The organism is Aureibaculum luteum (genome assembly GCF_003449015.1).
In the GTDB taxonomy this organism is placed as follows: domain Bacteria; phylum Bacteroidota; class Bacteroidia; order Flavobacteriales; family Flavobacteriaceae; genus Aureibaculum; species Aureibaculum luteum.
Genome location: NZ_QRGD01000012.1, coordinates 1 through 57671, shown reverse-complemented (window position 1 = coordinate 57671; position 57671 = coordinate 1). Strand labels below are relative to the sequence as shown.

The 57671-nt window shown below is 31.6% G+C and carries 48 protein-coding genes (1 of these 48 running past the window's edge); 12 read left to right on the top strand and 36 right to left on the bottom strand.

The genetic code is table 11. The features are described 5' to 3' along the window. The 14 genes from D3P13_RS20245 to guaA all read right to left on the bottom strand — a co-directional run. On the bottom strand, positions 1–472 hold the beginning of the coding sequence (locus D3P13_RS20245; RefSeq protein ID WP_117885184.1) for a tetratricopeptide repeat protein. The gene continues 1259 nt to the left of window position 1, outside the view; 472 of the gene's 1731 nt are visible here — the first part of the coding sequence; its start codon is at positions 470–472; its stop codon lies beyond the left edge, outside the window. 34 nt (positions 473–506) lie between these two features. Continuing rightward, on the bottom strand, positions 507–1022 hold the full coding sequence (locus D3P13_RS20240; protein ID WP_117885182.1) for a YybH family protein: 516 nt from the start codon (positions 1020–1022) through the stop codon (positions 507–509). Positions 1023–1215: 193 nt separating this feature from the next. Next, positions 1216–1953: a methanethiol S-methyltransferase gene (mddA, locus tag D3P13_RS20235; RefSeq protein ID WP_117885284.1), complete on the bottom strand. Its 738-nt coding sequence runs from the start codon at positions 1951–1953 to the stop codon at positions 1216–1218. A gap of 369 nt (positions 1954–2322) precedes the next feature. Next, positions 2323–3354, bottom strand: coding sequence for a hypothetical protein (locus D3P13_RS20230; RefSeq protein ID WP_117885180.1), 1032 nt, complete (start codon positions 3352–3354; stop codon positions 2323–2325). Positions 3355–3512: 158 nt separating this feature from the next. Next, on the bottom strand, positions 3513–4196 hold the full coding sequence (locus D3P13_RS20225) for a hypothetical protein (protein ID WP_117885178.1): 684 nt from the start codon (positions 4194–4196) through the stop codon (positions 3513–3515). A gap of 26 nt (positions 4197–4222) precedes the next feature. Beyond that, positions 4223–6397, bottom strand: coding sequence for a hypothetical protein (locus tag D3P13_RS20220; RefSeq protein WP_157972977.1), 2175 nt, complete (start codon positions 6395–6397; stop codon positions 4223–4225). 14 nt (positions 6398–6411) lie between these two features. After that, a complete protein-coding gene (locus D3P13_RS20215) occupies positions 6412–8337 on the bottom strand; it encodes a hypothetical protein (RefSeq protein WP_117885174.1) in 1926 nt (641 codons plus the stop codon). 92 nt (positions 8338–8429) lie between these two features. Continuing rightward, a complete protein-coding gene (locus D3P13_RS20210; RefSeq protein WP_157972976.1) occupies positions 8430–10169 on the bottom strand; it encodes a hypothetical protein in 1740 nt (579 codons plus the stop codon). Between the two features lie 8 nt (positions 10170–10177). Continuing rightward, positions 10178–12016, bottom strand: coding sequence for a hypothetical protein (locus D3P13_RS20205; RefSeq protein WP_117885170.1), 1839 nt, complete (start codon positions 12014–12016; stop codon positions 10178–10180). 16 nt (positions 12017–12032) lie between these two features. After that, positions 12033–13160, bottom strand: a complete 1128-nt coding sequence (locus D3P13_RS20200; protein WP_117885168.1) for a hypothetical protein — start codon at positions 13158–13160, stop codon at positions 12033–12035. Between the two features lie 7 nt (positions 13161–13167). Further along, on the bottom strand, positions 13168–15303 hold the full coding sequence (locus D3P13_RS20195; RefSeq protein WP_117885166.1) for a hypothetical protein: 2136 nt from the start codon (positions 15301–15303) through the stop codon (positions 13168–13170). Positions 15304–15473: 170 nt separating this feature from the next. Beyond that, entirely contained in the window at positions 15474–19505 is a 4032-nt protein-coding gene (locus D3P13_RS20190) for a hybrid sensor histidine kinase/response regulator transcription factor (protein ID WP_117885164.1), read from the bottom strand. A gap of 237 nt (positions 19506–19742) precedes the next feature. Beyond that, a complete protein-coding gene (locus D3P13_RS20185) occupies positions 19743–21641 on the bottom strand; it encodes a LysM peptidoglycan-binding domain-containing protein (protein ID WP_117885162.1) in 1899 nt (632 codons plus the stop codon). 30 nt (positions 21642–21671) lie between these two features. Further along, positions 21672–23204, bottom strand: a complete 1533-nt coding sequence (guaA, locus tag D3P13_RS20180) for a glutamine-hydrolyzing GMP synthase (protein ID WP_117885160.1) — start codon at positions 23202–23204, stop codon at positions 21672–21674. 119 nt (positions 23205–23323) lie between these two features. On the opposite strand from guaA, the gene D3P13_RS20175 reads away from it, so the two are divergent. From D3P13_RS20175 to D3P13_RS20165, 3 genes are all read left to right on the top strand, one after another. Beyond that, positions 23324–23707 carry a DoxX family protein gene (locus D3P13_RS20175; protein ID WP_117885158.1) on the top strand — a complete coding sequence of 128 codons (384 nt, stop codon included), beginning with the start codon at positions 23324–23326 and terminating at the stop codon, positions 23705–23707. A gap of 136 nt (positions 23708–23843) precedes the next feature. Next, a complete protein-coding gene (locus D3P13_RS20170) occupies positions 23844–24302 on the top strand; it encodes a hypothetical protein (protein WP_117885156.1) in 459 nt (152 codons plus the stop codon). Between the two features lie 10 nt (positions 24303–24312). After that, a complete protein-coding gene (locus D3P13_RS20165) occupies positions 24313–24744 on the top strand; it encodes an NUDIX hydrolase (protein WP_117885154.1) in 432 nt (143 codons plus the stop codon). Positions 24745–24746: 2 nt separating this feature from the next. Here the strand turns inward: D3P13_RS20165 and D3P13_RS20160 are convergent, their stop codons facing one another. Beyond that, positions 24747–25370 carry a SanA/YdcF family protein gene (locus D3P13_RS20160; protein WP_117885152.1) on the bottom strand — a complete coding sequence of 208 codons (624 nt, stop codon included), beginning with the start codon at positions 25368–25370 and terminating at the stop codon, positions 24747–24749. A gap of 96 nt (positions 25371–25466) precedes the next feature. On the opposite strand from D3P13_RS20160, the gene D3P13_RS20155 reads away from it, so the two are divergent. From D3P13_RS20155 to D3P13_RS20145, 3 genes are all read left to right on the top strand, one after another. Then, a complete protein-coding gene (locus D3P13_RS20155) occupies positions 25467–27458 on the top strand; it encodes a S9 family peptidase (RefSeq protein WP_117885150.1) in 1992 nt (663 codons plus the stop codon). 195 nt (positions 27459–27653) lie between these two features. Then, entirely contained in the window at positions 27654–30665 is a 3012-nt protein-coding gene (locus tag D3P13_RS20150) for a SusC/RagA family TonB-linked outer membrane protein (RefSeq protein WP_117885148.1), read from the top strand. A gap of 12 nt (positions 30666–30677) precedes the next feature. Beyond that, a complete protein-coding gene (locus tag D3P13_RS20145) occupies positions 30678–32033 on the top strand; it encodes a RagB/SusD family nutrient uptake outer membrane protein (protein ID WP_117885146.1) in 1356 nt (451 codons plus the stop codon). Positions 32034–32154: 121 nt separating this feature from the next. Here D3P13_RS20145 and bshC read toward each other — a convergent pair whose 3' ends face one another. The 8 genes from bshC to D3P13_RS20105 form a co-directional block, all read right to left on the bottom strand. Then, positions 32155–33759 carry a bacillithiol biosynthesis cysteine-adding enzyme BshC gene (gene bshC, locus D3P13_RS20140; protein WP_117885144.1) on the bottom strand — a complete coding sequence of 535 codons (1605 nt, stop codon included), beginning with the start codon at positions 33757–33759 and terminating at the stop codon, positions 32155–32157. 136 nt (positions 33760–33895) lie between these two features. Then, complete coding sequence (gene rimO / locus D3P13_RS20135; protein WP_117885142.1) at positions 33896–35209, bottom strand: 30S ribosomal protein S12 methylthiotransferase RimO; 1314 nt, start codon at positions 35207–35209, stop codon at positions 33896–33898. A 50-nt stretch (positions 35210–35259) separates the two neighbouring features. Beyond that, positions 35260–35937, bottom strand: a complete 678-nt coding sequence (locus tag D3P13_RS20130; protein ID WP_157972975.1) for a response regulator — start codon at positions 35935–35937, stop codon at positions 35260–35262. Between the two features lie 51 nt (positions 35938–35988). After that, entirely contained in the window at positions 35989–38016 is a 2028-nt protein-coding gene (locus D3P13_RS20125; protein WP_117885138.1) for a tetratricopeptide repeat-containing sensor histidine kinase, read from the bottom strand. A 98-nt stretch (positions 38017–38114) separates the two neighbouring features. Further along, positions 38115–38333, bottom strand: a complete 219-nt coding sequence (locus D3P13_RS20120) for a hypothetical protein (protein ID WP_117885136.1) — start codon at positions 38331–38333, stop codon at positions 38115–38117. An 87-nt stretch (positions 38334–38420) separates the two neighbouring features. Then, a complete protein-coding gene (locus D3P13_RS20115; protein ID WP_117885134.1) occupies positions 38421–38642 on the bottom strand; it encodes a hypothetical protein in 222 nt (73 codons plus the stop codon). An 87-nt stretch (positions 38643–38729) separates the two neighbouring features. Next, the gene (locus D3P13_RS20110; protein WP_117885132.1) at positions 38730–38951 is read right to left on the bottom strand and encodes a hypothetical protein; all 222 of its coding nucleotides are present in this window, start codon (positions 38949–38951) and stop codon (positions 38730–38732) included. A gap of 270 nt (positions 38952–39221) precedes the next feature. Beyond that, positions 39222–39956: a LytR/AlgR family response regulator transcription factor gene (locus D3P13_RS20105; RefSeq protein WP_117885131.1), complete on the bottom strand. Its 735-nt coding sequence runs from the start codon at positions 39954–39956 to the stop codon at positions 39222–39224. 475 nt (positions 39957–40431) lie between these two features. Between D3P13_RS20105 and D3P13_RS21985 the strand changes: the two genes are divergently transcribed. Continuing rightward, positions 40432–40608 (top strand): hypothetical protein, encoded by a 177-nt coding sequence (locus D3P13_RS21985; RefSeq protein ID WP_157972974.1) that lies wholly within the window; start codon positions 40432–40434, stop codon positions 40606–40608. A gap of 199 nt (positions 40609–40807) precedes the next feature. Beyond that, positions 40808–41869 (top strand): serine hydrolase domain-containing protein, encoded by a 1062-nt coding sequence (locus D3P13_RS20100; protein WP_117885129.1) that lies wholly within the window; start codon positions 40808–40810, stop codon positions 41867–41869. A gap of 41 nt (positions 41870–41910) precedes the next feature. On the opposite strand, the gene ftsY is transcribed toward D3P13_RS20100, so the two are convergent. The 5 genes from ftsY to D3P13_RS20075 form a co-directional block, all read right to left on the bottom strand. Further along, positions 41911–42864, bottom strand: coding sequence for a signal recognition particle-docking protein FtsY (gene ftsY, locus D3P13_RS20095; protein WP_117885127.1), 954 nt, complete (start codon positions 42862–42864; stop codon positions 41911–41913). A 276-nt stretch (positions 42865–43140) separates the two neighbouring features. Then, entirely contained in the window at positions 43141–43293 is a 153-nt protein-coding gene (locus D3P13_RS20090; protein WP_117885124.1) for a DUF4295 domain-containing protein, read from the bottom strand. A gap of 54 nt (positions 43294–43347) precedes the next feature. Next, the gene (gene rpmG / locus D3P13_RS20085; protein WP_117885122.1) at positions 43348–43533 is read right to left on the bottom strand and encodes a 50S ribosomal protein L33; all 186 of its coding nucleotides are present in this window, start codon (positions 43531–43533) and stop codon (positions 43348–43350) included. A gap of 6 nt (positions 43534–43539) precedes the next feature. Next, the gene (gene rpmB / locus D3P13_RS20080; RefSeq protein ID WP_117885120.1) at positions 43540–43779 is read right to left on the bottom strand and encodes a 50S ribosomal protein L28; all 240 of its coding nucleotides are present in this window, start codon (positions 43777–43779) and stop codon (positions 43540–43542) included. A gap of 164 nt (positions 43780–43943) precedes the next feature. Beyond that, positions 43944–45194 carry a competence/damage-inducible protein A gene (locus D3P13_RS20075; protein ID WP_117885118.1) on the bottom strand — a complete coding sequence of 417 codons (1251 nt, stop codon included), beginning with the start codon at positions 45192–45194 and terminating at the stop codon, positions 43944–43946. A 105-nt stretch (positions 45195–45299) separates the two neighbouring features. On the opposite strand from D3P13_RS20075, the gene D3P13_RS20070 reads away from it, so the two are divergent. Continuing rightward, positions 45300–46766: a M28 family peptidase gene (locus D3P13_RS20070; RefSeq protein WP_117885116.1), complete on the top strand. Its 1467-nt coding sequence runs from the start codon at positions 45300–45302 to the stop codon at positions 46764–46766. Positions 46767–46776: 10 nt separating this feature from the next. Here the strand turns inward: D3P13_RS20070 and D3P13_RS20065 are convergent, their stop codons facing one another. The 4 genes from D3P13_RS20065 to D3P13_RS20050 all read right to left on the bottom strand — a co-directional run bounded on the left by D3P13_RS20065 (position 46777) and on the right by D3P13_RS20050 (position 49864). Further along, a complete protein-coding gene (locus D3P13_RS20065) occupies positions 46777–47247 on the bottom strand; it encodes a CYTH domain-containing protein (RefSeq protein WP_117885114.1) in 471 nt (156 codons plus the stop codon). Positions 47248–47445: 198 nt separating this feature from the next. Beyond that, entirely contained in the window at positions 47446–48054 is a 609-nt protein-coding gene (locus D3P13_RS20060) for a fumarylacetoacetate hydrolase family protein (RefSeq protein ID WP_117885112.1), read from the bottom strand. 55 nt (positions 48055–48109) lie between these two features. Then, positions 48110–48979 carry a formyltetrahydrofolate deformylase gene (gene purU / locus D3P13_RS20055; protein WP_117885110.1) on the bottom strand — a complete coding sequence of 290 codons (870 nt, stop codon included), beginning with the start codon at positions 48977–48979 and terminating at the stop codon, positions 48110–48112. Positions 48980–49024: 45 nt separating this feature from the next. Next, entirely contained in the window at positions 49025–49864 is an 840-nt protein-coding gene (locus D3P13_RS20050; RefSeq protein ID WP_117885108.1) for a 1,4-dihydroxy-2-naphthoyl-CoA synthase, read from the bottom strand. A 97-nt stretch (positions 49865–49961) separates the two neighbouring features. Between D3P13_RS20050 and D3P13_RS20045 the strand changes: the two genes are divergently transcribed. Next, positions 49962–51209 carry an alpha/beta hydrolase gene (locus D3P13_RS20045; RefSeq protein ID WP_117885106.1) on the top strand — a complete coding sequence of 416 codons (1248 nt, stop codon included), beginning with the start codon at positions 49962–49964 and terminating at the stop codon, positions 51207–51209. A gap of 53 nt (positions 51210–51262) precedes the next feature. Here D3P13_RS20045 and menD read toward each other — a convergent pair whose 3' ends face one another. The 4 genes from menD to D3P13_RS20025 form a co-directional block, all read right to left on the bottom strand. After that, entirely contained in the window at positions 51263–52924 is a 1662-nt protein-coding gene (menD, locus tag D3P13_RS20040; protein ID WP_198680073.1) for a 2-succinyl-5-enolpyruvyl-6-hydroxy-3-cyclohexene-1-carboxylic-acid synthase, read from the bottom strand. Between the two features lie 96 nt (positions 52925–53020). Continuing rightward, entirely contained in the window at positions 53021–54412 is a 1392-nt protein-coding gene (locus D3P13_RS20035) for a M20/M25/M40 family metallo-hydrolase (protein ID WP_117885104.1), read from the bottom strand. Positions 54413–54480: 68 nt separating this feature from the next. Beyond that, positions 54481–55332 (bottom strand): PPK2 family polyphosphate kinase, encoded by an 852-nt coding sequence (locus D3P13_RS20030; RefSeq protein ID WP_117885102.1) that lies wholly within the window; start codon positions 55330–55332, stop codon positions 54481–54483. A 99-nt stretch (positions 55333–55431) separates the two neighbouring features. Then, the gene (locus D3P13_RS20025) at positions 55432–55776 is read right to left on the bottom strand and encodes a hypothetical protein (protein WP_117885100.1); all 345 of its coding nucleotides are present in this window, start codon (positions 55774–55776) and stop codon (positions 55432–55434) included. Positions 55777–55907: 131 nt separating this feature from the next. On the opposite strand from D3P13_RS20025, the gene D3P13_RS20020 reads away from it, so the two are divergent. Both D3P13_RS20020 and D3P13_RS20015 read left to right on the top strand, forming a co-directional pair. Further along, on the top strand, positions 55908–56750 hold the full coding sequence (locus tag D3P13_RS20020) for a tyrosine-type recombinase/integrase (RefSeq protein WP_117885098.1): 843 nt from the start codon (positions 55908–55910) through the stop codon (positions 56748–56750). A gap of 73 nt (positions 56751–56823) precedes the next feature. Continuing rightward, positions 56824–57573, top strand: a complete 750-nt coding sequence (locus tag D3P13_RS20015) for a hypothetical protein (RefSeq protein ID WP_117885096.1) — start codon at positions 56824–56826, stop codon at positions 57571–57573. Positions 57574–57671: the final 98 nt, after the last annotated feature.

The following is a 57671-nucleotide window of genomic DNA, read 5'->3' as shown; positions in this document are numbered from 1 at the left end:
TGGGACTAGCCTTAGACAATAACTGTAAGGCTTTGTCCATTGCCTCATTTATTTTTTGTTTCCGTTCATCATCTGGTAGTGGGTCATTTATATTTGGACCTAATGCAAATGCTTGTCCCCAATACGCCATGGCAGTGTTAGGGCTTAGCCGAGCCGTTTCCAAAAAAGAACGATGTCCTTCTGCATGATTGAAAGCGTAACTCAATTTCATTCCTTGATTAAAAAAGGCTTGCACCCGCTCATTTTTGGTGCTAATAGTGAAATTAAGATTTCCCAAATTTTCAAAAAGTGGAGAGATTTGTCTTGTAGTGTCTATGTCTGTCAATAAATACTTAGTTGACGTACATTTAATAAAATTTAATCCTGCCTTGGCTGGTCGCTCTGAAGTAATTTCTGAAAATGTTATATTTAAAAAATAAGCTATTGGCAATAGCATCAGGCTAAATAAAATAAAGTTAGTTTTTGTTTTCATAATTGCTCGTTTTGGAAATTAATAACTATTTGACCTAATCTTCTTTCTTCAATGGAGAATGATGTTCATGAACTATTTTCCAACCTTCTTCTGTTTTTACAAATAGTAAGGTTATTTGATCATTAACAACAACGAGATCCTCACCAAATTTTAATTGGAAATCAGAATGAAATGTTACATTAGCGACGTCTCCGTAAACTGCAATCTGCATATCTTTTGCATCAAATTTCACTACTTCTGTAACACCACTAAAAACTTTACGTTCATAGGTTTCATTTGCTTCTCCTCCATTACGAAGTGCACCATCTTTAAATTCAGTAAACTTTGGTCCATAAGCATGGAAGGAAATTAATTTATCCATATCACCATCCTTTAAACTTTGTGCAATGGCCTCAAAGGTTTCGACTATTTCCTTTTTTGCTTCTGGAAATTCATCGTTTACTAAATCAATTTTAACTTCTTCAACGACTACTTTTTGTTCTTTTTCTTTACATCCTATTACTAAAATTCCGAAAATTAAGAGTAAAGCAAGTGGAAATTTTGTTTCCATGTGTTTTAAATTTTATATTGTTTGTAAAAATTGGTTATTGAATTCTTAAGAATATTAAATTAATTATTTTCAATTTAAAATTCCAATCAATTAGGACGGGATTAAATTATAATTGTCCCTATGTCACGTAATATTTATCGGTGTGATTATTTTATCTCTTCAAAAGATCAACATAGGTTATATGCAATCACTTTTAACTTTTTTTAAATTTAGAAAATGGAATTATCATTGGCACCTCTTTTTGATACTCTTCATACTCTTCTCCAATTATCTTTTTTAAATCCTTTTCTTCTAGTAATTTGACCGCAACGAATATATATGTTGTGGTTACAACTGCAAACAAAAGGCGTCCAAGAGTCATTGTAGGAGCAGCCCAAAAGGCAATAATAAAACCGAGCATCATAGGATGTCTTATTAATTTGTAAAAATAATTTACCTGAAAAGGCGGATAGGTCAATTTCCGATCTTTAAAGTTTTCGTAAATCTGACTAAGCCCAAATAATTCAAAATGACTGATCATAAAAGTTGATAAGAGCACGATTAACCAACCCGAAAAAAATATAACGGTAATGATCAAAGAAATTGGCCCATCAGTGTTCCAGACAATTTCCGTCATAGGTTGCCATTTCCAATACATTAACAATAAAATAAGGCTAGATAGTAAAACAAATGTACTTCGTTCAATAGCTGGATTTACATAATTACTCAACCACTTTTTAAAAGCGGGACGTGCCATTATAGTATGTTGCATGGCAAATAAGCTGAGCAATCCAATATTTATAAAGGCGGATTGTAACAAAGGCCCATCAACACCGGTATCAATAGATTTAGGCACTATAATATTTCCTACAAACCCTACAGCATATAAAAATGCGACTAAAAAGACGATGTAAGCTACTATTCCGTATAGGATAACTAGTATTTTATTCATAATATTTAATTTTTTGTAATTTATATAGTTTATACTTTTAAGTTTTACTGAAGCCTTAGAAAGCAAGAAATACTATTCTAAAATCATATTACAATGTTAAAAAATTCTACAAAAAAATACTTTCACTATTTCGTCAATACCTAGCAGTCTTTGTGAATAATAACATTGTGCTCATTTTTATCGTTTAAAATTGTTTTTCTGAAAATCAAGTACTTTCTTATTCTTATGCCTTCTCATTTTTTCTAAGTTTACTGGTTTATAATTTATAAGACTAATGGAGATACAGCTTAAATTTTCAATTTATTGGAAGCTTAGGGGCAGTCCCATTTTAGATTTTTCAAAAATTTACAATCACACGTATAAAAAAAATTAATACTCCGCCACATCCGCCTTAATAGTAACATATTGAGTATTGCCATCTTTACAAGTATAATCAATACTCCTTGGATTATATATTACTCCAAAATTCCCATTCTTATCTTTTCCTCCACCATATGGAGCTAAAAAATAGTTACCAGTTGGTAAAGCTATAGTAGACCAATAAGAAAGCTGTCCTTGTTTATTGAGCTCATTGACAGATGATTTGAATAAAAACGTATTGACTCCATTGGAATTTACTTTATATATACCAATACCATCCGTATGTTTGTCATATATTCCTGTAACCGAAACAACTAATTTACATTTCTTATCCTCTACATATACGCTAACACTTTTAGCCACAGTGCCATTCTTTCCGGTAACTACCAACTTATAAGTTTCAGATTTGTTTAAATGTTCTGAGTATTCACCATCCATTGTCAAAGGCCAACCAAAATTACCCGTTGGAAATTTTATTCGCGACGTAATTTCCCCAAAACTATCATAGAGATGTGCTTTATATGCATTCTTTACTTTCCAGTAAAAACGAACTTGATCCCCTGATTTAATTCTTGTTGGTTCAACTTTAAAATCAAGAATTTCAGGTTCAGTATCAGTTTGAGTATTTTTCTTTTTCTTGAACTTGACATCTAATTTTTCAGTTACTTTACCATAATCATTTTCAGCCACAAGCTCATAAATAGCCGATTTTCTATGCTGGATTTTAAAACTCCTTTTCATAAAAGAGGGCCAACCTATTTCACTATTAGAGCGTTCAGAACGACTTTTTATTTCTAAGCCATCTCTATAGAGTTTTACTCTGTTTGCATTTGTTGTTTTCCAACTGAATTCAATCCAATTGGTTTTTCTCCCATTTTCATCTCCTTTAGTTTTATTAGTTACCATAAATGAAGTAATTGTGGGTAATGAAGATTTATCTTGGTTTTGAGCAGTAGTCGAATATGGCAAAATAAAGCAGATAACAACAACAAAAAAAGAAATGAGTTTAACATTTGTATAATCTTGTTTCCTTTTATTCATGGTACATTTTATTTGCATTGTTTTTTAGTATTCAATTAATGATTTGAATTTTCATATAAATTCATAATAAAAAATCATACCTTATTAATAATAAACTTATCACTAAAGAATGGAAATAGGGCAGTTTTAGCCCTACCTCAATCCTTAAAAGTGTAATATTATTCAGAAGGTTTATTCGTCTGTTCAATTATTAACCCACCTGTTGGAATTTTAACAATATACTTTTTACTCACTTCGTCTTCTGTCATTTCTCTATCTCTAACGGTATTTGTTTCCGTCTCACTATCTTCCATTTCTCCTCCTCCTTTTGCAGAAAAAACCCAAATATCAAGGCCTGCTTCGGCATAAGTCTTCATCATTTCTGTTGTTTCTTCAGATCTTGAAGCTTCGCGTTCAGCTCCAACCTTTGTTGAGCTTATAATTTCTTGTTCGTTGTAACCAAAAGATAATTCAAAGAAAAGTTCATTTCTATCTGGAAGTGTAAACTCAATTATTTCTGACTCCAATCTATATTTATCATCATCCAAAATTGGAGTACTTAGAATTCTATTGTAAGGCTCCTCTGCAGGATAATAAGCCACAAGTATTGTTCCTGAATCTTCTTCATTTATTTCCATCTCAACTGGGAAGAATGCTTTCCCATTATAAACAGAGATATCTTTGTAACTTGTATCATCATAACCATCTACTTCTACAGAAGTTTCTATTCTGAACATTCCTGTTAAAGGTTTACCTTCGTGATCGTTAATGATTAATCGAAAATTAATTGTTTTTTGTGCTTGAATTTGTGAAATACTTATAATAAGTATTGCTCCTAAAATTAATGTGATTTTTCGTTTCATAATTAATTGTTTTAAAATTTATATTATTAATTGGGTAGTTCATCAACTAAAAGTATTCCTGTACTTGTAGTTTTTCTACCAGATTTAATCTCTCTATTTCCAGATAGTCTCCATGTGATTTCGTAATCATATACCTGTATTCCAACAGGTAGCATAAACTCTAATTGCCCACTTAAAACTTCAGCTTTTGTATATATAGTAAATGATTTTATTAAATCTCTCCCACCTAAATTATAATAAACTTTAACATCTACAATTCTAACTTTATTCGCTATTAAAAGTTCTTTTTCTGCACGAATAGTAATTACCTGTCTAGAAATTGGGGGGCTTAGCGTAATGACACTTTTATTTGTACTTAACCAGTCTGTCTCAATATCGTTTCCACCAAAAAAGCTCCAATTAACCTGATAATCATAATTAAACCAATTAGACCTGTTGACATCTCCTTTCCAACCATAAATCATTTTAAACAAGTTGCCTTCTTTTTTAAATTCATTTCGCGTAATTCTAATTTGTTTATAGGTAACTTTTCCTGATTCATGTTTTTTACGTAATTGTATTGTTCCGTAATTGATATATTTAACAAAATCATTCTCATTTAATCCATCCAATACTGTAACTATTTCCCGCTGTTTAAATACATCATCGTCTAAATTGGTTTCTAAAAAACATTTGGGGCAACTTGACCTACTTATCTCTAAGTTACCTCCAAAAGGGGCATTAACGACAGTAGGATGACTCTCTTTAAAACTTATTGAATCTATACCTGTTTTTCTGATTTTCTTGACAGTATAAGATGCCGTGATTTGTATAGAGGGTATTTCCGGTAACTCTTCTAATTCTGCATCGAAAACTTGTGCTATTTTTGTCAAATCACCAGACTTACTTGCTGCTATTGCTTCTGCCTTAGAAGCTTCATTTTCTGCAGATTTCCCTTTCTCAATAGCACTTTCTTTAGCTTTTTTCGCTTCTTTATTTGCCGTAACCACCTTTTTAGCTGCATTTGCTTTTTCTGAAGCAAGAGCATCATCATTATCGTTCACTATTTTTTTATTTTCAACTGCTTTTTTTAAGTCAGCGGCTTTTTTATCTGCTATTTTTGTTGCTTTAACGGCCGCAACACTTGCTCCATTTGCTTTTTTTCTTGCCGCTGATATTGCTTTCTCTGCATCCTTTTTTTCGCTATTCGATTTCTCTAAAGCAGCTTTGTTTTTTTTGGTAGCTTCATCTTTTTTGGCATTATTCCTTTTTATTATTTCGCCCCTTTCTTTTATTACAGTTTTTTTTCTCTCTGCTAATAATTGTGAAGCAGATTTGGCTTTATTCTGAGACTTAGATGGCACTTTAGGTATTGCGGTATCTATATCTTCTTTAAAAAAGGCACCCTTAGCAGCTTTTATGGCCTCCTTTATTGATGACTCAAACGTAAAATTAGCCCCTATGCTTTTAATTTTAATAGCACCATTATTTACTGTTTCCTTAACAAGTGCATCTATATCACTTGAGGCCCAAGAAGTCGCAATTCCTGCTTTAAACCTTTTGGTATTGTATACTTTATCATAATTAATTATTATTAATGCTTCTATTGGAGAGTTATAGCCTGCAATAACCATATCGAAATTGAAGGTGACTACAGGGTTGGGTGTATTAAAAGACTCCCAAAGCAGAGAGGTAGAACGTTTGTCCAATAATAAATTAATAGCAATAAAACTATTATCCATAATGGGTGCTTTCGTTTCTCCTACATATTCATGCGAATCAGGATCATTGAGCTTTGGAACAGAAACATTTACTACTCCGCTTTTATAGGTAACGGCACCGACAATTTTTCCTTTTGGATTAATCCCTTTTAGCTCTTCTTGTGCTTTTTCCACATCTTCTTTAGTTACTTCAAAACCAAAAACACAATGCAGTACACCTCCGCCAATACCTTCGCCTGCATCACTTTCTTCATTATACACCCATTTTATTAAAGAAAATTTAGGAGTACCATCTTCATTATTTGCCAATTTTAATTTATTTGGCAAATACCAATAAGAATTTTTGTCCTTAACGCCTGGATATAATGTTAATCCTCCTACATCCACATTTTTATCTAATACAATTTGCATTGTAAAGTCACTTTTGTTTTGAGAAGACATAGAATCACTAAATCCAAACACTAAGACTAACACTATACAAAACTTTAATAAGGTCTTCATCGTTTATAGTTTTATTAATTTTTTACAATATTTATTACATCTTTAAATCGATCTAATATTCCAGAGGCTTTATTAATACTGCCATCACTTGAAGGTTTTACAATTACTTTACCTGCCTCAATTACCTTTTCAATAAATGCTACATTTTCATCTAACACTTCTGTTGGTATTGCCGCGTATACATAATCATCATTAATCTTGGGTTGCCACCCAAAGGCCATTTTACCTTTTGAAGGGTCTTTATAATCTACTATTAATTGGTAGGCATAACCTTGTGTATCTGCATCCATAAAGATTGTTTTTTCCATAATAGAGACACCTTTAGATACTGTTATGGGAACATTTGTTTGAACTTCCTTGCCAAACTTGTAATACCTAAGTTGAATAGTTGCTCTAACTACTCCCAAAGCAGATAACTCTTCAAGATCAGCTTCGCATTCTACTGTTCTTCCTTCAATTGGGGCTGAAAAGGTGATGCCTGCCAAATCAGCTTTTTTATAGGTTGGGTTTTCAGGGAATAGTTTACCGCCTCGTAAACTACTTTGTATTTTATACTCATAAGCCTCTCCATCCACATCGCTTCCCATTGCATAACTGATTGATTTAGTGGGTCCATTCTCCTTTAAATATGCTAGATCCATTGTAAAGTGTTTATTAAAATCATTGCCTGATTTTCGCTTTTTGCGTACATTAACAGTAACATAATTAATTTCTTTTTCGAAAATATCTATGGCATCTAAGTCTAATATAAAGTCGATAGTTCTGTGCTCGAAAAAGGGGTCATTTAAAGTAACCTCATTTACACATTTTTCATTATCCCTTACAGCATCGTACCAGTCTGCTAAATTACCTGTTACAGAGAAATATTTATTTACAGCCAATTTGGCATCAAAATCAAATACCTGTGTGTTTTTCTGAAAATTAGATTCGAAATAGGTTTTATTGAACGTATATTTTTTTCCGTATTTTATATCTGGCATCGCCTCTTGTTCTTGCTCTGTAGGTGGTGAGGTAGTATTCTCTTCTTCAACATTTGACATTTTATCCAAGAAAAACTGAAAGAATGCTTCTCGCATTTGACTTATTCTATCGTCAGCGATGTTTTCTTCCCATTTTAGCTCTATAATCTTGTTCTCCTCAAGTGTTTCTATAAACTTGTGAACCTCATCATAGTTTCTTGTGTTTTTTTTCCACCACCAATGGCCTTTTTTCTTATTCGAGTACGAAGCTGAGTCTTGTTTAAACTGCGTATGCATTTTCTCCCAATTAATTATTGCCCTTCCTTTAGCAGCAGGCATTTGTACAGCATACTTAAAAGATAATTCTAACGATAAATCTGCAATAGAGCGATCTTTTTCTAAAGATGCTATCATTAATTGTGCTTCTATATTATCCATTTTAGAAGCAAAAGAAGATGCAGCTCCTGGCATTATAGGAGCTCTTTTTGACATAACAACTTTTCCCGCTCTATTTGGATCGGATAACAATGCAGAGATTATTCGAAATGAATTATCGCCATCTGGGGTTACATCAACTGCTCCTTTTAAAATGCTACCTTTTCTTGCTCCTTGTCCTCCGATTTTAAGAATCCCTTCTAACTCTGTTTGTTGCTTTGGTGTCAAACCCCATTCCATTAGCATATGAAATAAGGCACCACTTACACCTCCTTCATTGGCTCCTTTTTCTGTCATGTATTTTAAGAGCATAAATTTTGGTGTACCCTCTTTATCTAAAGATAAATGAGGATTAGTAGGTAAGTAGAAATAATTTTTAGATTTCTGATCAGACATGCTGATTGACTGTCCTAACAATGTCACTTGTAGTCCATCTTTTAGCACAATGGTTAACTTGTTATCACTATCTAATATTTGTGCTTTAATGTTATGAGTATACACTATAAGGCTGATAAATATAACTGCTAGTTTTAAAGTTATTTTCATAATTGAATTTTTAATGTGAAATTAAATTTGTCTTAATATTTATAATTTTATTGTTTTATTATAAAGTATATTTCAGAGGAATTGCATTTTTTTCATTCTTTTGGTATTTCATCAATAAATAAAATTCCATGTGTATTTATTCCTGCTTTTTTTATGGGTTGCTCCCCTTTAACAAACCACATCATGGAGTAGTTTATCGTATCCTGACCACGAGGTAAAGTGACTTCAAATGATTTTTCACTAAGTGTATCAGACGGAAATACTTTTACTCTTTCATTTCGTTTTTCACCAAAAAAATCATAGGAAATATTGATCGAAGTTGCCACAATGTTTTGAATTCTTAGGGTTTCTAATTCTCCCATTATTTCAATTGTTTTTCTGTTAAATGGTACAAATAAATTTATCATAGCGGTAGATTGTTTTTTCCAATCACTACTATAAGAACCACCCCCAACAAACTTCCAAATGGATTGATATTGATACGTTAACCACATATCAATGTCAGTGTCCTTATGATTTAGATAGGAAATTCCAACTTTTCCATCTTTTTTTAGATATGTATCTTTTGTTAAAAAAACTTCTTTAATAGTTTCTGTACCATCTTGATGCTGTTTCTTCATTTTTATTGTAACACTATTTATCATTTTCTCGAACTCTTTCTTTACATCACCATCCAAACCTATAAAGATTTCACGTTGCTGAAAAGTGGGGTCCCAAAGTGGTACTTCCTTGAAAATATTTTGATTACTTCCATATTCTTTATACAAGCTTCCCATATTAAAAGTGATAAAATGAGTTCTATTAACATCACTTCTCCCTTTAAATACTAAATGGCTTTTACCTGTAGTTTTATATTCTTTGTGTTTATAAGCCACATTGAACCCAAAACCTGTTGTATTTCGACTTCCTAAGGCTCCATTTGGACCTATTAATGCTCCTATTGACTCTTCAATACCTCCTTTATTCTCTTCTGATACTTGTTCTAGAGGCACTTTAGTAAACATTAAACCAATAAGTTTGTCATATATAGTTTGTACCAAACTTTCCATAGCTGAATCAGAGCCTACGCTTGTTAGTTTTATTACATTATCTCTTCGCATACTGTCAAATGCTAAACCAATGTCAGCTCCAATAAAATAGGCACTACCGCCAGCATCAAACTTTTTGCTTTTTTTTATTTCAGACCAATCAATATCAACCTCAGCTTCATAACTATCAGTCAATCCGGAAAATGATAATTCAAAAACTAAAGAGACATCTGATGTTGCCATTTTTAAACTTTCCAATAATAATTTAGACTTTAAAGGATCTACGTTAAAAGTAGCTGCGAGATTGGTTCTTTCTGTAATTGGGGTCTCTCCAGACTCTATCACTCTTTTTTCCTTTTTTCCAGATTTTGAGTTTAATATAGAAGACACCATAGTATATCTTCCCTTATTAAATTGAATTGGCCCACTAATTTTGATATCCTTCGTGTTGAATTTTTTTTGTAAAAATATTTTTGCTTCTGCTATTTTTTCTACTGGTGTATTGTATTGAACTAAGAAGTGTAAAATTCCTCCACCATCAGCTTTTGTAATAGAATTACTTGATTCTTCTTTTGTAGGTTTTTCAATAATATAACGCATATAAGAAAATGTTGGTAAACCCTCTTTAGTAAGAGAAAAACCAGCATTCAATGGTAAATACTTAAATGTATTTGGCTGTTTATATACAGGAAAACACAAAAGACCATCTGCCTGTATTCCCTGATCTATCAATATCTTTTGTCCTTGCAAAGAACACAGGAATAGGCAATTCAAGAATAGTATGTTTATATATTTTAGTTTCATCTTTTTTCTTATTGGTTTGGAGTCATCAAAAACAGATAATTTTCATCATTTAACGGCTTGGCCTCTTCTTCTATTTTTTCACTGCCCATATACCAAGTGACTTGATAAATAATTGGCTCATTTTCATCATGGTACACATTTATTTTCGTGGTACTTTCAACATCATCAGCTCTTAATACTTGTACTTTATATGGTGTTGGTTTTCCGTTAAGAATCACAAAAAACCGTATAGTACAAGAATTAATTCCTAATGCACTAAAACTACTCTTGTCAGCATCAATTTCTATATTTCTTTTTTTAAATGGAGGGGTTAATACAATAGATGGCGTATTAGATTTTAACCATTCATCTTTATTCTCAGGAATTTGAATTGTTTCTGACTTCCCTTTTAAACTCCAATTCAGTTTATATTCATAATCTAACCAGTTTGCTTTTTTTAATCCTAGTCGTGGGTATGAAAGCGTTTTATAATTAGTGCCATTTGCCAAGTCTGTATTGTTAAAAATAATATCTTTTGTTATCTCATCTTGACCGGCTTTATAATATTTTTTAAAAGAAACAGTAACAGAATTTAAAATTTCACTAAACGATTCAACATAAGCTAAGTCTATAAGAAACATAATATCTCTCATCATAAAATCGGAGTCATTTAAATTCACAATTTTAAAATACTTATCACCTGCTTCCTCTTTTAGAATATTATAGAGTCCACCAATATTGCCAGAAGAAGTAACTGGCACCTTAATAGTTGTAGATTTATTTAAATTTAAATAGAACTTATTTATTTTGATATCTTCTCTATTTTTAATTACCAATTGATCATCAGTAACATAATTGTCGTTTCTAGTTTTCCCAGAAATGCTTACCCCTGTCAGGCCTATTTTTGTTCCACCAAAAACACTACTGAACCAACCTCTTTTTTGACGCCCTTTAAGTTGACCTTTCTCAACAGCGGTTTCTTTAACAGGTTGCTTTGCCCATCCTATTTCTACATTAAACATTACATCTGTAAGCTTTTCTGTTATTATATTTAATATTCCATCCATGTCACTGGTTTTTACACCTAACCCCTCAGAACGATCAAAGACATCAATGCTAATTAATTGATCTTGTATCATTTTATCAGTAATATCTCTTAATTGCCGTTTGGTAAATCCTCCTTGAATATTTTTTATCTCACTAAAGTGCTTATAAATTGTAGACATTTCAGCAGTAACCACTGCGTTATAGGCTTTTACCTTTGCTTCATAGTATCCGCTTACAACTACCGAAACATCTGATGTTCCACTTTCAAGAGATTTAAATAATAATGTCGCTCCATTCATATTCAATTTTGCAGCAAATGCTGTTTTTCCTCCTTGCGTAAGTGCAGGGCCAGCGGCAATTAGATTTGAAGTAAAAGGATTTTCACCTTCCGTATTTGTTAATATTGATGATATGACCTTGAAACCGGTACTTACATTTTCGCCGCTTTGGGTTTCCTGTAATAATGGAACCGCACCAACAATTCTAGCTCCAGGAACTAGTGATTTAAGTTTTTTTTCTATGGTAGACAAAACCTCTTCAGGTAAATCAAATTGAATAAGGGCATGAAATAATCCTCCACTAGATTCTCCATTCTCTCCAATATATTTGATACCCATCAGTTCAAAATCACCAGCTTTATTAACAGCAATTCTTGGGTAGTCTGGTAAAAAATAAAATGCTTTTTTATCATTACTATCTTGTAACAATTGAATCCCATTTATTGTTCTTCTTCCTTCATCATAATTGACTTGTGAAAAACAATATGTTAAACCAAAACAAAATAATATTAAGGTTACAATTAGCGTCTTATTATATTTCATAATTCATTATTGTTATCTAATTACTTTCAATTTCACTGGTAATATCTAATATACCGTTCCATTGCTTTTTTTCGATCCATTCTTCTCTTTTTAAAGTGCCATCATTATATATTTCTGTTACTCTATACTCATAAGGTTCACTTAATTTTACAGCGTAGATAAATTTTATGGTTTTTGCATAGATATCGGGTTGTTCTTTATAAAAGACATTTTTAAAAACAACTTCTTTTCCATTAACACTTTTTGCCTTAATTTCAACAATTTTTGCGGATAGGTCATCTCTTATCATATTATTGAAATCATAACAATAAACATCTAAGGCTGCATATTCAGAAGGTAGCCGTTCATTAAGATCTACTTGTTTTATTAAGTCTGGCCACTTATCGGTATTGATATCAATGGAAAGTGATCCATTTTTTACAATTGCTTCTGATAAAACATTTACATCTATGGTATTTTCACTGTTCTCGTTTTCAAATTCCTTAATAAGTTCTGTAGAACCTGAAGCTATAACTTCATCTAAATCACCTCCTGAAAACTTTGCTAAAAAAGTATAATTTAGACTTATAGTTGGTCTATTATTTTCTAAACTCTCTTTGAATAATTGAGCATCTTCAGTCTCTAATCGTAATGTAAAATAGCGTTCTTTCCAGTTTTGATCTGCCCCGCTATTTTCTGTGTTTTCAAAAAAACCATTTTTAAAATTTTCAGATAAAGTATCAGTTGTTTTCTTATTTGTAACGTACTCTAGTTCTGTATCTATGTTGCTAATGGCAATTGGTTTTAATTCTTGAATTTTAACACCTGCATTTATTAATTTTGAGATGATTGCATTTATGGTATTTTTAGTTGGGGTATTTATTGCTACTCTAAAATTTATTAAACTTTTAAAACTATTGGAATTTTCATTTTCAGTTACTTTTGTACCCGTATGCCTCATTTGAATAAATTTAAAATTCGGCTTACCTTCTTTATTTTTGACTAATTTTAAACCATAAGCCACATAATAATAGTGTGTCTTCTTTGTAACATCTTGATATATAATAACATTGTCAATTACTCGCCTAGAACTTCTTTTAGGTTGTGAAAATGCATTAAAACTCACTAATAATGCTACTATTAATATGTATCCACTTTTTGACATTTTTAATTTATTGAAATTCGGGAAGATTACTAATAGTTTCTTTAAGTGTATGCATACCAATATATACATCCACTTCATCTGATGATATCCAATCATCTGATTCATGTATCTTACCATCGGACATTACAAGTTTCAATTTATACTCATATTTAAGCTCCGAACCTTCTGGCAAATAAAACGGACCAGCTGATATTGCTGACAGATCCTTTTCTATTATTATAGATGTTAATTTTATTATATTTTTTGCTTTTGGATCTGCTTGTTTACTTCTTATTTGTATTTCTAAAAATGCTGCTTTTGTAGTTTCTAATACTTTAAAACTTTTAAAATTGACAGTTTTAGTATTACTGCCTGAAGTACCTCCTGTTAGCTCATTCATAATTTCATTCATACAAGAATTACATTCATCAATTGAATAATCTATCCAGATCCGTTCTGTTTTTGATTCAATCCATTTCGGCATCAATGCACCATTAAATTTCGCTTTAGATTTTGAAGGAACCTCCGTATTGTTTAAACCCCAGGAATAAACCATTGGTAAATTGCGACCATTTTCTTCACCAATAACTAATGCATGTATATACTTTAGTTTTAGTGGAAAAGGTGTCTCATTAACCCAATTTTCAGTTCTCCAGTTGTTTGGCTGTAAAATAAATTTACCAATAGTCCTTGTATCTGCTAATGTAATTCTTACTGGTATTTTTTGTTCAGGTATGGTCTCGCTATCTGGTGTAAGCGACATGTTTCCAAAAATACCACCACCGTTTTCTGATAATGCAACTTGTATTTCTTCTTTTATTCTATTATCAACCTTCCAAGACACGTTTATTGGATTATTTATAGTTGACGACATTGTAACATTTATATCCTTATCTGGGATCTCATATGCACTTTGAAGTCCTTCAGATAAGGATATTGTAGGTGTTGATTTTATTGGTATAATTTTTAAATCAATATTATCATTTGTATAAATTGATTTATTGTTATTTATATAAGAATTTAATAGTGCTTTTATTAAATCACTCTCTTTTTTCGAAATATTAGGGGTTAGTACTCCTGACATATTAACATTTCCAGAGATTTCAGAAGATGAAGCGGTACCATATAGCATATCAAATTGATAGCCAGTATTAGTATTCCATTGCAAATGATAAGCCTCTGGTAAATAGTAAAATACACCAGAGTTCAAATTCTTATCTGAATATATATTCATTTGGATATTAGTAATATCAAAAGGAAATTCAAAATTAACATCAGTAGCCAAATTATCCCATAGAGATATTTGATTTAAATTATCTGGCCCTAATACTTCAAGTGTTTTAGCTGGATCTTTACCTCTAACCGCTTGAACAGTTTCATTTCTTCTTGTTGCTTTCCCTCTTACAGCTGGTACAACTTCATTTTTTCTTGTAGCTCTTCCTCTAACAGCTGGTACAATTTCATTCCTTCTTGTAACTCCTTCTCTTATAACCGGTGCTGTTTCACGATTACTTCCATTTTCATTTGTTGCGGTTCCAGTAGAAGTAGTCATATAACTACTATTAAAAGTGGGGCGTTTATAGGGTATTACAAACACGTGATTATCAGCTCTTAAATCTTTTGCACTTCCAATGGGCTCTAATTTTATTGGAATTATTAAATTTTCTGCATTAATCTCAGTTTTCCATAATTTTTCCAAACTGTATAAGAAAGTCGTAGGTAAAAAATTCTTTTTCTCCTTTTTTACATCAATCTGTAAATAGGAAGATTGAATTTCCGTGCCTTCTGGCAAATTATCCTCTAATGTAATCTCAACTTGTAATGGTTTTTCACCTTCTATTAAAGTGTATTTTACATTTTTAATTCCATTAAGTGATTTTTTTTCCGCGTCAATTATTTTGTAACTAACCCATGTAGATTCTATACCAGAATGATGTATTTCCAATTTTAGTGTTTTCTCTCCAGAATATAACACTGCCACTTTATCTATTTGTCCATCTAATTTTTTGGCACCAATTTGTAGAAGTGCAAAAGCTGTATCATCAATTTTAGTTAATTCTTTTCCTTGAAGTCCAGAGAAATTTTGGGCTCTAGCTCCAATCGAAAAAAGAATAAAAAATGAAATGACACTTAATTTAAGTAAATATTTTTTTGATTTTACCATAACTTCTATTTAGTGTTAAATAATAGATGTTACAATAGTAGGATTATGATGCGATAAAGTCTTTCATTATTCAGTCAAAAACTAGCAGTATTTGTGAAAATGATGGTCATAACTTTAAATTCTTGTTCATAAATTGTATTCAAAAACATTCTAAAACACTGTAAAACAGTTTATTTACGGATTCCAATAGGTGAGCATCCAAATTCTTCTTTAAATGCACGACTAAACCAGGAAGGATCTTTAAAACCGACTTCATAAGCAATTTCTGAAACGGTTTTATGTGAAGATTCAATTAATTCTTTGGCCTTTTGCAACCTAACAGAACGAATAAAAACTGCGGTAGATTTATCTGTAATGGCCTTTAGTTTTCTATAGATCTGAGATTCACTTAAACACATTTCTTTGGCTAATTGCGTTGGTCCGAAATTAGCATTGTCTAAATTTTTATGAATATTATTAAGTATTTGCTGTAAAAATTTGGTTTGAGGGTTTTCGGATTTCTCATTCAACACTATAGAAAAACCATTTTTTTCAAGTTTACTAATCAATTTTTTCCGAACTAAAACTAATTGATCTAATCGAATAAATAATTCCTTTTCATTAAAAGGTTTTGCTAAATAAGCATCCGCTCCATACGAAAGTCCTGTCAACCTATCTTTTGTAGTAACCTTCGCCGTTAAAAGTATAATGGGGATATGATCAGTGCGAACGTCTCTTTTTAACGTATCACAGACTTCAAAACCATCTTTTTCAGGCATCATAACATCGGAAATAATAATATCTGGTACTTTTTCATATGCCATTTCTATTCCGATATTACCATTTATGGCATGCATGGTTTGGTATTTCCCCTTTAAACAGGTCATCAAATAATGAGCAACATCCTCATTATCTTCAATAATAAGTACTAAAGGTAAAAGAGAACTATCGTCGAAATATGACAATTCTGTTTTTGTAATATTCAAACTTTTCTTTATAGGCTGTTCAATCGTAATTTTACCTTCTACGGTTTTAACTGCATTATTAGTAATTGGTATTTGAACGATAAAGGTGCTTCCTTTGCCCAAAACACTCTTTACTTCAATAGTTCCTGTCATTAACTCCACAAATTCCTTAGCCAAGGAAAGTCCAATTCCGGTGCCTTTTCTCCCATTAAACGACTCATTATCAACTTGAAAAAATCGGTCGAATAAATTTACAATATCATCCTCTGCGAGCCCCAAGCCATTATCTTTTACTTTTATTGAGAAAAAACTAATGTCATTTGTCTTAATTTTGTTGAGATGTACGATTACTTTACCGTTAACCTCTGTGAATTTTATAGCATTTGATAGTAAATTAGACATAATGGATGCCATCTTATTGACATCAATATCCATTACTAGCTTATCAATTTCAGAATAAACAGTGAGATTTATTTTCTTTGCTTCGGCCAAAGAATGAAAGCTCTCACTTAGATACTTTACAAATGGTATGGCATCAGTCTGCACCAGATTCAACTCCATAGAGCCACTTTCTACTTTTGCTAAATCTAACATCTCATTGACTAATTGCAATAAGTTTTTGCCATTACGGCGAATCATTTCCAAAGAAGTATCAGTACCTTCAATACTTTTTGTAAGTACATTTGCTTTGAGTATTTCAGTCATCCCTAGAATTACCGTTAATGGAGTTCTGAATTCATGAGTGATATTCGAATATAGTTTTGTTTTTGAATCATTCAATAATTCCAGTTGTTCGGTTTGGTGGTTTAACAGTACATTTTTTTGTCGTATTTCAAGGGTACGTTTATTAATAGTATTTTCTAATGTCTCATTTTTTTTCTTTAGTTCATTAGACCTCCACTTAGAATATACGGCCACAATTGTAAATGCTAGTATGCTATACAATAAATATGCCCACCATGTTCTATGCAACGGTGGTAAAATGGTAAATGAATAACTATCTTCCTTACTTATATCATTAAAAACATTTTTCGAACGCACTTTAAAACTATAGTCTCCTTCTGGTATGTTGGTATAGTCTTTTTTGGTTTCCTTAGTCCAAGATGACCAATCCTTGTCAAAACCTTCCAAGATATATTGATACGTATTGTTTTCAGATTTGGTGTAATATGGAAGTGAATATTCAAATTTTAACGCATTGTTTTTAAATGGAATTTTAAAAACAATTTCCTTGGTTCTATGAATGTTAGAACCTGTATAGATTAAAGAATCATTATTAACCCAAACCTTTCTCAACTTGGCAGTTAGGTTTTTCTTGGATAATCTCGTTTTATTTTGATTATAGAGAAGTATACCTTTAGGTCCTGTAAAGAGAACAATATCTTCCAAAAATTCCATACTATAAGTTGAAAAATCATTGAAAAGATTGTATTCATATAATTCTGAGAATTCATTTTCGGAAAATTTGTAGATTTTATTTTTAAAACCAGCCCTAACGGTTTGCCAAATAGTACCATTGCTGTCCATTCCCATAAAACCATAAGCATCTACAGATTTATCATATTGACTTGTTAAAATAGTATCTTTTTCAAAGGTATCTTCTTTTCTATTATAATGATACATCCCATTTTGTGTTGTTACGTATATTTTATTATTGAATTCATATGGAAAGTTATAACTCATAGAAGGAAGTCCAGACAACGTATCATAATGCTTTATATTAAAACCAGAATTAATTTTGTTAATATGATAAAGTCCTTTATGATAAGTTTGAAGCCAGATATTCTTGTTAGGTTCTTCTACGATTCCTTCTATACCGCCATCAATCTGGAGAAGTAATTTTTTAAACCATTTATTATTTACAAAGTTAACGTCAAATAACTTACCCTCAATTGTTCCTGCGTATACCTTTGAATTAGGCGATTTGGTTTTTAATAGAGATGTTAATGCCCAACTTTCTTTTTTTATAAATTGAGCTTTACTATTTTCATTTATTTTGTAGATATATTCAGAATGAAAAGCTAATAATCCTTTTTCTAATGAAATAATGAATTTAATGCTATTGTCTATGCCGTCAATTTTATTAAAATAAGGTTCTTTGTTACTTGCTGTCAAACCTTGTTTTTCTAATTGATATAACCCCTTACTATCAACTAAGAAAGTATTATTATGATAACTAACTGACCTCACTCTTTCAGTTAATCCGTTTAATTCATTAAAACTTCTAAACGGAGATGCCCAATCAATCTTAGATATACCATTATCACTCCCAACCCAAATTGAACCATTACTATCTTCATAAACGCAGAACAAAACATCACTTATGAGACCATGTTTTTTCCCAATCCGTTGCTTTATTTTTCCAGTTTTACCATCAACAATATAAAGACCAAAGGAAGTTGTTGCCATTGCAAAATCTCCGTTAGATAACAGGATCCCTTTATATATTGGATGTTTTAAAAAAATTTCATTACTACTTTTATTAAACGGAGTAGTTGTTTTACCATTAAATAACAAAAGACCTTGATTAGCTGTAACTATTACAACTTGATTATCTTGATGAGGTAATATCACATTTACTTTTGAAATATTATTTTTTAAAACATCTCCACCTGGAATTAAAACAAGGGAATCACCCACAATTTTATGTATACCAATCCCTTTAATTTCTGCAAATAATGTGTCTTTTATTCTAAAAATTCCTCCAAATTTAGATTCAAATCCCCACGTTTTTAAATGTTCCCCATTCCATCTAAAAAGATATTTCTGTGACATAAAAAACACTTCATTATTTAGTGCAATTGTAGTCCAAATATTTCCAAATTTCCGATTTGTCAATTCTAACTGTTCCATTAAAGAATGTAAACGCATTTGCCCCAATTCATCTGGTTTTAGATAGCCTAGCTCATTTGTCCCTCCAAAATATATCGTATCATTTATTTTAGTTAATGATCTAATTAAATTTTTATTTTCAAATTTTATGGTACTCCAACTACTTCCGTCAAATTGAACAATTCCGTCTGTATTTCCAAAATACATTAAACCGTCATTCCCTTCCAAGATGTCCCAATTTTGAGGGTTACTTTTATAATCATCTGATGTGAAATTTTCTATATATGGTAATCCAGATTCCCAAATTTGTAAAGGAGTAAAGTCACGGTTAGAATTAATGTTCTCTTGAGAAAATGAATTATAAAATGTGAAGAAAAACAATATTATTAATAAATGGTAAGAATGTTTTTTTCTGATAAACAGCATGAATTCAAATTAAATTTGATTGACTCTTAAAATAGTTCTATTTAAATGTAAGAAAATACATTGACTCTCAATACATTTCACTTTCACAAGATACTTAAAAAGTATAGTATGCACAAAAGGGTTTTCCCCCATTAAAAAAGGGGGTTTCTCCTGTTTTACATCATAGCGTACTTTTAACGCATAAAAAAAGCCCGAAAAAAAAATTTCAGGCTTTTTTATATTTGATCAATAAGATCTTTATTCTTCTATAGTCTCTGTAGTTTTCGGTTTTTCAACATCTACCAAATTGAGTCCATCGTATTTCACTAAGAATATACCCTTGTTTATATACCCATTATTACCATTTTTAGTATACAAAAATTTACTTGTAATTCTTTCAGAAATGCCTCCTGAAAAAGCACTATTGACCATTGCATACGTTGCCATACGAGCTAAAGCATCATAAGTTATATCAAAACCTTTAAAAGCATAGTCAGAGGGATCTAGATAATTCTTCTTCTTATACTTAGAAATAAATTGCTGTACATTAATACTATTCTCATCCACAAAGTTCTCTGTAGCATAATGCAAATTAACCCTTGCCAAATGATGATTTTCAATTTTCTCAAAATTAGCTTGATGTCTCAGTGCGAAAAGTGTAATACTAATTTTTTCAGGCATTACCCCTAAGTTCTGAATTACATCATTAGTTACTGATGAATCATCTGTCAATAAAACTACCCAATTCTCTTTTTTATCTAATATATTCTTTTTAAAATAATCTGGTCTAATATATCCTTTAACAGGACTTAAAATTCTGAGTTTACCTAATGTATCAATAGCCTTTAACTCAGCAATTGTTTTATTATATTTTAATTGGTTCTCTTGGATATCATCTTTAATAACAATTAAATTTTCACCCTTATAATTCTTTTTAATATACTCGAGTACTTTTTGTGATAATTGATCTTCTGAAGGTGTATCTTGAATTGTATTTTTTGCCGCAAATGCACCGTGATCTTTTGAGGAAACAGGAGAGATAATTGCGGTATTTTGATTTCCTAAACTTTGAGAAACAAATCTTACATTATTTAAAAACATTGGACCAATAATAGCATCAACATCATTAAATTCATTCATTTTAAGAATAGTAGAAACCTCTGTTAAACTATTTTTAGTATCAAAAACTTTTGCCGTGATATTCAATCCTTGCTTTTTTAAAGAATCTAAGGCCATTTCTGCTCCTAAATAGAAATCTGTCGCAATATCGTCTAATCTAGGTTTACCCGAAGAAAAAGGTAACATTATTGCTATTTTCAACGTATTATTTGATAAAAAATTCTCTGCAAAAACCTCACTATTATTAAGAGTGACTACTTTAGGAATCATGATAATAGCTCCCACTTTAGCTCCAAGTTTCAAGTCTGGATTATACAATACTAGTTGCTCTTGAGAAATTTTAAATTTTTGACTTAAACTAAAAAGTGTTTCTCCTTTTTCAATTTGATGTGTTATTTTATCATCATTTATAGCATCTGGTATTTCAACTCTATTAGGTACCTTAATTATGGCATCTGCTTTTAATCCTTCTTTAATCTGAGGATTCATCTTTTCTAAATCTGCCACTGAAATACCATAACGCCTCGCTATCATGTATTTTGTTTCTTTCGCTTTAACCAAATAAGGTTTAACTGTATTGTCTTCAGCCTTTACTTTCTTAACCTCAACTTGATAGCCTCGTTTTACTGGTATTTTTATAACTTGACCTGCTTTCAGATCGTCCATCCTTAAAACTTCATTGTGTTTTCTTAAAGTCCGTTTAGAAGCACCAAAATCCTTTCTCAACCTGAAATAATTCTCTTTCGGCAATACCTTATGGTATAAAAAACCATCCAATACATAATCGCCATCTTCAATATTTGGAACCGCACTATACTTATTATTCGGCACAATAACAACCTGATCTATACTTACTTGATTGTTTTTAATATCAGGATTTAGCTTAAAAAAATCAGCTTTACTAACACTGAATTTTTGAGTAATACTAAATACTGTTTCTCCTTTTTTAACTTGGTAAGGTAAATACTTCTTCTCTTGAGAAAAAACACTTACCGTTACTAATAGAAAAAAAAGTAATGTTATTTTTATTTTATTCATCGTAATTAATTAATCTATTTAAAAACGGAATTACTCCCACTCTATTGTTGCTGGTGGCTTAGAACTGATATCATATACAACTCTATTAACACCTTTTACACCATTTATTATTTTATTTGATGTTTCCTGTAAAAATTCATATGGTAAATTCACCCAATCGGCTGTCATTCCATCTGTTGAAGAAACCGCTCGCAAAGCTACAACTTTTTCATAAGTCCGCTCATCACCCATTACTCCTACTGAATTAACGGGTAAAAGCATGGCTCCTGCCTGCCAAACATCATCATATAAATTCCACTTCTTTAAACCATTTACAAAAACGGCATCAACCTCCTGTAATATTCTCACTTTTTCTGCCGTAATATCACCAAGAATTCTAATTCCTAATCCAGGACCTGGAAACGGGTGCCTACCTAATAATTCAGGGTCAATTCCCATCGTTTTACCAACTCTTCGTACCTCATCCTTAAAAATCATGCGTAAAGGCTCCACAATTTTCAATTTCATAAAATCAGGTAATCCTCCTACATTATGATGACTTTTAATAGTTGCCGATGGACCGCCTGTTACAGAAACTGATTCAATTACATCAGGATAAATAGTACCCTGTGCAAGCCACTTAACATCTTTAATTAGATGTGCTTCATCATCAAATACTTCTATAAACGTGCCACCAATGGCTTTACGTTTTAATTCTGGTTCTGAAATACCTTCTAGAGCTTTCAAAAAACGTGCCGAAGCATCGACACCCTTAACATTAAGTCCCATATGTTCATATTGATCTAATACGCTTTCAAATTCATTTTTACGTAATAACCCATTATTAACAAAAATGCAATATAAATTCTTTCCTATCGCTTTATCCAAAAGAACTGCAGCAACTGTAGAATCAACTCCTCCAGATAAACCTAGTACTACTTTATCATTCCCCAATTGTTCTTTCAGTTTACTGACCGTAGAGTCAACAAAAGAATCGGGTGTCCAAGTTTGTGCAACATTGGCTATTTTAACTAAAAAATTTTCTAAAATTTGCTTCCCTTCAGTAGTGTGATATACTTCTGGATGAAATTGAATTGCATAAGTATCCTCATCTTCTATTTTAAAAGCGGCATGCTCTACATCTTCCGTACTCGCAATATTTTTATATCCTTTTGGTAATTTTAAAATGGTATCCGAATGGCTCATCCAAACTTGACTACCTTCATTAACTTTAGTAAAAAACTCTTCACTATGATCTACTTTTGAAAGTTTGGCCCTTCCATACTCTCTTGTATTGGATGCACCTACCTTTCCGCCATAAAAATGAACTAAATATTGAGCTCCATAACAGATACCCAATAATGGTTTTTTTCCTTTAATTTTTGATAAATCAGGTTGAGGAGCATCTTCAGCATCTACCGAACATGGACTGCCAGACAATATAACAGCTTTGTATTCGTCTACGTTAAATTTATTACTATTGAATGGAAATATTTCGCAGAATATATTTAACTCTCTAATACGACGAGCTATTAATTGAGTAAACTGTGAACCAAAATCTAAAATGAGGACTTTTTCTTGCATCTGCAAAAATAAAATTTAATTCCTAAAACTTGAGGACCTTTTATGATTTGTTTATAAATTGTTTGAATATAGCTGTATGATTTTAATTGATTTTCGACTAAACCCTAAATTAAATCGCTATGAACTCTAGAATTCACTTCACTTTAAGATTAATAGTGGCCCTTGTATTAGTTCAAACCTTGTACTTTAAATTTTCTGCACATGCTGACAGTGTATATATTTTTAACACCCTAGGTCTTGAACCCTATGGGAGAATTACAATAGGTATCTTAGAATTGATTGCTGCTATTTTATTATTTGTACCCAAAACCATTTGGCTTGGAGCATTACTATCATTTCTAATTATTACTGGAGCCATATATGCTCATCTAACCAAATTGGGAATTGTAATTAATGGAGATAGTGGTAAACTTTTTTATTTAGCGATTACAGTCTTTATTTTATCTGCTATTATTTTACTAAAAAACAGAAAAAACATACCATTTGTCAACAAAAAGATGTAATTCATTGATTTTGATCAATTTGCTCAATAATATTCGCTATATTTGAAGTCTATCAATTATTTTTCTAACAATCATATTTTAATCCTAAGTATTAATCCATTCAACTTAAATGGATCAATGCTCAAAATTGTTGTACATGATATTAGAATTAGAAAAAAAAGTTAGAGAAAACACTTTGCTCATTGACCAACTGATTTCCAACTATTTTTTAAATCATCTTTCAAAGAAAGATGTTCAAACTATTAATGGACTAACGGCTAACAATCAGTTCACTTTTAATCAAAAGGTAAAATTATTTTGTGATGTAGTAACGATGTCAAATATAGACCAAGCTAAATTTAAGGTCTATGCTAAAATAACTGCTGATTTGGAAAACAATGACATTCTAAATCCCGCTTATTTCCAAAATATCAGAAATTATCACACTTTCCTTATGAATACCTATTCTGCAGCATCAGATTCGAATTCTACGCAAGTAAAACTTTTTTCAGCAACTAGCAGGTTGTCTAATAATATTGTTAGACTAACGCAAGTTTATACTGAAAAACCTCAGATTTATGCTCAAAAAGGTCTTAGAAACATTTTTTCTAGATAACTTTGTTTGAATGAAACAGGAGATTCGAAAAGCTGTAATGGCCGTAATTGTAAATATCGAGAATAAGGTATTAATTGGTTCTTCACCAAGAGATGGCGGTTTTAAATTCCCGCAAGGCGGATTAGATAAAAACGAACATTTTATAGACGGTATTATACGTGAATTAAAAGAAGAACTGGATCTTGATATTACTATTAATGATATTTCTCAAAGTTATACTGAAACTGTAAAGTATATTTACCCAAATGAGGATAAATATATTTTTAAAAGTCAAGAATTAAATATTGTTAAGGTAACGTTTAACAATCAAATGAAGCTTATACCTCAAGATGATGAGTTTGAGGAGTTAATTTGGATAAACCCATCAGAATTACTAAACTACAATACATACTTTAGAGCACAAGCATATGAAAAGGCGTTGGTAATTTGCGGTCTTTTGTAACTTTATTTAATTTCTATTTTGTCACCTAAAAAATGAGGTTTTACGCCAAAGAGTAAATCAACAAAAACTTTTACTCTTGCTAAATATTCTCGCATCATTACTTTTGTACCTGATTTGCCTCCAACGTCTTTGGCATTGAAGCCAATACTCTTAATACCTTTTTTTTCTGCGAGATAGATCGCTCTTTCATTATGAAATTTTTGAGAAATAAAAGTTACTTCTGTTAATCCAAAAATTTCTTTCGCTCGCACTACAGAATCTAAGGTTCTAAAACCTGCATAATCGAGAAATATTCGTTCAGCAGGTATGCCTTTAGCAATTAAATCATTTTTAAAATCAGTCGGCTCATCATTGTTAACGGAACTATTATCACCACTTACTAATATAAATTCAATTTTCCCCGCCTTGTATAAGGCTACTGCCGCATCAACTCGATATTGATAGAAAAGATTGATATTACCACTCTTTAAAAGTTTAGAAGTACCTAACACTACCCCTACTTTATTAGACTTGATTTGATTAATATTATCAAAAACCCTATCAGATGAAAAATTATATATAATGTAATTAGGGATAAAGACAAATAGAGATAAAATAATTACGAGGAGTAAAATTTTCTTTTTCATAAAAAATAGGTTTGGCAAAATTTAATTGTTTCTAAATTTAAATTAATATTCTTTTATATAATATATTTGTTAGAACCTTAACTAAATTTTGACATTATGAAATCAAACTTCTATAAATTTAGTATTTCTATTTTATTCATTTGCTTTTGTCTTCAAATGAATAGTCAAAAAGCAATTGACATTGCTGATTTAATGAATTTAAAATCTGTAAGTGATCCTCAGATTAGTCCTGATGGAAAATGGGTGGCCTATTTAACCACAGAAATGGATTTAAAAAAAGACGAATCACAGTCACAACTTTGGATGATTTCTATTGAAGGTGGAGCTGCAATTCCAATGACCTCAAAAGACTTTTACTCCCCTAGTTCTCCACGTTGGAGTCCTGATAACAAATACTTGTCTTTTCTAGCGTCAAAAAAAAATGAAAAAACCCAACTATATACTTTAAATAGATTGGGAGGTGATGCAGAGCAAATAACCAATATCAAACAAGGAATTCAAGGTTACGAATGGTCACCAGATGGTAAAACGTTTTTATTAAGTATTAAGGATGCAAAACCAGAAGAGTTAACGGAAGATAAAAAAGATGATGAAAAACCGAAACCAATTGTAATTGACCGGTTGCAATTCAAAAGAGATTATGTAGGCTATTTAGATCGATTCAGGGTGCATCTCTATTCATTGAAAATTGGAGACTCTATTCCTTCCCAACTTACTTTTGGCGATTTTGACGATTTGAATCCAACGTGGAATCCAAATGGTACTCAGATTGCTTTTCAAAGTAATAGAACTGAAAATCCTGATGGTAATTCAAATACTGATATTTGGATTGTTTCATCTAAAAACTCTTCAGATGACAAAAATTTAATCCAAGTTACTACTAACGGTAATTCAGACACAAATCCTGTGTGGAGCAAGGACGGTAAAACAATCCTTTACAATACAATTACTGATGCTAAAGCGATGTGGTACGCAACTCAAAAATTAGCCATGGTATCCGCAACTAGCGGTGAACCAAAAATATTAGCGAATGAATTAGATCGAAACATCAGTAAAGCACGTTTTTCAGATGATGGTAAATCCATATTCTTTATAATAGAAGAAAATGGTACGAGCGTTTTAGGTTCATTAGATCGTTCCGGAAAAAATTTGAAACGCATTATCAAGGGTGATTTCAGTATTTCTGACTACGATTTAGTGGGTTCGTCAATCGTTCCTTTGTTAACAAAAAGCAATGAACCTGCCGAAGTTTATAATTACGAAAAAGGAAAACTCATTAAACTTAGTACAGTAAATGACAAGCTATTTGAGAATATTTCAAAACCGACAGTAGAAAAAATAAACTTTAAAAGTAAAGATGGTATGCCCGTTGAAGGTTTTGTGGTAAAACCAATAAATTTTATAGCGACAAAAAAATATCCTTTAATTTTATGGTTACACGGTGGCCCTGTTAGTCAATATGAATTTGGATTTAATGATGAGGCAGAACTTTTTGCTGCCAATGGTTATATTACCTTATTGATTAATCCACGAGGCTCTTCTGGTTATGGGCAACCATTTTCTGAAGCATTGTTTGCCGATTGGGGTAATAAAGATTTTCAAGATGTTATGGCAGGTGTTAATTATATAATCGATCAAGGTTATACTGATGAAAATCGTTTAGGTGTTGGAGGATGGTCTTATGGTGGAATACTAACTAATTACGTCATTACTAAAAGTGATCGCTTCAAAGCTGCTATATCGGGTGCGAGTGAAGCACTTTACAGAGCCAATTACGGACATGACCATTATCAATTGACATGGGAATTAGAACTTGGTTTGCCGTGGGAAAATGCAAAGGCTTGGGAAAAAATTTCTCCATTTAATGATGTTGCAAAAATTATTACACCAACGTTATGGGTTGGTGGTAGTGACGACTGGAATGTGCCTATTCTAAATTCAGAACAAATGTATCAAGCTATGAAACGCTTAGGGCGTGAAACGCAATTGGTTGTTTATCCAGGAGAGCATCATGGTTTAAGACGACCTAGCTTTATAAAAGATCGGTACGAACGATATACAACTTGGTTTAATAAGTACTTAAAATAAGTTTACGTCATATCTTAAAAAAATATTTTTTATTTACTATTACATGTATTTCTATTTACTTTTATATGTGTACCATTAAAATTGCAGGGGCAACGGAGTGGCAATAACGAATTCACCACTCACCCCCTTCAAATAATTAAAACAAAGCCTAATTTACATAAATTAGGAAAATTAATTTAATTTAAACTCAGATGTATGAAAATTAAAAGTTACTTTTTTTTCGGATTATTTTTTATTACATCGATAATTTTCGCACAAGAAAAGGAAATTTCTGGTACAATTATCGACGAACAAGGTATGCCTCTGCCAGGGGTAAGTATTATTATTGAAAATACCCAAACCGGAACAGAAACCGATTTTGACGGTAATTATTCTATTAAAGCTAAACCTGAAAATGTTTTGATTTTTTCGTTTTTAGGTTTAAAAACCGTCAAACAAACAGTAGGTAAAAAAACTACAATAAATGTTTCTATGATTTCGGACAATCAATTGGAAGAAGTGGTAATCGTTGGTTTTGGAAAACAATCTAAACGAACAGTTACTGACAACATAGCTTCTTTGACCTCCAAAGATCTTAATAATATACCCATTTCGAATTTGCAAGGTGCATTAACTGGAAAGGCGGCAGGCGTACAAATTCAACAAATAAATGGTAAAGTTGAAGGTGGTGTTAAAATGAGAATTAGAGGTGTCTCAACGATATCATCATCACAAGAGCCCTTATATGTAATTGATGGTATGCCATTGATTAATGATGATGAGAGTGTATCTGATGCTCCTATGAATCCATTAATTTCTTTGAATCCAAACGATATTGAAAGTATTCAAATCTTAAAAGATGCATCATCTGCTGCAATTTATGGTGCTCGAGGTACCAATGGAGTTGTTTTAATTACCACAAAACAAGGTAAATCTGGTAAAACTAAAATTTCAGTAAACTCTTCTTATGGTTGGAGTGAAGCAACAAACACTGTAAAATTTCTTAATGCAGAGCAATATGTTGAGTTATTTACAGAAGCATCTGCTAACAGTTATGGTGCAGATGATTTATGGCTTACAGAACCAGGAGGTTATTTTGATGATATGGCAAACGGATTAGATTGGCGTAATGGAGAAGTCGATACTGATTGGACAGATTATGCTTTAGTAAACGGATCAGTACAAGATCATTCATTCTCTATTTCAGGAGGTGATGAAAAAACAGTTTTTTATGTATCTGGTGCTTATAATAATACTGAGGGTATTGTTCGTGGTAACAGTTTAGAACGTTACTCTTATAGAGGTAATTTAGATCATAAAGTTTCTGATAAATTCCGTATTGGTCTAAACAGTAGCTTAAGTAAAACACAAATTTCAAGAATAGGTACAGACAATTCATTTTCTACACCTCTTCAAGCAATAGCTCAATCACCCTTAAACCCTGCTTATTTAGATGATGGGGTTACACCCAATAATGAATCTACAATTTATTATAACTTTTTAATGCAAGAGTATAATGGTAGTTGGGATGTTAATATTACAAGAGCAATTATGAATACTTTTGCTCAATATGATTTTACTCCAGATTTAAGCTTTAGAACTGAAATAGGGTATGACAGCAACAATCAATTGGATGAATATTTTGCGGGTAGTTTAACTGAATCAGCTTCTACAAATGGATATGCCGACGCTACCTCAATACAATCAGACAAATACAACATTAACAATTACTTTACTTATCAAAAATCTTTTAACACTAGTAATTTAGAAGTTGTAGCTGGAATGAGTTTCGAAGAGAGTTCTAGAAAAAGGCAATATGTTGCTGGAACTGGTTTTCCCTCTGATGCACTTCAAACCGTTGAGAGTGCTTCAGAAATCACTGCTGGATCTTCAAGCAGAACTAAATATAACTTTTTATCCTATTTTAGTAGAGCTACATTTTCACTCTACGACAAATATCTTTTAAAAGGAAGTATTAGATATGATGGATCTTCTCGATTTGGTGCTGACAACCGTTATGGAATTTTTCCTGCAGCTTCAGTAGGTTGGATACTATCAGAAGAAGATTTTCTAAAAAACTCTAATACTGTATCATCTTTAAAATTAAGAGGAAGTTATGGAATTACAGGTAATGCTGGTATTGGAAACTTTGCTAGTTTAGGTTTATATAATGGTAGTGCGTATAATAAAACGTCTTCATTGTCTCCTTCTCAATTAGCAAATAGCGATTTAAAATGGGAGCGTACAACTCAAGTGGATGTTGGTTTAGATTTTGGCTTATTGAATAATAAAATAACTGGTGAAGTTGATTATTATGTTAAAACAACTAATGATCTCTTATTAAATGAACCCGTACCAGGTACTTCTGGCTGGAGCTCAATTACTCGAAATGTTGGATCGATGCAGAATAGTGGATTTGAGTTTGTTTTAAATACTACCAACGTCACAACTTCTAATTTTACATGGAATTCTTCATTAAACCTTTCCACTTTAAAAAATGAAGTAACAAAATTACCAAATGGAGATATTGTAGCAGAACGTAATCTAGTTAGAGAAGGTGAAACCATATCTTCTTTTTATTTAGTTGAATATGCCGGTGTTGATCCTGATAATGGCGATGCTCTTTTCTACACAAATACAACAAATGCAGATGGTACTTTAGACAAAACCAAAACAAATGTTTATAGTGATGCTGAAAGAATTGTAACTGGAAACCCATACCCAACGCTAATGGCCGGATTTACCAATAACTTATCGTACCGAAATTTTGATTTTTCTTTTACATTTCAAGGCGAATGGGGTGCTTCTATATATAACGAAGGTGGTAAGTTTCAATCTGGTAATGCTAGATATGAAGACAATCAAACCGCTGATCAAATGAATAGATGGCAAAACCCTGGTGACATTACCGATGTTCCACAAGCAAGAATGTACAGTACAAATGGACAACAAGCTTCAACACGGTATTTAGAAAAATCTGATTTTATAAGATTACGAAATCTATCACTGGGCTACACTATACCTCGGAATGTTACTCAAAAATTTTCAGTAGACAGGTTGAGAATATATTTTACAGGTGTTAATTTACTGACATTTACTGATTATACTGGTTATGACCCTGAATCTACATATGATAATTATGGTAATTCAAGTATTCAAAAAGGTATTGCATTTTATTCTGCACCACCGGCAAAAACGTTTACTCTTGGATTAAATATAGACCTATAAAAAAAAGAGACCATGAAAAAATTTATAAATATAAAAATCGGAATACTACTGCTTACTATTTCTTTGATAAGCTGTAATGATAACCTTAATATTGAACCTGAACAATACCTATCAACTGAGGTAGTTATTAGTAACTCTGAAAATCTATCTAAGGTTTTAAATAACGCTTATAACGACGCCCGCTCAAGCTCCAGCTATGGCGGTAGTATTGCTATAGCATCTGAACTAATTGCCGACGATGGTGATCTTTGGTGGAACGGAACTTATGTAGATCCGGGAGAATTTATTGAAAAGGCAATGTTATCAGATAATGGATTTGTAGAAAGCATTTGGATGAATGGCTATGACATTATTAACCAAGCTAATATTATACTAGGCAATTCTAGTGCTTATGTAGACGAAGATGAAAAACAAACTGCAGAAGCTGAGGCAAAATTTTTAAGAGCTATGGTGTATTTCGATTTAGCTAGACTGTTCTCCAAACCTTACACAAACGGTATCCAAAACACCCAATTAGGAGTGCCTTTGGTTTTTACAGCTGTACTAGATCCAAAAAATATTGATTACCCAACTAGAAACACTCTAGAAGAAGTATACACACAAGTAATAACAGATTTAACAGATGCGTATGATTTATTACCATCTTCAAATGGTGTATATGCTACAAAATACAGTGCTGCTGCACTACTTGCACGAGTATACTTACAAATGGGAGATTATACTAACGCACGAGATATGGCAGATGAAGTAATCAATAATAGTGGTGCTTCATTAACCAACACTTTTAGTGGTGCTTTTAATAATGATGAAAATTCTGAAGAAGACCTTCTTGCTTGGCAAGTAACCAGCCAAGATGCAAGTTCTAACTATTTAAACCTATTCTTTGCAGGAAGCGATTTTGGAGGTCGATCAGGAAACCCTGATATTGATGTAGAAGACCAACATTATGATATTTATGACGACTCCAATGACCAAAGAGCTAACTTCTTTTATGAAGCAAAATATTGGTGTACTACTAAATGGCAATACCAATTTGGAAACATTCCATTTATACGCCTTGCAGAAATGTATTTAATACGAGCTGAAAGTAACTTCAGATTAACAACGACAGTTGGAGATACTCCGGTAAATGATATTAATAAATTAAGGAGTAGATCTACTGCTTCAACTTTTGGCACTGTGGATTTAGACATTATTTTAATGGAACGAAAAAGAGAATTATCCTTTGAGGGTTTTGCACTATTTGATGCAAAACGCCTAGGTAATAACATTGGAACTATATCTTATGACGCTAATCAATTGGTATTACCCATACCACTTAGAGAAACTGATGCCAACACAAATTTGGAGCAAAATCCAGGTTACTAATATCAGTCCATTAAAAAATCCCTATAAAATAAATTTTATAGGGATTTTTTTTGCTTAAAATTTAGGCCATAACATCTTTAATTTCAAGAAAAACCACCTTAAGATACTTCACTTGATACTATTACAACTGTATAACTGAAAACTTACCCTCCAACGGATTTAATGTTGCCATCAAGGTTGGAATTAAACGATCTCCATATAACAAATACAATTCTGAAAAATTACGTTGTCGTTCTTCCAAACTCTGATTCGGGAATAATTGATTCTGCAACTCCTTTATTCGATCAACCTCATCTTTTAATTTTCTTTTTTGAGCACTTAGCAGTCTTTTTTCTAACGTATTTAACCCTTTTAACTGTTTTACTTTTTGAGCTTTAACCGCCCCTATAAATGACTTATCTGTTTTAGTGGCCAACTCCTCTAAATCAGTGAACTGCTTTTCTAAACTATTGCGTTGCTTTGAAAAATCAATTTCAATTTCAGAAATTTCTTTTATTTTTTTATTGACTAACTGGTGTTGATCTAAGAACAACTCGTCAATTGATATTTTTAATTTCTCAGCTTTATTAAATTGTTTCTCTGAAATAATTAAGGCTGAATTTCTTAATAATAATATTGGAAATGGAATTTTAACGGCCTCAAAATAATCCTTAAGTTCTAACCAATAAGCAAGTTCTCCACCACCTCCGATATAGCATAAATTAGGCAAGATAATTTCTTGATATAACGGTCGCATTATTACATTAGGGCTGAATCTTTCAGGAAATGCATTTACTTCTTTAAGGAGATCATCTTTACTCCAAGAAATGTCAGAATCAACTACCTTATAAATTCCATGCTCAAAAACAATACGTTCTCGAATGGCATCAGTTAAGTAAAACAAGTTAATTTCACGTGGATTTACCTGAATACCATAATTTTTCAATTGTTTTTCAATTGTTTTAGAAACCTGTTTAAAACTAGTTTGATTCAACAATTCGTCCTCAACAAACGGTTTGAATAACTCTTTTAAGTTTGTATCATCACCGTCTATAATTACTAAGCCATATTGGTTAAACAATTCATTTGTTAAATATCTTGTAGCGTCAGTAAGATTGTCATGCTTTAAATACGCTTCTTTAAATAGGTGAATTAAATACTTGGCATTTTTAGAGCCATCTAAAGCTTTTTCAAAAATAGCAGCAACGTTTTCTAAACCATCGGTAGGTAAACGTCCTACTCCACTTTTGCTATCCCTATTCCAGCTTATTTTTTGACCTTTAAAATTAAAATAATTGATTTCATCAAAATCATGATCCTCCGTTGCCATCCAATAAATTGGGACAAAGTTATCATCAGGAAATTCTCTTTTTAATTGTTTGCACAAATTAATTGTAGAAACTATTTTATACAAAAAATAGAGTGGCCCTGTAAATAAATTGAGCTGATGCCCTGTTGTAATTGTAAACGTATTTTCCTTTTTTAGAAGTTCAATATTACTTTTTGTTGTACTAGAAACTTCTATTTTTTGATATTGATCTTCTAAAGATTTGACCAAGATAGATCTCGACTCTGTTTGAAAAGACAATCGTTTTAATTCTATTTGTTTCTTAAACCCATCAATAGTTGAGAAATTTGAATAAAATGATTTAATCTTATCATTTTGAGCGAGATAGTCGCAAATAATATCGGAGAAATAGCCCGTTCGGGCAAAAGGAATTGTAGTTAAACAGTCTTCTTCAATCATATGATAAAAATAGGGAAAATTTAAAAGATTGCGTAATTATTGAAATACTATTTAAAATAATTAACCCCTCCACCTTAGGAGTACTTCTCCTTGAAATAAGGTAAGGAATCATTATTATTGATAATTTAAATTTTAACTAAGAAACAGGTTCTCCATTGAGGTCAAAATCACCTGCAGAATTGATTTTCACATTAACAAACTGACCTAATTGTACATAATGTTTTGATGCATCAATTATAACATCATTATCAACATCTGGCGAATCAAACTCCGTTCTACCAAAAAAGTAATTCCCTTCTTTTCTATCGAAAAGACATTTAAATGTTTTACCCACTTTCTCTTGATTTAATTCAAAAGAAATTTGACTTTGTATTTCCATAATTTCGGCAACACGTTGTTCTTTTACCTCTTCTGGAACATCATCTTCTAAAGTTGCTGCATGTGTATTTTCTTCATGTGAATAGGCAAAAGCCCCAAGTCTATCAAAGCGTGTATCTATAACCCAATTCTTTAATTCTTCAAAAATTTCATCAGTTTCTCCTGGATATCCCACAATTAGCGTTGTTCTAATGGCCATATCTGGAACAGCCGCTCTAAACTTTGTAATAAGGTTTACTGTTTTTTCATGCGTTGTACCTCTTCGCATGGATTTTAAGATTTCAGTATTAATATGTTGTAATGGAATGTCCAAATAATTACACACTTTAGGCTCATTTTTCATTACCTCAAGTATATCTAAAGGAAAACCTGTAGGAAAAGCATAGTGTAATCTAATCCACTCTATTCCTTCTACTTTTGCTAATTCTTTTAATAAATCAGCTAAGGCTCTTTTTTTATAAATATCTAGTCCGTAATACGTTAAATCTTGAGCAATTAAAATCAACTCTTTAATTCCTTTTTCAGCTAAATTTTGAGCTTCTTTTACTAAATTTTCAATAGGTGTAGAAACATGCTTACCCCTCATTAATGGGATGGCACAAAACGAACAAGGTCTATCACAACCTTCAGCAATTTTTAAATAAGCATAATGCTTTGGAGTCGTTGTTACACGTTCACCTAATAACTCATGCTTATAATCTGCTTCTAAAACTTTTAATAAGTTAGGTAAATCATGTGTACCAAAATAAGCATCAACATCAGGTATTTCTTTTTCTAAATCTGGTTTATAACGTTCACTTAAACATCCTGTAACAAAAACTTTGTCAACCTCACCTTTTTCCTTTTTGTGAGCGTAATGTAAAATAGTATTGATAGATTCTTCTTTGGCTTTACCAATAAATCCACAAGTATTTATTACTACAATATTACCATCGTCATTTTCATCTTCATGTACAACCTCTTTACCATTGGCTTGTAGTTGCCCCATTAGCACTTCAGAATCATAAACATTCTTAGAACATCCTAGAGTAACAACATTAATCTTATTTTGTTTTGTAGATTTTGTTCGCATGTAGCTTTATTATTTTTTGCAAAAATAGGCTATTATGCATTAAAGACTAATTATATAAGACCTTTTTCTTTAGCAATACGCACCAAATCTTCATCATTTCCCCTTTTTAGATTAAGTGATTTTTTCAATTGACTTTTTTTCTTTTCAATTGAACTTAATGATAAGTTAATATATTGATCTAAATCTTTGGTTTTAATCCCCCGTTCTAAATGCATTAATATTTTAATATCGTTATCGTCGAATTTATCACTTTCTTTACGGAGACTAATATTACTTAAAAATTTTAGTACGGAAGTACTATAAAATGGAGGGTTACTCATAATCGTTTTAAAACCAGTAATAAATTCTGTAGGATTACTATCGTTTTTTATCAATAATCCGTCAGGCTTAATTTTAGTTAAAATATTATGAATGCTAAGACTGTCATTATTTAACGTTAATATAGCTATTCGTGCTTTCGGAAAGTTTTTTTTAGCATATAACGCTAAATCTTCTCCAGATTTAAAGTTTCCATCTAGCGATGGCGGTAAATTCATATCAAAATAAAAACAATCATAAGGAACATTAGTTTGAGCTAACTTCATTTTTAAAATGGCTTCTTCACAGTCACAAGCTACATCTATTTTTAGGCTACCACAATCTAAATCGGCATAATTAAACATACTTTTATACGCCTCTATGATCATAGGATTATCATCGACTATTAATATGTTTAAAAAATTTTCCAAGAGAATAATAGGGGTTGCGTTTTACAAGTTAGTGAATTTTAATTAAATAAACTACAACGGTATCTTAATATTTATGGTAGTTCCTTTTTTTAGTTCTGAAATAAATTCAACAACGCCATTAAGGCGTTCCACTCTTGACCTTATATTTTTAATACCAATACCGTCTTTATTGGTGTTTGTATTAAAACCTATTCCATCATCTATTATTGATAAATGAATAAAATCAGCATCACTATTTAAAGATACGTTTAAGTTATTGGCTTTGGCATATTTATTTATATTTTGAACAGATTCTTGAATTATACGATAGATATTCATTTTTATATCTCCCTTTATCTCTGACCATTTTAAAGTATTATCTGCTAATAATTCAAAAGTATAGCCGTGTAATGAACTTTTTTCTGATAATAGGTCTTCAATCAATTGAACATATCCCACGTTAGCATCAATCGCATTGGAGTGTAATTCATGTGAAACATTTCTTATTTCATCAATTACTTTAGAAAGTCCTTCAATAAAGGTCTCTCTTTTTATTACAGCCTCTGCATTGTTTTGAGCATTTAATACCGCTAAATTCATTTTTATACCATAGAGATTGCCCAAAACACCATCATGTAACTCTTCAGACATTCTTTTTTTCTCATTTCGTTTACCTTCATCTATTTTATTTTGCTGGGTCAACATTAAATTATAGATTTCTTCATTAGCAAGTTGCTGTTCTTTTTCCAATTTTAATCTAATATTTTTTAAACGCTGATCTCTAATAATATAAATAAGCATCCCTAAAACAAGAACTATTGAACCTACGACTAAGATATTCCTATTTTGCTCTGATAATGTTTCATTTTCTTCTATAAACTGATCGGTTTCAAACTGTATTCGAGCAATTTTATTTCTAACAGCTCTTTCTTCCTCGAGTAGTTTCTCGTTCAGATTAATGTATTGTCGTGTATATTTATCATTATTGTTCTTATCAATTTCAGCTAGCAACATTAATGTGGCCAAAAGGTCTCTATAATTATTTGTGCTTTCTGCAATGTTTTTAGATTCTTTTGCTAAACGTAACGCTTTTATAGTGTCATTTAAAGTAGCATAGTATTCGGCTTGGTGTAATAAATTCATAGATTTACCCCAATCATCATAAACACTATCTCTTATATGTAAAGATTCTTGAAACAACTTAATAACACCAATAGTATCGTTCAACTTAAATTTACTATAGGCTAAATTGTCCAATAATTTGGCATATAATTTTGTGTTTTCATATTTTAAATCAACTCTTCTTAAAGCTTTTATATAATGCTCTCTAGCCTTTTCATATTGCTTATTATTGGCATAGACAACTCCAATATTATTTAATGTATTTTCAAAGTTAGTATCTTCTCCATTACCATTAATTTGATTTTGATACTCTAAGGCTTTGTTATGATATTTTAATGCTTTACCATATTGATGTAATTCATTAAAAACAACTCCAAGATTGGTATAACATTTATATAATTGATTATCCTTACCTAACGGTTCTAATATTTCAATAGCCCTTATAGTCGTTACTTCACTCCCTGTGTAATCTCTGAGTTCAGACTGACTAATAGCCATGTTCAACAACATTCTTCCAGATGAATAATTATCTCCTATTGCATTAAAATTTTTTTGTGCATAAAAATAATTATAATAAGCACTATCATTTACTTCATAAGATCCAAAAAAATCACCTAAATCCCAATAATTAAAAGCAAGCCTTAGAGAATCTCCTAATTTTTTTGATAATTCAATTGTTAGCTTATTAGTTCTTCTGAACGAAGAAGAATCTTTTAATTTGGAATAACGTATCGCTATTTTAGATAAATATTTATTCCGCAGAGAATCATTTTTTTCTTCTAAGGTCTTTTCATAAGCCTTATCTAGAAAAAACAATCTATTTTCTAATGTTAATTCCGTTTTCTTTGCATATTTAATCCAAACAGGTATACTATCATTAGTATTATCAATATAATCATTGACATTACTATCTAGTGCTACTGACTGAGAAGTTATAAAAAATATTAAAAACGTAATGTAAAAAAATAAATGTTTCAATTAGAATAATTTTCAAGTTGTAAATGTATCTAATATAAACAAAAAAAACCTTAAGTAAGTACCTAAGGTTTTATATCTATTAATTATTTAATGTAAATTTAGTTACCTCCTCCCAAATCATCCTCTTCTTCTCTTTCATCATGTTCATTTCCTTGGTCACCAGTATCTAAATCTTCATTATCAGTATCTACGGATAAAGTATGGTTAAATTCAGTTAATTCTGCCTGTTCTAAATCATCTAGCGTTGCATCAGAATCACAAGAATAAAAAGCTACTGATACTATTAATATGGCTAATATGTTTTTAAATGTCTTCATGGGTTTATTATTTTGATTATGGTTATTAATGCATGTGCATGTCAGCACGGTACTTGTGTTACTATTTATTATCACTTCAGTTAAGATTTAGTTACCACCTCCCAAATCATCATCCTCTTCTTCTCTTTCATCATGTTCATTACCTTGGTCACCAGTATCTAAACCTTCACTATCAGCATCTACTGATAAGTCATGGTTAAATTCTGTTAATTCTGCCTGTTCTACATCATCTAGCGTTGCATCTGCATCGCATGAATAAAAAGCTACTGATACTATTAATATGGCTAATATGTTTTTAAATGTCTTCATGGGTTTATTGTTTTGATTATGGTTATTAATGCATGTGCATGTCAGCACGGTACTTGTGTTACTATCTATTATTAATTCAGTTAAGATTTAGTTACCAGCTCCCAAATCATCATCCTCTTCTTCTCTTTCATCATGTTCATTTCCTTGATCACCAGTATCTAACGCTTCGTCATCAGCATCTACAGATAAGTCATGGTTAAATTCTGTTAATTCTGCTTGTTCTACATCATCTAGCGTTGCATCTGCATCGCATGAATAAAAAGCTACTGATACTATTAATATGGCTAATATGTTTTTAAATGTCTTCATGGGTTTATGGTTTTGATTATGGTTTTGTTTTTAATTCAATGTTGTTAATAAATGAATGTATAAGGCAACATAACATTTCTGTTAACCACTCACATTCTTATTGTTATGTTACTATTTAAAATGATATAGAAGCTTCAATTTCTGTTACAAAACTAAGCCGAAGGGGAAGTTTAAACTACTATTTTAAAGAAGACATAGTGGATGACCCACAAAGAGAAGTGCTTTGCACGAGTATAACAGTAGATGGTAATTAATGGGTAATTTACAATACTAGTTTAAGGATAATAAGGCATTCTTAGAAATAGATTTTTCTAAAATAACAACATTTTCTTTATATGATTTTGAGAAAGGAATGGCAAAACTATGCTGCTTTATTGTGCATTTAGCTTTTCCGAAGTGAATTCTAGATACATACTTTTGGTTTACAATATAACTATTGTGTATTCTAGTAAAATTTTCAGGTAAAAGTTTTTCAAAGTATTTGAGGGTTTTATATGCACTAATAGTAGTACCATCTTCCATAAAAAAATCAGTAGATGTATTATCTGCTTTTAGAAACAGTATTTCATTCATTTCAATAAATCGATAATCTTTATATGATTTTAGACATAACTTATCTGAAGGTTTTCTGGGCTTTATTTTTAACCTTGCCACAGATTTACGCAGCTCAAAATCATTGATGGGTTTTAAAATATAATCACAAAAATTATTTTTCATACAATTATACGCCCCATCTTTTGTAGTTGACAAGGCTATCACTTTCGGCATTTCTTTGACGTACTTATACAATTCATTTATAAAACTAAAGGCATCGTTCGTGTTCTCTTTGTTGTTATCTACATCAATAAAAATAATATCTGGTGCGTATTCTAAAATAGTATCCAATGATTGATTAAAACATCCCGAAGCACCTATACAGATAAAATCATCTGTATTTTCGAAATATTTTTGAATCTTTATAATGGTTTTTTTGTCGCCATCAATTATTGAATATCTATTTTGCATAGGCCCGTAATTTAGTTTTACTAAATTACATAGTTATTTTATTTTAGATGAGCTCTTTAACCTCAAAATAACCAGTATTAAACCGCAATATTTTACGGTTTAAACCGTAAAATATTGCGGTTTTTTACACTAACTATTGCGGTTTTTTTTGGAATAAAGTCGCTCGTTTGTCGTTATCTTTGTATCAACTTAAAACAATAAGTACAGCTAAACACATTATGTATAATCTAGTCCTTAACCCAATGATCTACTTTCCTAAAAATTTCCACTTATTACGAAGGAAGTAAAGTCTATTCATAGCAAGTACTTTACTCACAATCATTGGGCTGGACTTTTTATTTACTTTTTAAAAAAGTGATTATCATTTAAAAAGTCACTTTTACTAAATTTATTTTAATAAGGGAGTTAGTTAAAATAGAGGTTCGAAAGAGCCTCTATTTTTATTAAGCACGAAACAATATAATCTTTTTAAACCATGAAAAACAGATCATCTCAATTTCTTGTTGTAGGATTATTATTAGTTATGTTAGGTGCTATTTTAAAAGTAATTAAAATGGAAACATACGCTACTACTTTTTTAACAATTGGTTTGTTTTTAGAAATTAGTGCTGGTCTTATTTTCTTCTACGATCGCGTAACTTCAAAAAAATAACAAACCATAAATTTATTTCTTAAGTGTTTTGATGTTTTAATATACAAATCATCTAAACCTTTTACTTCTTAAAATTCAAATACAGCATTCCTTTTTTATAACTTATTCCATTTCCAACAACTATAAATAGCACATAAAATTAAACCTTTATTATTCCGTTAAGTCTAATATTTAAATTAGTTATACAAAAGTCAATGATATGCAAAGGTTATTAGCAATTGGATTACTTATCTCCTTACTATTTTCTTGTACCTCACAAGATGATCCACTTGAAACTATAGACCCCATTTATTTTCCATCAATTACTGATGATGGCTGGGAAACAGAATCAATAGATAATTTAAATTGGAACAAAGCTAAGCTAGAGCCATTGCTAACTTTTTTAGAAGATAATAACACTAAAGGTTTTATCATTTTAAAAAATGGTAAAATGGTCATTGAAAAATATTTTAATGGTCATTCTAATAGTTCAATATGGTATTGGGCAAGTGCAGGTAAAACCTTAACTGCTGCAATGACTGGAATTGCAGAAAATGATGGCTATTTAAACCTTAATGATAAGGCTTCTATACATCTAGGTACAGGATGGACCAGTGCTCCATTGGCAAAGGAAAATCTTATTACCATTTCACATCTACTATCCATGACATCTGGATTGGATGACTACTTAGGGGATGATGTGAATGCTGAAAATCTTAATTTTGTTTCAGATGCAGGCACCAGATGGGCATATCACAATGTATATGTAAAATTACAAGATATAATAGCCACCGCATCACAACAATCTTATGTAAATTATTTTAATACAAAACTGAGAGATAGAATTGGAATGACAGGGACTTGGATTAAATTGGGAAACAATAATGTCTTTTGGAGTAATACAAAAAGTATGGCTCGTTTTGGTTTACTTTCCCTCTCATATGGAGCTTGGGATGGCTCTCAGATTGTAAACGAAAATTATTATAAAAAAGCAGTTAGCACTTCGCAACCTATAAACCAATCCTATGGATATTTATGGTGGTTAAATGGTAAATCAAGTTATCATTTACCTCAAACACAAATTGAATTTCAAGGTTCGTTAATTGAATCAGCACCTGATGATATGTATTGTGCACTTGGTAAAAATGATCAAAAAATATATGTAGTACCTAGTCAAAACCTTGTGATTGTACGTATGGGTGAATCTGCAGAAGATGATAATTTTGCTTTATCTGATTTTGATGAATTATTATGGCAAAAAATAAATGCCTTACTTAATTAAAACTTTTAATCATCAAATAGAAGTTCGTAAAAAATTGTTATTTATTTAAAAAAGCTATCAACAAACTCAATTTTATTAAACACCTGTAAATCGTCTACTTGTTCTCCTACACCAATATATTTTACGGGAATTTTAAATTGATCAGAAATACCAATTACAACACCACCCTTTGCAGTACCGTCTAACTTGGTTACCGCTAAAGATGTAACTTCAGTTGCCTTTGTGAATTGTTTAGCTTGTTCAAAAGCATTTTGACCAGTTGAACCATCTAATACAAGTAACACTTCATGAGGAGCATCGTCAATAACTTTTTGCATAACCCTTTTAATTTTGGTCAGCTCATTCATTAAATTCACCTTATTATGCAAACGTCCCGCTGTGTCAATAATTACAACATCAGCATTCTGATTAACCGCTGATTGAACAGTGTCAAAAGCCACAGATGCCGGATCACTACCCATTTTTTGCTTTATTATGGGCACACCTATCCTATCTGCCCAAACTTGCAATTGATCTATGGCAGCAGCTCTAAAAGTATCACCTGCACCCAAAACTACTTTCAGGCCTTGTTTCTTAAATTGAGAAGCTAATTTACCAATTGTAGTTGTCTTACCTACTCCATTTACACCAACCACCATTATAACATATGGTTTTTTATCATTAGGCACTGTAAAATCAGTTTCGTTACCGACATTAGTTTCCGCCAATAAACCTGCTATTTCTTCTCTTAAAATTTTATTCAGCTCTTCGGTACCTAAATACTTATCTTTAGCTACTCTTGCTTCAATTCTATCAATAATCTTTAAGGTAGTAGCCACACCCACATCAGAAGAAACTAATATCTCTTCCAAATTATCTAATACATCATCATCTACTTTTGATTTACCGGCTACCGCTTTCGACAGTTTAGAAAAAAAGGTAGTTTTACTTTTTTCCAAGCCTTTGTCTAAGGTTTCCTTTTTTTCTTTTGAAAATATTTTTTTAAATAAACTCATTTTTGAATTTAATAGTTATTGAGTTAGTGTTTTGTATTATATAATGCATTATCGAGTGATCATTTTGATTCTCAAATTTCAACATCATTCTTACAAAGATAAGAAAGCTTTCTAAAACACAATGACTAAATAGTAAGAGGAGAGAAAAATTTTAGAACTATGACATCTAAAGTCATTAGAACTTCTACATATTGCAACCTTTTTTCAAAGGTTATTAAATAGCAAAAGCTACTTCCAAAAAATGAAAGTAGCTTCTATATAATTTATAAAAAACGATTATTTTTTACTAAAATAATCATTTACGTCAGCGGGATCCATAATTGATTCAACAAAAGAATAAGCTCCAGTTTTTGGAGATTTCACCATTTTCACTGCTTTTGTTAATCTTTTCGCCCCTGTTTGTAACGATGCTACTGATTTCTTTGCCATACTTTAAATATTATTTGAAATTTTTATTTTGAAATTTTATTTTAAAATTTCGAATTATTTAATTTCTTTATGAATAGTCATTTTCTTTAGGATAGGATTGAATTTTTTCAATTCCAATCTATCTGGAGTATTCTTTTTGTTCTTTGTAGTAATGTATCTAGATGTACCTGGTTTACCACTTTCTTTGTGTTCAGTGCACTCTAATATAACCTGAATTCTATTACCTTTACCTTTTGCCATTGTATTCTATTTTTTCAAAAAGCCATTAGCTCTGGCTTCTTTAATTACAGCAGATATGCCTTTTTTATTGATATTTTTTAAAGCCGAAGCAGATACTTTCAAAGTAACCCACTTATCTTCTTCAGGAATATAAAAACGCTTCTTCATTAAATTAGCGTCAAATTTTCTTTTAGTCCTATTCATGGAATGAGAAACGTTGTTTCCTACCATAGCCTTTTTTCCTGTTAACTCACAAACTCTTGACATTTTCTAAACTTTAAATGTGTTAATTCTAAACGAGGTGCAAAAATAATAAATTAATTGAATTTACAAACAAATTTTTCACTGTTTTTTAGTCAACTCTGTTCATTTTTTTCTTTCACTTCGTATTTACGCGTTTTCTACCTTGATTTTTATCTCAGAAAAACGGGTCACAATGTATTCAATAATGCTATTCTTAACAACTCCAATGCCTTTACTGAAGCCCGTTCTATAACCTTTTGGCGAGGTTGACCAAAATTAAATTCTTTAGTCGTAATTCCGTCAGGCGTTAAAATACTTATAAATACTACACCTACAGATTTATCTGTATTATCTTTTGTAGGACCCGCATTACCTGTGACGGCAATAGCACAATCCGTTTTATAAAGTTTTTGAATTCCTCTCGCCATTTCTTCTACCACTGCTGCACTTACCACTGAATGCTCTTCAATTGTTTTTTCAGATACTCCTAAAACTTCTCTTTTAATGCGTTCATTATAACTAACAACCGATCCTACAAAGTATTCAGAGGCACCTGCTACAGAAGTAATCATTGTTGCAATATTTCCGCCAGTACAGCTTTCGGCCGTAGCTATTGTTTTATGCTCTGCAACTAACAACTTACCAATTATTGTCTCTATGGATTCCTCTCCTTCAAAACCTACAAAAATATCTTTAACATAACCAACTAACTCCTTTTCAAGCCTTAGCATTTCACTTATTAATAAATTTTCATCAAAGCCCTTTGCGGTTAATCTTAGCCTTACTTTACCTAAATTTGGTAAGTAAGCCAATTTAATATTTTTAGGCAAGCTATCTTCCCAAGTATCTAATCTTTCAGCAATAGCACTTTCTCCTACACCATAAGTGAGCAAAGTTCTATGCATAATATATGGACGGTTGTATTTCTTTTGTAAATAAGGTACCACCTCTCCGGTAATTAAACCTTCCATTTCATAGGGCACACCAGGTAATGAAATAAAAACCTTATCATTTTTCTCCATTAGCATTCCTGGGGCTGTACCAAAATTATTCTTTAAGACTAATGCTTTGGAAGGCACTAGAGCCTGCTGACGGTTAATATCAGAAATTGGCGTAGAAACATAATTTTTAAATAAATTTTCTACATGCTTTAATACCTCATCATTAAGCACTAAGGTATCATTAAAATATTCACAGAGTGTATGTTTTGTAATATCATCCTTCGTTGGACCTAATCCTCCAGTAATAATGATGATATCAGCATTCTCTTCAGCTTCTTTTAAAGACTTTAAAATATGCTCTTTATCATCTTGTACGGATGTTATCTGATACACAGAAACTCCAATTTTATTTAATTCTTGAGCAATAAAAGCAGAATTGGTATCTACAATTTGTCCAATAAGAATTTCATCTCCAATTGTAATTATTTCGGCATTCACAAATCCTAGTTTTAAAATTTAACTACAAAGGTAATCAAGTGTTTTGTATCATAGCATTTTTACTTTAATAGTAATTCTATATATTTACAAATAAATAAAAATATTATGCGACAATTACTATTATTTATTCTACCACTTACTTTTACGTTAACATGTTTTGCTCAAACGGATGCTGATAAAGTAAAGGAAACTGTTTCTAAGAATGATATTGAAGGACATATTTATTTTTTAGCTTCTGATGAATTACGTGGAAGAGAAACTGGGAGTCCAGAAATTGACATTGCTGCCGCCTATTTAGCCAATTCTTTTAGAAGATACGGTGTTAAACCAGCAGATAATGGTAGCTATTACCAAGCTGTTGAACTTGAAAAAGTAAGTGCCGCAAAAGATATTAAAATAGAATTAAATACTTTTAAATCGGGTAATCTATTACCACTAGCCGCCAGTAACTTTGATTTTAACGGTGATGCTATTTTCTTAAATTATGGTTTAGAAGAAGATTATAATAAAAAAGATGTAAAGGGCAAATTGGTTATTGTAAAAGCAGGGACCGCTGAAAAAAGTGACCCAAGAGCTGCTTTTAGAGCTGCCAAAAATAAAAGAGAACTCGCCTCAAAAAACGGTGCCGCTGGCATTGTAGAATTAAGTAATGCTGATGCTGCTCTTTGGACGCAATTATCAGGATACTTTGGTGGTGAACAAATAGGATTAAAAAGTGAAGATGTTAAAAAACTTGTACATGTATGGCTTCAAGATACTGATGGAAGCATTGAAAAAGAATTGCGTTCTTCTAAAAAAATCTCAGGAAAATTAAGTGTTTCTGGAATTCACAAAAAAGCTGTTCCGTCAAGAAACGTAGTGGGAATGGTAGAAGGAACAGACCCTAGCTTAAAAAACGAATTTGTTATTTATTCAGCTCATTATGATCACAATGGCGTTGGTAAACCCAATGCAGAAAATGATTCTATTTATAATGGTGCTCGTGATAATGCGGTGGGAACTGTTACTGTGTTAAGTGCTGCCGAAAATATTGCTAAATATCCTACAAAAAGATCTGCTTTGTTTATATTATTTACCGGTGAAGAAAAAGGGTTACTGGGAAGCAAATGGTATGTAGAACATCCTGTTATTCCGTTAGAACAAATGGTTTATTGTTTTAATAGTGATAATGGTGGTTATAATGACACCTCCATTGCAACTATTGTTGGATTGAACAGAACAACTGTTGGACAACATATTATCAATGCGGCCTCTGAATTTGGTTTAAAAGCGATTGATGATCCTGCGGGCGAGCAAGGTTTATTTGACCGTTCTGACAATGTCAGTTTTGCAGCTAAAGGCATTCCCGCTCCTACATTTAGTTTAGGTTTTACCGCTTTTGATGCTGAAATTAACAAATACTATCATCAAACTGCTGACAACCCTGATACGTTGGATTACGACTATTTAGAAAAATTCTTTAAATCGTATGTGATGGCCTGTAGACTTATTGCAAATGACCCTAACACTCCATTTTGGACGAAGGGCGATAAGTATTATGAGATTGGTGAACACTTATATAAAAAGAAGTAATTTTCTAGTTTTACCAATTCACATATGGATTGTTTACTAAGGCTGCATTGTAATATTTAGTAATGCCTGTTACTTCATTGCCTAACCATTTAGGTTTCGTGAACGTTTCTTTTTCTGAGGATAATTCAATTTCTGCCACTACTAATCCTTTATTCTCCGCATAAAATTCATCAACTTCAAAGGTATGAATACCTACTTTTACTAAATACCTACTTTTATCAATAACACCAGGTTCACAAATTTTTAATAAATCTTTGGCTTCATCAAACGGAATCTCCTTTTCCCACTCATACCTAGAAGCTCCAGAAGCATTGCCAATTCCTTTTACAGTCAAAAAACCTAAGTCACCAATAATTCGAACACGTACAGTACGTTCTGGCACAGAAGATAAAAAACCTTGAATAATTTTTAGCTTCTTAAAAGCTTCTTTTTTAAAAGCATCACTTACTACTAAGAATTTACGTTCAATTTCTAATGCCATAAATTATAATTAAGTTATAAATATTAAGATAATAAAGTATTTAATTGAGTATGACTTAACTTGCTTCAATACTTCTAGTTTTTTTTAATTAAAAAACAAATTTCAAGTACCAAAATCCAAATAAAAAATAAAATACCAACAGCAACATTTTGAATTTATATTATAATCTTTATGTTAATGCTTTTTGCTGTGTATAAACTATTTAATTTTTATGCTAAACGCTTCGTTGTCTTCTAATTTTCCAATTAAAATATCATTCTCAGCAACCCTACCCACGCCTTCAGGAGTTCCTGTAAAAATAATATCCCCTTTTTTTAAGGTAAAAAATTGAGAAACGTATGCTATTAAATCATCAATTTTCCAAAGCATTGCATTTGTGTTTCCATTTTGAACAACCACCTCATTTTTAGATAACTGAAATTTTAAATTTTCTAAATCAAAATTTTCTTTAGGATAAAACTCACCTATAACGGCACTACCGTCAAAGGCTTTGGCTTTTTCCCATGGCAATCCTTTTTCCTTACATTGAGCTTGAACGTCACGAGCTGTAAAATCAATACCCAGTCCAATTTCGTCATAATATTTATGAGCAAATTTAGACTCTATATGCTTTCCTACTTTATTTATCTTTACCAGCACCTCAACCTCATAATGTATGTCACTAGAAAATGCTGGAATAAAAAATGGCATTTTCTTCGGTAAAATTGCGGAGTCTGGTTTCAGAAAAACGACTGGATTTTCAGGTCTTTCATTTGCCAATTCTTCAATATGCTTGGCATAATTTCTTCCTATACAAATTATTTTCATCTGTTTTATTTTTTAGGATTAGCTGTCTTATGAATGAACATTTTATACTTTCTATTTATTCTCCAGATTCTGGAAACACAACAGCTCTTTTATTTGCAACTATTATTTGATTTTGAAGGTGGCATTTAACGGCTTTAGCAAGTACTAATCGTTCCACATCTGCTCCAATACGTTTTAATGTATTGGGTGTACAGTCATGCGTAACACGCTCTACACCTTGTTCAATGATAGGACCTTCATCTAAATCTTCAGTGGCGTAATGTGCAGTGGCTCCAATTAGCTTTACCCCTCTTTCATACGCTCTTTTGTAAGGATTTGCTCCTTGGAATGCTGGTAAAAACGAATGGTGTATGTTTATAATTCTTTCTGGAAAACTATTGATAAAATTAGAAGACAAAATTTGCATGTATCTTGCCATTATAATTAAATCGATTTTATGATCAACTAATAATTTAATAACCTCAACTTCTTGTTGCTCCTTAGCTCCTTTTGTCACAGGCATATAAAAATAAGGTATGTTAAACATTTCAGCAATAGGTCGTAGTTTATCATGATTACTGATTACCATGCTAATGGTACAATTTAAATCGCCCTCTTTTTGCCGTTCAAGCAAATCGTACAAACAATGTGATGTGTGCGAAACTAAAATAGCAACATTCGGCTTGCTATCTCCGTAATTAACCGACCAATTAAAATTTAACGGTTCTGCCAATTCTAAAAAATTAGCTTCCAATTCTTTTTTACTGATATGGGTTCCTTCTGCATTTAATCTAACTCGCATAAAATATGTATTTTCAATAGAATTTACATATTGCTGACAGCTTAAAATATTAAAACCTTTACTGTAAAAAAAGTTTGTTATTTTTGCCACCAACCCTTTGTTATCTGGACAATTTATTAAAAATGTTACTATTTGCGAATCCATTTATTATGCTATGTTTAATTTTAGATTATTTAAGAAACCTTGAATTTATGGTAACCATTTCTTTTCAAAATTAGGTTTACGTTTTTCTAAAAAAGCATCGCGACCTTCTTTGGCTTCTTCTGTCATATAGGCTAATCGTGTCGCTTCTCCTGCAAAAACTTGTTGCCCTACCATTCCATCATCCGTCAAGTTCATGGCAAATTTTAACATTTTTATAGAGGTAGGCGATTTTTCTAAAATTTCTTGTGCCCATTGATATGCGGTATCCTCTAATTCATCGTGTGGAATAACGGCATTTACCATTCCCATTTCAAAAGCTTCTTGAGCGGAATAATTTCGCCCTAAAAAGAAAATTTCTCGTGCCCTTTTCTGCCCCACCATTTTAGCTAAATACGCTGATCCATAACCACCATCAAAACTAGTAACATCAGCATCCGTTTGCTTAAAAATGGCATGTTCTTTACTTGCCAATGTTAAGTCGCATACTACATGTAAACTATGACCACCACCAACAGCCCATCCTGGTACCACAGCAATAACGGCCTTTGGCATAAAACGAATTAAACGTTGTACTTCTAAAATATTTAAGCGGTGCATACCATCTTCACCAACATACCCTTGATGACCTCTTGCTTTTTGATCTCCACCACTGCAAAAAGAATAAATACCATCTTTTGAAGAAGGTCCTTCTGCTGAAAGTAACACTACACCAATACTAGTATCTTCTTGTGCATCATAAAAAGCATTATACAATTCACTTGTTGTTTTTGGACGAAATGCATTGCGTACATCAGGTCTATTGAACGCAATTCTGGCCACGCCATTAGACTTTTTATAGGTAATATCTTCGTATTTTTTTACAATTTTCCAATCTGGTTGTATCATTTATTACAATTTTATGCGATTCTAAGCGTTTGTAAAGATAGAATTAAGAAAAAGAGAAAAAAAATTAACCACTTAAAAATCCAAAAATTGTGTAAGTATGAAAAAAATTTACTCGCTATTACTTGTATTAACGTTTAGTTTTGCTGCATTTAGTCAGAACATTTCGTTAGAAGCTTTTAAATCATCCGAATTAAGCGGTGAATTAAATAGTACACGTACTTTAAAAATTTATGTGCCCGATTCTTATCAACAAGACTCTACAAGGGTATACCCTTTAGCTATTGTTTTAGATGCTGAATATCTTTTTGATATTTATGTAGCCAATTCTAAACTTTTTTCCGCTAAAGACAAAGCACCAGAGCAAATTGTTGTTGGTATTTTTCAAAACCAAAAAAACGAACGTAAAACTGATTGTGCTGTAGATTTGAACAGTATGCTTACAGAAACAAGTTCTAAATTTTATAAATTCATTAAGAATGAATTGATTGGTTATATTGAACATAATTATAGAATTTCACCATTTAGAACCATTGTAGGAAATACCATAACGGCAAATTTCACCAACTACTTTATGGTAGAACCAACACCAATTTTTAATGCATATGTAAATATTAACCCGAGATATTCTCAAGATATTGCAGATTTATTTAGAGGTAAAGTACCAACCATAGACCGACATACTTATTACTATTTGAATAATGGTGCGTTTTTAGGTGAAGAGAAAAGCAAAAACATTGAGTCTCTTTATTATGTTTTGAAAAATTTTGAAAACGACAATTTTAAATATAAATATGACGCGTTTGATACCTCAACGAATATTTCTTCAATGGGGCAAGCAATACCAGCTGCTATGGCTCATATTTTCGACATGTATTCATCAATTTCTAAAGAGGAATTTGATACTAATATTGCCGATTTAAATCCGGCAGAAGCTATTGAGTATATAGAAAAGAAATATGTTGAGATACAATACCTTTTTGGTGCCAATCTAAAAATTAGAGAAAGAGATATTTTTGCCATTGAGTCTATTATTTTAGACAAAGAAGATGGGGCGTATTTAGAAGAATTTGGTAAAATGATTAACAGATTGTATCCTGAATCTCCAATAGGCGACTATTATATTGGTCAATATTACGAAACAGGAAATAATTTAAAGAAAGCTTTAAAATATTATAAAAATGGATTTGCAAAAATATCATCTGAAGATCCTAATTCTGACGGATACTATCAAAATGTAGAACGTGTTTTAGCAAAGCAAAAAAGCTTAAACAACGGTCAAGAAATTGGTGACGATTATGATGAAGAAATAATTGAAACTGTACAAGGTGACGAAACTGGACGTTAAACCATAATAATATTTAGACATAATAAAAAAGCCGCTCTACATGAGCGGCTTTTTTATTTAATGGCATTGAAATAGCTTTTTAACACCTCATCATTTATAGTACTGGGTGTAAAGACTTCTAATATTTTAGGCTGTTCAGAAGCCTCAAAGAAAGTATCTAATTGATGGAATAACTCTTCTTTAGTTGTAGCCGATTTATATGCTAACTGATACATTTTACACAGATGTTCTGCATTTAGATTGTGCTTGGTTTCAAAATAGTCTAACGCATTGGTTTTTTTAGGTCCAGGTAAAATTTTAAAAATACCACCACCTCCATTATTTAGTAGAATAATTCTAAAATTTTTAGGTATATATTTATTCCACAACGCGTTACTATCATAAAAGAAGCTAATATCACCGGTAATAAAAATGGTTTGTTCTTTTGAAATAGAAGCTGCTCCAATAGCTGTAGAAGTGCTTCCGTCAATACCACTTGTGCCTCTGTTGCAAAATACTTTTATTGAAGGATTGTTGTCATACAATTGAGCGTAACGTATTACAGAACTGTTTGAGAGTTGTAATTGTGATGCATCAGGTAATTTATTTAATACCGCATCAAAAACCTCAAAATCAGAAAAGTCAACGTCTTTTACAAATTGCTTGTGCTTACTATTTCGTTCTTCTTTTATAGTTAGCCAATGTTTCTGATACTTACTTTCTATCGGTTTTATTAAATTTATAAATTGCTCAAAAAATAGTGAACCTGACATTTTAAAATGATGCGTTAAACAATGATATGTATCTAAGCAGTTATCACTATTGATATGCCAATGATTTTTGGGTTGGTACTTTCGTAAGAATTGTTTTATCTTTTTTGATACGATCATCCCGCCAAGGGTAACCAACAAATCTGGTTTTAGTTGCTCAAAATCAGCATCTTGTAAAGAGAAAATGAGTTTATCAATACTATTTATAAATTTTGGATGGTGAAGGTTAGAGGTGTTTTCTGTAAATACCAACACGGACTGATCATGTACCAATTCATTTAATTGTTGCTGTAATAATTCATCGGGATAATTGGCTCCGATCAGTATTATTTTTTGAGCTGATTGATTCCAAATGTTGGAGAAATCTTCTAAATAAAAATCTATTTCCTCTTCAATAGTCATGAATTTTGCCTCAACATTATTTATTGATAAGCTATTACATGTTTCGTATAAAGGCTCATCAAAAGGCACATTGATATGTGTTGGTCCGCTTTTAAGAATGGCGAGTTGTATGGCTTCAGAAATCAATTTTTTATTTTCCTGTTCAAACGCTTTACCATGCCTTAAATTAGCATTAAATATACTGTGGTTTTTAAAAACATTTTCTTGACGGATGGTTTGTCCGTCACCAATATCTATGAACTCTTTAGGTCTATCAGCAGAAATAACGATTAACGGAATATTACTATAAAAAGCTTCTGCAAAGGCAGGGTAATAATTTAACAACGCAGAACCTGAAGTACACACTACGGCTACTGGCATTTGAGTTTGCTGAGCAATACCCAATGCGAAAAATGCGGCACACCTTTCATCAACAATACTATATGTTTTTATATTAGGATGATTGGTAAAACCAATAGTTAAGGGTGCATTACGTGAGCCCGGAGAAATGATGATATGTTCTACGTTATATGCAACACAACTCTCTACAATTAATTGAGAAAGTTCTTTTTGGGAATAAATCATTACTATTGTTTCTGATTTAGGGATAAAGGATTAACTAAAACTCTGAATAAATAACAAAATTAAGACTATTGTTCAAGTTTACCTTAGTTCTTTACACTATTTAACAACACCATATTGGTCAAATAAATAAAGCATTGATGCCATAGAGGCCGCTCCTAATTCCAATTCACGTTGGTTAACCGCCTCAAATACATCTGCTTCTGTATGATGGTAGTCAAAATACCGTTGCGAATCTGGTCTTAACCCTAACAACACATTATCATCCTTTTTTAAAGGGCCAATATCTGCACCACCACCACCTCTGGCAAAAATATGAATGTTATAAGGTTCAAATAATGATTTCCATTGTAAAACTTGATCGTAATTTTTATCATTACATGTAAAACCAAATCCACGAGGTGAAAAACCACCAGAATCAGACTCTAATGCCACAATATGATTTTCTTTTTTCTTTACCACTTCTGCCGCATAAGCCTTCCCTCCACTTAAGCCAAACTCCTCATTAGCAAACAATACCACTCTTAAGGTTCTTTTGTTCTTAATTCTCAAGGTTTTAAACAATCGTAATACTTCCATAGACTGCACTACTCCTGCCCCATCATCGTGTGCACCTTCTCCTAAATCCCAAGAATCTAAATGTCCGCCCACTACCATTATTTCATCTGGATAATTGAGGCCTTCAATTTCGCCAATTACATTAAAAGACTGTGTATCTGGCAAATTCTTACAGCTTTGTTTAAAGTAGAATTTAAGCTTCATTTTATCATTTTGCTTTAACAAACTACTGAGCATTTCTGCACTATTTGTACTTATGGCCGCTGTAGGAATTTTTTGACTTTCTTCAATATCTCCATAATGCATGGTACCTGTATGTGGTACGTTGTCAATTTTAGTAGTCATTGAACGAACTATAGCACCTAAAGCACCATATTTACCCGCCACTGCGGCTCCGTTTACACGTTGACCAACAGCAGCACCATAGGCTTTAAAAGTTTCAATTTTATCAGCAGGCATGGCTCCGTTATAAAACACAATTTTACCTTTAACTTTGTCTCCTAACTCTTCTACTTCTTTTAAACTTTTTACTTCAATAACCTCAGCTAGCAATCCTTCTTCTGGCGTAGCAACAGAACCACCTAAGGCTCTAATATTTACATTAAAATTACCGAACTCCGTTGCTACATGCCCCTCTTCTTTCTCTCCACGTACCCAATGCGGTACGGTTACGGGTTGCAACCAAACTTTGGTTAGTCCTAACTTATCTAATTCAGCTTTTGCCCAAGCTACTGCCTTTTTATCGCCTTCTGAACCTGTTAAGCGATGACCTACTTTTTTGGTTAATTGTTGTAACCATAGATAGCTTTTACCTTTTGTTAACGCCTCCATATATAGCTTTTTTAGCTGAATAGAATCGTTCGTTGCATTTGTTTGTGCAGACAGGTTTACGGATAGTAATAGTAGTAAGCTTATTGTTATTAACTGCTTCATAATTTTAGGTGCTATTATTTGTGAATTTATGTAAAAAGAGGCATTGAACCTAGTATGATTTATCAAAATTAATCATTTTCAAGTTGTGCTCTAAATTCGTCTAACCGAGCTTTCGTTTTATCATCTAATTCAGGAGCCTTAATGTCTTTGTAACTTTCTAAGGTTTCTAAAATAGTAGTTGCTACGATGGTTCTTGCCGTAGGTTTATCATCTGCCGGTACAATGTACCAAGGTGCTTTTTCTGTAGAAGTTCTATTAATAGCATCTTCATAACAGGCTTGATAGGTACTCCAATGTTCACGCTCTTCTAGATCGCCAGCAGAGAACTTCCAATTTTTATTTTTTTTCTCTATTCTACGTAACAATCTGTTTTTCTGCTCCTCTTTAGATACATGCAGAAAGAACTTTAAGATTATTGTACCATTATCAGCAATGTGCTTTTCAAAGTTATTGATGTCTTCCATTCTGTTATGGAAAAAAGTATCATCAATATCGTTTGTACTCTTTACGGATGGAAGTTTTTCACCCATAATATATTCAGGATGCACTCTTGTAACCAAAACATTCTCGTAATGGGTACGGTTAAAAACGCCTATTTTACCTCTTTCTGGTAAGGCAACATAATGACGCCACAAAAAATCGTGCTTTAACTCTTTATCTGTTGGCACCTTAAAGCTATGTACCACAACACCTCTGGCATTTACTTGTTTAAAAACTTCTCTTATTAAACTGTCTTTACCTGAAGTGTCCATGCCTTGTAAACAAACTAACATACTATACTTACCGTGAGCATACATGGTATCTTGCAATTCACTGAGTTGTTTTCTTGCTTTTTTTAATTTGTCTTTGGCATTACTATCAACTTCTTTTGTTGTAATTTTTGACAGGTTTATGGGAGTGGTAACTTTATATTTATGCATATGGATTCGCAGGTTTTTATAGCGTAAAATTAAGTAAATTAATCTGTTTTTAAAAAGGTTAAGCGGGATTGATATTAAAAATGGGGATTGATACTATTTTTATCTTCTTATTATTAAAACTTCATCATCTGAAAATTCCATCCAAGCAAAATCATATATATGATGATACATTTTACCCTGTTTATTAACATTAAAATGAGTAATGTATTTAAAATTAAATTTTTTTCTAGACAAGGTGAGTCTTTTTATTTTTTTTTGATTGCTATTTTTACCTAACAGTTCTAATAAAATTGCTCTGTTTCTATGTAAAATTTTATCAATTTCAGTAGCTGTTGTTTTTGTAACCCTTCTTAATTTAGTGTGGTAATCATTTTTACATTTGATAGAACAGAATACTCTATCAATTCTACCCTTTATCTCTTTTTTACAAATTTTACATTCCATAATGTTTCAAAAGTATTGATTTTATTTGGTTTTCTTATTATCCGTTGGTTAACGGTTAATAAACGTTTACAAACGAATACAGTCGACTAATTCAACATTATGATGTATTATATGATTAGTTTTACTCAAATATGAAGACATTAGAGAAAATACAAAACAAATTAAAACAGCGTAACTACTCAAAAAACACACAAAATGTTTACTGTAGTTTTTTAAAAATGTACGCAAAATACTGTAATGAGCATGATTTAGATGCAAAAAAGGATGCTTCTCCATTTATTTTGCATTTAGTTGATTTGGGATATGCCATAAGTACACAAAACCAAGCCATTAATGCGATAAAATTTTACTGGGAACACATTTTAGGTTTTGAACCACAATTTATAGCTATTGATAGACCTATGAAGGAAAGACGGTTACCACCTATTTTTAGTTTAGACGAAGTTGCTAGAATTTTTGATTGCACTGAAAACTATAAACATAGAATGGTTTTAACAACCATTTATGCATGTGGATTAAGAATTGGTGATTTAATAAATTTAAAGATTGAAGATATAGATGGTGAAAGAAAAATGATGCACATTAAGCGTGGTAAAGGGAAAAAGGACCGAATGATACCAGTACCTGAGAGCTTATTGATTCAACTACGTGTTTATTTAAAATTTTACAAACCTGAATTATATCTTTTTGAAGGGCGAGCCAAAAAAGGAAGCTCTGAAACAGTTAAATATTCTGCTAGTAGTATCAGATCTTTTTACAAAAACTCATTATTTAAAGCTCATATTAAAAAGAAAGCTACTTTGCACACCTTAAGGCATAGTTATGCAACTCATTTATATGAAAATGGAATAAACTTAAGGAGTATTCAGGTATTACTGGGGCATGAAAGTAGCAAAACTACTGAATTATACACTCATGTAAGTAATGTACACCTTAATAAAACACCTAGTCCTCTAGATTTTTTAAAAAAATAATTACCTTTATGGCCATAACGGATATAAACGCAATACGTTTATACAATAGTTACCAACAAGCTAAAAAAAAATCGTGACTAAAAAGAAAATGCAGAACGGAATTTGCAGATTATGCCAAAAAGATAAGGAATTAAGTTTTGAACATATTCCACCGAAATCTGCATTTAATAAAACGACTAGATATTTTTCAGTTCCATTTAAGGAATTTGCAAAAGCGAAAAATTGGCTGAACTATAAACCAAAAGGAAAAATAAACCAAGGTGGACTTGGTTATCATTCTTTGTGTGAAAAATGTAATGGCTTTTTAAATGATAATTATGTCCGACCTTATGCTGATTGGGCAAAATTTGGAATGAGTGCAATTAAAAATGCTAAATCTGATTACAATGTTTGGGAAGTAACCGAAAAAAATCCGTTTAGAATTTTAAAGCAAATTATAGCAATGTTTATCGCAATGAATGAACCTTGGTTTGGAAAACAAAATCCTGAACTTCTTGAATTTGTTAATAATCCCGAATTAAAGATTTTATCTGAACGCTATAAAATTTATGTCTATTTGAAAAGTCGAGGACAAATAAGAACAACAAAATGGAGTGGAACAAATTTTTATGGTCAAGTATGTGAATTAGCATTTGAGCCATTTGGATATATCTTAAATATTGATAATTACAACGGAATTGACCATTTAACAGAAATAAGTGGTTGGAAAAATTATACGGATGAAAGAAACCACACTTTCGACATAGGACTTTATGATTATCCAACTTATTTACCAATTCCGACTGATTATAGAACGAAAGAGGAAATAAATATAAACCACTAAAACGGAATAAAGCCAGTTGGTAATCGAGTGGATGGCTCCGCCAATAATTGACGGAGTGCACCCCTCACACCACCGTACATACGGGTCTCGTATACGGC

Excerpts from the sequence above, each read along its gene's own strand:
- D3P13_RS20220 (WP_157972977.1), bottom strand. The coding sequence starts at position 6,397 with ATGAAGACCTTATTAAAGTTTTGTATAGTGTTAGTCTTAGTGTTTGGA.
- guaA (WP_117885160.1), bottom strand. The coding sequence starts at position 23,204 with ATGCAAGAAAAAGTCCTCATTTTAGATTTTGGTTCACAGTTTACTCAA.
- D3P13_RS20230 (WP_117885180.1), bottom strand. The coding sequence starts at position 3,354 with ATGAATAAAAGGAAACAAGATTATACAAATGTTAAACTCATTTCTTTT.
- D3P13_RS20150 (WP_117885148.1), top strand. The coding sequence starts at position 27,654 with ATGAAAATTAAAAGTTACTTTTTTTTCGGATTATTTTTTATTACATCG.
- D3P13_RS20170 (WP_117885156.1), top strand. The coding sequence starts at position 23,844 with ATGATATTAGAATTAGAAAAAAAAGTTAGAGAAAACACTTTGCTCATT.
- ftsY (WP_117885127.1), bottom strand. The coding sequence starts at position 42,864 with ATGAGTTTATTTAAAAAAATATTTTCAAAAGAAAAAAAGGAAACCTTA.
- rpmG (WP_117885122.1), bottom strand. The coding sequence starts at position 43,533 with ATGGCAAAAGGTAAAGGTAATAGAATTCAGGTTATATTAGAGTGCACT.
- D3P13_RS20030 (WP_117885102.1), bottom strand. The coding sequence starts at position 55,332 with ATGCATAAATATAAAGTTACCACTCCCATAAACCTGTCAAAAATTACA.
- D3P13_RS20145 (WP_117885146.1), top strand. The coding sequence starts at position 30,678 with ATGAAAAAATTTATAAATATAAAAATCGGAATACTACTGCTTACTATT.
- D3P13_RS20155 (WP_117885150.1), top strand. The coding sequence starts at position 25,467 with ATGAAATCAAACTTCTATAAATTTAGTATTTCTATTTTATTCATTTGC.
- D3P13_RS20185 (WP_117885162.1), bottom strand. The coding sequence starts at position 21,641 with ATGAATAAAATAAAAATAACATTACTTTTTTTTCTATTAGTAACGGTA.
- D3P13_RS20090 (WP_117885124.1), bottom strand. The coding sequence starts at position 43,293 with ATGGCAAAGAAATCAGTAGCATCGTTACAAACAGGGGCGAAAAGATTA.
- D3P13_RS20160 (WP_117885152.1), bottom strand. The coding sequence starts at position 25,370 with ATGAAAAAGAAAATTTTACTCCTCGTAATTATTTTATCTCTATTTGTC.
- D3P13_RS21985 (WP_157972974.1), top strand. The coding sequence starts at position 40,432 with ATGAAAAACAGATCATCTCAATTTCTTGTTGTAGGATTATTATTAGTT.
- D3P13_RS20225 (WP_117885178.1), bottom strand. The coding sequence starts at position 4,196 with ATGAAACGAAAAATCACATTAATTTTAGGAGCAATACTTATTATAAGT.
- D3P13_RS20120 (WP_117885136.1), bottom strand. The coding sequence starts at position 38,333 with ATGAAGACATTTAAAAACATATTAGCCATATTAATAGTATCAGTAGCT.
- mddA (WP_117885284.1), bottom strand. The coding sequence starts at position 1,953 with ATGAATAAAATACTAGTTATCCTATACGGAATAGTAGCTTACATCGTC.
- D3P13_RS20215 (WP_117885174.1), bottom strand. The coding sequence starts at position 8,337 with ATGAAAATAACTTTAAAACTAGCAGTTATATTTATCAGCCTTATAGTG.
- rimO (WP_117885142.1), bottom strand. The coding sequence starts at position 35,209 with ATGCGAACAAAATCTACAAAACAAAATAAGATTAATGTTGTTACTCTA.
- D3P13_RS20195 (WP_117885166.1), bottom strand. The coding sequence starts at position 15,303 with ATGGTAAAATCAAAAAAATATTTACTTAAATTAAGTGTCATTTCATTT.
- D3P13_RS20175 (WP_117885158.1), top strand. The coding sequence starts at position 23,324 with ATGAACTCTAGAATTCACTTCACTTTAAGATTAATAGTGGCCCTTGTA.
- menD (WP_198680073.1), bottom strand. The coding sequence starts at position 52,924 with ATGATTTATTCCCAAAAAGAACTTTCTCAATTAATTGTAGAGAGTTGT.
- rpmB (WP_117885120.1), bottom strand. The coding sequence starts at position 43,779 with ATGTCAAGAGTTTGTGAGTTAACAGGAAAAAAGGCTATGGTAGGAAAC.
- D3P13_RS20105 (WP_117885131.1), bottom strand. The coding sequence starts at position 39,956 with ATGCAAAATAGATATTCAATAATTGATGGCGACAAAAAAACCATTATA.
- bshC (WP_117885144.1), bottom strand. The coding sequence starts at position 33,759 with ATGATTGAAGAAGACTGTTTAACTACAATTCCTTTTGCCCGAACGGGC.
- D3P13_RS20065 (WP_117885114.1), bottom strand. The coding sequence starts at position 47,247 with ATGGCATTAGAAATTGAACGTAAATTCTTAGTAGTAAGTGATGCTTTT.
- D3P13_RS20020 (WP_117885098.1), top strand. The coding sequence starts at position 55,908 with ATGAAGACATTAGAGAAAATACAAAACAAATTAAAACAGCGTAACTAC.
- D3P13_RS20165 (WP_117885154.1), top strand. The coding sequence starts at position 24,313 with ATGAAACAGGAGATTCGAAAAGCTGTAATGGCCGTAATTGTAAATATC.
- D3P13_RS20045 (WP_117885106.1), top strand. The coding sequence starts at position 49,962 with ATGAAAAAAATTTACTCGCTATTACTTGTATTAACGTTTAGTTTTGCT.
- purU (WP_117885110.1), bottom strand. The coding sequence starts at position 48,979 with ATGGATTCGCAAATAGTAACATTTTTAATAAATTGTCCAGATAACAAA.
- D3P13_RS20190 (WP_117885164.1), bottom strand. The coding sequence starts at position 19,505 with ATGCTGTTTATCAGAAAAAAACATTCTTACCATTTATTAATAATATTG.
- D3P13_RS20240 (WP_117885182.1), bottom strand. The coding sequence starts at position 1,022 with ATGGAAACAAAATTTCCACTTGCTTTACTCTTAATTTTCGGAATTTTA.
- D3P13_RS20050 (WP_117885108.1), bottom strand. The coding sequence starts at position 49,864 with ATGATACAACCAGATTGGAAAATTGTAAAAAAATACGAAGATATTACC.
- D3P13_RS20205 (WP_117885170.1), bottom strand. The coding sequence starts at position 12,016 with ATGAAATATAATAAGACGCTAATTGTAACCTTAATATTATTTTGTTTT.
- D3P13_RS20025 (WP_117885100.1), bottom strand. The coding sequence starts at position 55,776 with ATGGAATGTAAAATTTGTAAAAAAGAGATAAAGGGTAGAATTGATAGA.
- D3P13_RS20110 (WP_117885132.1), bottom strand. The coding sequence starts at position 38,951 with ATGAAGACATTTAAAAACATATTAGCCATATTAATAGTATCAGTAGCT.
- D3P13_RS20115 (WP_117885134.1), bottom strand. The coding sequence starts at position 38,642 with ATGAAGACATTTAAAAACATATTAGCCATATTAATAGTATCAGTAGCT.
- D3P13_RS20200 (WP_117885168.1), bottom strand. The coding sequence starts at position 13,160 with ATGTCAAAAAGTGGATACATATTAATAGTAGCATTATTAGTGAGTTTT.
- D3P13_RS20210 (WP_157972976.1), bottom strand. The coding sequence starts at position 10,169 with ATGAAACTAAAATATATAAACATACTATTCTTGAATTGCCTATTCCTG.
- D3P13_RS20060 (WP_117885112.1), bottom strand. The coding sequence starts at position 48,054 with ATGAAAATAATTTGTATAGGAAGAAATTATGCCAAGCATATTGAAGAA.
- D3P13_RS20035 (WP_117885104.1), bottom strand. The coding sequence starts at position 54,412 with ATGAAGCAGTTAATAACAATAAGCTTACTACTATTACTATCCGTAAAC.
- D3P13_RS20100 (WP_117885129.1), top strand. The coding sequence starts at position 40,808 with ATGCAAAGGTTATTAGCAATTGGATTACTTATCTCCTTACTATTTTCT.
- D3P13_RS20070 (WP_117885116.1), top strand. The coding sequence starts at position 45,300 with ATGCGACAATTACTATTATTTATTCTACCACTTACTTTTACGTTAACA.